The sequence below is a fragment of the Mesorhizobium oxytropidicola genome (assembly GCF_056174625.1).
The window spans coordinates 686,747-743,503 of record NZ_JBWBWK010000002.1; the positions used below are offsets into that span (position 1 = coordinate 686,747).

Annotated in this window: 54 protein-coding genes and 7 pseudogenes (2 of these 61 only partly in view); 46 read left to right on the top strand and 15 right to left on the bottom strand. The window is 59.2% G+C overall.

Going from position 1 to position 56,757, the window contains the following annotated elements; translation table 11 throughout:
• The 15 genes from AC0V8S_RS38880 to pmtA all read left to right on the top strand — a co-directional run.
• Positions 1 to 1,247 carry the 3' portion of a Swt1 family HEPN domain-containing protein gene (locus tag AC0V8S_RS38880; protein WP_475438929.1) on the top strand. It extends 322 nt beyond the left edge of the window, so only the last 1,247 of its 1,569 coding nucleotides appear in the window; the start codon falls outside the window, past its left edge; the stop codon is at positions 1,245 to 1,247.
• A gap of 297 nt (positions 1,248 to 1,544) precedes the next feature.
• Positions 1,545 to 1,835: an acyl carrier protein gene (locus AC0V8S_RS38885; RefSeq protein WP_475438930.1), complete on the top strand. Its 291-nt coding sequence runs from the start codon at positions 1,545 to 1,547 to the stop codon at positions 1,833 to 1,835.
• Position 1,836: 1 nt separating this feature from the next.
• A complete protein-coding gene (locus tag AC0V8S_RS38890) occupies positions 1,837 to 2,193 on the top strand; it encodes a helix-turn-helix domain-containing protein (RefSeq protein ID WP_475438931.1) in 357 nt (118 codons plus the stop codon).
• Positions 2,194 to 2,199: 6 nt separating this feature from the next.
• On the top strand, positions 2,200 to 3,225 hold the full coding sequence (locus AC0V8S_RS38895; RefSeq protein ID WP_475438932.1) for an ImmA/IrrE family metallo-endopeptidase: 1,026 nt from the start codon (positions 2,200 to 2,202) through the stop codon (positions 3,223 to 3,225).
• The gene (locus AC0V8S_RS38900) at positions 3,225 to 3,896 is read left to right on the top strand and encodes a C1 family peptidase (protein ID WP_475438933.1); all 672 of its coding nucleotides are present in this window, start codon (positions 3,225 to 3,227) and stop codon (positions 3,894 to 3,896) included. The genes AC0V8S_RS38895 and AC0V8S_RS38900 overlap by 1 nt, the downstream gene beginning before the upstream one ends.
• The gene (locus AC0V8S_RS38905; protein ID WP_475438934.1) at positions 3,889 to 5,031 is read left to right on the top strand and encodes a hypothetical protein; all 1,143 of its coding nucleotides are present in this window, start codon (positions 3,889 to 3,891) and stop codon (positions 5,029 to 5,031) included. The genes AC0V8S_RS38900 and AC0V8S_RS38905 overlap by 8 nt, the downstream gene beginning before the upstream one ends.
• Positions 5,012 to 5,548, top strand: a complete 537-nt coding sequence (locus tag AC0V8S_RS38910; protein ID WP_475438935.1) for a hypothetical protein — start codon at positions 5,012 to 5,014, stop codon at positions 5,546 to 5,548. Before AC0V8S_RS38905 ends, AC0V8S_RS38910 begins: the two co-directional genes overlap by 20 nt.
• Entirely contained in the window at positions 5,549 to 6,214 is a 666-nt protein-coding gene (locus AC0V8S_RS38915) for a dCTP deaminase (RefSeq protein WP_475438936.1), read from the top strand.
• Positions 6,215 to 6,631 carry a hypothetical protein gene (locus AC0V8S_RS38920; protein ID WP_475438937.1) on the top strand — a complete coding sequence of 139 codons (417 nt, stop codon included), beginning with the start codon at positions 6,215 to 6,217 and terminating at the stop codon, positions 6,629 to 6,631.
• A gap of 3 nt (positions 6,632 to 6,634) precedes the next feature.
• Positions 6,635 to 7,225, top strand: a complete 591-nt coding sequence (locus AC0V8S_RS38925; RefSeq protein ID WP_475438938.1) for an Nmad2 family putative nucleotide modification protein — start codon at positions 6,635 to 6,637, stop codon at positions 7,223 to 7,225.
• 163 nt (positions 7,226 to 7,388) lie between these two features.
• Positions 7,389 to 8,537 (top strand): nucleoside triphosphate pyrophosphohydrolase family protein, encoded by a 1,149-nt coding sequence (locus AC0V8S_RS38930; RefSeq protein ID WP_352887484.1) that lies wholly within the window; start codon positions 7,389 to 7,391, stop codon positions 8,535 to 8,537.
• Positions 8,534 to 9,202, top strand: a complete 669-nt coding sequence (locus AC0V8S_RS38935; RefSeq protein ID WP_475438939.1) for a uracil-DNA glycosylase — start codon at positions 8,534 to 8,536, stop codon at positions 9,200 to 9,202. The genes AC0V8S_RS38930 and AC0V8S_RS38935 overlap by 4 nt, the downstream gene beginning before the upstream one ends.
• A gap of 593 nt (positions 9,203 to 9,795) precedes the next feature.
• The gene (gene panB, locus AC0V8S_RS38940; RefSeq protein ID WP_475439186.1) at positions 9,796 to 10,641 is read left to right on the top strand and encodes a 3-methyl-2-oxobutanoate hydroxymethyltransferase; all 846 of its coding nucleotides are present in this window, start codon (positions 9,796 to 9,798) and stop codon (positions 10,639 to 10,641) included.
• Positions 10,638 to 11,528: a pantoate--beta-alanine ligase gene (gene panC / locus AC0V8S_RS38945; protein ID WP_475438940.1), complete on the top strand. Its 891-nt coding sequence runs from the start codon at positions 10,638 to 10,640 to the stop codon at positions 11,526 to 11,528. The genes panB and panC overlap by 4 nt, the downstream gene beginning before the upstream one ends.
• A gap of 73 nt (positions 11,529 to 11,601) precedes the next feature.
• Positions 11,602 to 12,198 (top strand): phospholipid N-methyltransferase PmtA, encoded by a 597-nt coding sequence (gene pmtA / locus AC0V8S_RS38950; protein WP_475438941.1) that lies wholly within the window; start codon positions 11,602 to 11,604, stop codon positions 12,196 to 12,198.
• 656 nt (positions 12,199 to 12,854) lie between these two features.
• Here pmtA and AC0V8S_RS38955 read toward each other — a convergent pair.
• The 6 genes and pseudogenes from AC0V8S_RS38955 to AC0V8S_RS38980 all read right to left on the bottom strand — a co-directional run bounded on the left by AC0V8S_RS38955 (position 12,855) and on the right by AC0V8S_RS38980 (position 16,517).
• Positions 12,855 to 13,340, bottom strand: a complete 486-nt coding sequence (locus AC0V8S_RS38955; RefSeq protein ID WP_475438942.1) for a bifunctional hydroxymethylpyrimidine kinase/phosphomethylpyrimidine kinase — start codon at positions 13,338 to 13,340, stop codon at positions 12,855 to 12,857.
• The gene (locus AC0V8S_RS38960; RefSeq protein WP_475438943.1) at positions 13,330 to 13,617 is read right to left on the bottom strand and encodes a bifunctional hydroxymethylpyrimidine kinase/phosphomethylpyrimidine kinase; all 288 of its coding nucleotides are present in this window, start codon (positions 13,615 to 13,617) and stop codon (positions 13,330 to 13,332) included. The genes AC0V8S_RS38955 and AC0V8S_RS38960 overlap by 11 nt, the downstream gene beginning before the upstream one ends.
• Positions 13,608 to 14,213, bottom strand: coding sequence for a thiamine phosphate synthase (locus AC0V8S_RS38965; RefSeq protein WP_475438944.1), 606 nt, complete (start codon positions 14,211 to 14,213; stop codon positions 13,608 to 13,610). Before AC0V8S_RS38965 ends, AC0V8S_RS38960 begins: the two co-directional genes overlap by 10 nt.
• A pseudogene (locus tag AC0V8S_RS38970) lies at positions 14,210 to 14,773 on the bottom strand (beta/alpha barrel domain-containing protein); the annotation flags it as partial. The gene AC0V8S_RS38965 and the pseudogene AC0V8S_RS38970, both read right to left, overlap by 4 nt.
• 54 nt (positions 14,774 to 14,827) lie before the next feature.
• Positions 14,828 to 15,529 (bottom strand): IS6 family transposase, encoded by a 702-nt coding sequence (locus AC0V8S_RS38975; protein WP_475438945.1) that lies wholly within the window; start codon positions 15,527 to 15,529, stop codon positions 14,828 to 14,830.
• Between the two features lie 58 nt (positions 15,530 to 15,587).
• Positions 15,588 to 16,517: a LysR substrate-binding domain-containing protein gene (locus AC0V8S_RS38980; protein WP_475438946.1), complete on the bottom strand. Its 930-nt coding sequence runs from the start codon at positions 16,515 to 16,517 to the stop codon at positions 15,588 to 15,590.
• Positions 16,518 to 17,654: 1,137 nt separating this feature from the next.
• Between AC0V8S_RS38980 and AC0V8S_RS38985 the strand changes: the two genes are divergently transcribed.
• Positions 17,655 to 18,086: a hypothetical protein gene (locus tag AC0V8S_RS38985; protein WP_475438947.1), complete on the top strand. Its 432-nt coding sequence runs from the start codon at positions 17,655 to 17,657 to the stop codon at positions 18,084 to 18,086.
• A 544-nt stretch (positions 18,087 to 18,630) separates the two neighbouring features.
• Here the strand turns inward: AC0V8S_RS38985 and AC0V8S_RS38990 are convergent.
• Positions 18,631 to 18,936 carry a hypothetical protein gene (locus AC0V8S_RS38990; protein ID WP_475438948.1) on the bottom strand — a complete coding sequence of 102 codons (306 nt, stop codon included), beginning with the start codon at positions 18,934 to 18,936 and terminating at the stop codon, positions 18,631 to 18,633.
• A 377-nt stretch (positions 18,937 to 19,313) separates the two neighbouring features.
• On the opposite strand from AC0V8S_RS38990, the gene AC0V8S_RS38995 reads away from it, so the two are divergent.
• The 3 genes from AC0V8S_RS38995 to AC0V8S_RS39005 all read left to right on the top strand — a co-directional run bounded on the left by AC0V8S_RS38995 (position 19,314) and on the right by AC0V8S_RS39005 (position 21,885).
• A complete protein-coding gene (locus AC0V8S_RS38995; RefSeq protein WP_475438949.1) occupies positions 19,314 to 21,212 on the top strand; it encodes an autotransporter assembly complex protein TamA in 1,899 nt (632 codons plus the stop codon).
• 3 nt (positions 21,213 to 21,215) lie between these two features.
• Entirely contained in the window at positions 21,216 to 21,347 is a 132-nt protein-coding gene (locus AC0V8S_RS39000; RefSeq protein ID WP_475438950.1) for a hypothetical protein, read from the top strand.
• 307 nt (positions 21,348 to 21,654) lie between these two features.
• Positions 21,655 to 21,885, top strand: a complete 231-nt coding sequence (locus tag AC0V8S_RS39005; RefSeq protein WP_475438951.1) for a hypothetical protein — start codon at positions 21,655 to 21,657, stop codon at positions 21,883 to 21,885.
• Between the two features lie 376 nt (positions 21,886 to 22,261).
• Here AC0V8S_RS39005 and AC0V8S_RS39010 read toward each other — a convergent pair whose 3' ends face one another.
• From AC0V8S_RS39010 to sctI, 6 genes and pseudogenes are all read right to left on the bottom strand, one after another.
• Entirely contained in the window at positions 22,262 to 22,933 is a 672-nt protein-coding gene (locus AC0V8S_RS39010) for a type III secretion protein (protein ID WP_258599084.1), read from the bottom strand.
• Positions 22,930 to 24,194: pseudogene (gene sctN, locus AC0V8S_RS39015) on the bottom strand (type III secretion system ATPase SctN). The gene AC0V8S_RS39010 and the pseudogene sctN overlap by 4 nt, the downstream one beginning before the upstream one ends.
• Positions 24,195 to 24,295: 101 nt before the next feature.
• Positions 24,296 to 24,952: a FliH/SctL family protein gene (locus tag AC0V8S_RS39020; RefSeq protein WP_183465861.1), complete on the bottom strand. Its 657-nt coding sequence runs from the start codon at positions 24,950 to 24,952 to the stop codon at positions 24,296 to 24,298.
• Positions 24,931 to 25,602, bottom strand: a complete 672-nt coding sequence (locus AC0V8S_RS39025) for a hypothetical protein (RefSeq protein WP_475438952.1) — start codon at positions 25,600 to 25,602, stop codon at positions 24,931 to 24,933. Before AC0V8S_RS39025 ends, AC0V8S_RS39020 begins: the two co-directional genes overlap by 22 nt.
• 61 nt (positions 25,603 to 25,663) lie before the next feature.
• A complete protein-coding gene (sctJ, locus tag AC0V8S_RS39030) occupies positions 25,664 to 26,437 on the bottom strand; it encodes a type III secretion system inner membrane ring lipoprotein SctJ (RefSeq protein ID WP_258598870.1) in 774 nt (257 codons plus the stop codon).
• Positions 26,434 to 26,853, bottom strand: a complete 420-nt coding sequence (gene sctI, locus AC0V8S_RS39035; protein ID WP_183455422.1) for a type III secretion system inner rod subunit SctI — start codon at positions 26,851 to 26,853, stop codon at positions 26,434 to 26,436. The genes sctJ and sctI overlap by 4 nt, the downstream gene beginning before the upstream one ends.
• 921 nt (positions 26,854 to 27,774) lie before the next feature.
• Here sctI and AC0V8S_RS39040 point away from each other — a divergent pair.
• From AC0V8S_RS39040 to AC0V8S_RS39070, 7 genes are all read left to right on the top strand, one after another.
• A complete protein-coding gene (locus AC0V8S_RS39040) occupies positions 27,775 to 28,560 on the top strand; it encodes a hypothetical protein (RefSeq protein WP_475438953.1) in 786 nt (261 codons plus the stop codon).
• A 4-nt stretch (positions 28,561 to 28,564) separates the two neighbouring features.
• Positions 28,565 to 29,101 carry a SycD/LcrH family type III secretion system chaperone gene (locus AC0V8S_RS39045; protein ID WP_183455424.1) on the top strand — a complete coding sequence of 179 codons (537 nt, stop codon included), beginning with the start codon at positions 28,565 to 28,567 and terminating at the stop codon, positions 29,099 to 29,101.
• A gap of 7 nt (positions 29,102 to 29,108) precedes the next feature.
• Positions 29,109 to 30,113 (top strand): type III secretion system translocon subunit SseC family protein, encoded by a 1,005-nt coding sequence (gene sctE, locus AC0V8S_RS39050; protein ID WP_475438954.1) that lies wholly within the window; start codon positions 29,109 to 29,111, stop codon positions 30,111 to 30,113.
• A gap of 48 nt (positions 30,114 to 30,161) precedes the next feature.
• Positions 30,162 to 31,277: a hypothetical protein gene (locus tag AC0V8S_RS39055; RefSeq protein WP_258598874.1), complete on the top strand. Its 1,116-nt coding sequence runs from the start codon at positions 30,162 to 30,164 to the stop codon at positions 31,275 to 31,277.
• Between the two features lie 41 nt (positions 31,278 to 31,318).
• Positions 31,319 to 31,849: a hypothetical protein gene (locus AC0V8S_RS39060; RefSeq protein ID WP_183455427.1), complete on the top strand. Its 531-nt coding sequence runs from the start codon at positions 31,319 to 31,321 to the stop codon at positions 31,847 to 31,849.
• An 82-nt stretch (positions 31,850 to 31,931) separates the two neighbouring features.
• Complete coding sequence (locus AC0V8S_RS39065; protein WP_475438955.1) at positions 31,932 to 34,022, top strand: secretin N-terminal domain-containing protein; 2,091 nt, start codon at positions 31,932 to 31,934, stop codon at positions 34,020 to 34,022.
• A gap of 1,812 nt (positions 34,023 to 35,834) precedes the next feature.
• The gene (locus AC0V8S_RS39070; protein ID WP_475438956.1) at positions 35,835 to 37,514 is read left to right on the top strand and encodes an alpha,alpha-trehalose-phosphate synthase (UDP-forming); all 1,680 of its coding nucleotides are present in this window, start codon (positions 35,835 to 35,837) and stop codon (positions 37,512 to 37,514) included.
• Between the two features lie 263 nt (positions 37,515 to 37,777).
• Here AC0V8S_RS39070 and AC0V8S_RS39075 read toward each other — a convergent pair.
• Positions 37,778 to 39,116: pseudogene (locus tag AC0V8S_RS39075) on the bottom strand (IS1380 family transposase).
• A 346-nt stretch (positions 39,117 to 39,462) separates the two neighbouring features.
• Between AC0V8S_RS39075 and AC0V8S_RS39080 the strand changes: the two are divergent.
• The 19 genes and pseudogenes from AC0V8S_RS39080 to AC0V8S_RS39170 all read left to right on the top strand — a co-directional run bounded on the left by AC0V8S_RS39080 (position 39,463) and on the right by AC0V8S_RS39170 (position 55,040).
• Positions 39,463 to 40,166 (top strand): annotated as a pseudogene (locus AC0V8S_RS39080) (IS6 family transposase).
• 915 nt (positions 40,167 to 41,081) lie between these two features.
• On the top strand, positions 41,082 to 41,804 hold the full coding sequence (sctQ, locus tag AC0V8S_RS39085; RefSeq protein WP_183455432.1) for a type III secretion system cytoplasmic ring protein SctQ: 723 nt from the start codon (positions 41,082 to 41,084) through the stop codon (positions 41,802 to 41,804).
• Positions 41,801 to 42,463 (top strand): type III secretion system export apparatus subunit SctR, encoded by a 663-nt coding sequence (sctR, locus tag AC0V8S_RS39090; protein ID WP_475438957.1) that lies wholly within the window; start codon positions 41,801 to 41,803, stop codon positions 42,461 to 42,463. Before sctQ ends, sctR begins: the two co-directional genes overlap by 4 nt.
• Complete coding sequence (gene sctS, locus AC0V8S_RS39095) at positions 42,463 to 42,726, top strand: type III secretion system export apparatus subunit SctS (RefSeq protein WP_183455434.1); 264 nt, start codon at positions 42,463 to 42,465, stop codon at positions 42,724 to 42,726. The genes sctR and sctS overlap by 1 nt, the downstream gene beginning before the upstream one ends.
• 181 nt (positions 42,727 to 42,907) lie before the next feature.
• Positions 42,908 to 43,626 (top strand): annotated as a pseudogene (sctT, locus tag AC0V8S_RS39100) (type III secretion system export apparatus subunit SctT).
• Complete coding sequence (locus AC0V8S_RS39105; RefSeq protein WP_475438958.1) at positions 43,623 to 44,402, top strand: EscU/YscU/HrcU family type III secretion system export apparatus switch protein; 780 nt, start codon at positions 43,623 to 43,625, stop codon at positions 44,400 to 44,402. The pseudogene sctT and the gene AC0V8S_RS39105 overlap by 4 nt, the downstream one beginning before the upstream one ends.
• Before the next feature lie 701 nt (positions 44,403 to 45,103).
• The gene (sctW, locus tag AC0V8S_RS39110; RefSeq protein WP_258598885.1) at positions 45,104 to 46,228 is read left to right on the top strand and encodes a type III secretion system gatekeeper subunit SctW; all 1,125 of its coding nucleotides are present in this window, start codon (positions 45,104 to 45,106) and stop codon (positions 46,226 to 46,228) included.
• Positions 46,225 to 46,587, top strand: a complete 363-nt coding sequence (locus AC0V8S_RS39115) for a type III secretion system chaperone family protein (RefSeq protein WP_183455438.1) — start codon at positions 46,225 to 46,227, stop codon at positions 46,585 to 46,587. Before sctW ends, AC0V8S_RS39115 begins: the two co-directional genes overlap by 4 nt.
• A gap of 3 nt (positions 46,588 to 46,590) precedes the next feature.
• On the top strand, positions 46,591 to 46,956 hold the full coding sequence (gene sctX / locus AC0V8S_RS39120; RefSeq protein WP_413776947.1) for a type III secretion apparatus assembly protein SctX: 366 nt from the start codon (positions 46,591 to 46,593) through the stop codon (positions 46,954 to 46,956).
• Between the two features lie 5 nt (positions 46,957 to 46,961).
• Positions 46,962 to 47,342, top strand: coding sequence for a hypothetical protein (locus AC0V8S_RS39125; protein ID WP_183455440.1), 381 nt, complete (start codon positions 46,962 to 46,964; stop codon positions 47,340 to 47,342).
• Complete coding sequence (gene sctV, locus AC0V8S_RS39130; protein WP_258598886.1) at positions 47,339 to 49,432, top strand: type III secretion system export apparatus subunit SctV; 2,094 nt, start codon at positions 47,339 to 47,341, stop codon at positions 49,430 to 49,432. Before AC0V8S_RS39125 ends, sctV begins: the two co-directional genes overlap by 4 nt.
• A gap of 8 nt (positions 49,433 to 49,440) precedes the next feature.
• Entirely contained in the window at positions 49,441 to 50,802 is a 1,362-nt protein-coding gene (gene sctD, locus AC0V8S_RS39135) for a type III secretion system inner membrane ring subunit SctD (protein WP_475438959.1), read from the top strand.
• Entirely contained in the window at positions 50,799 to 51,053 is a 255-nt protein-coding gene (locus tag AC0V8S_RS39140) for an EscE/YscE/SsaE family type III secretion system needle protein co-chaperone (protein WP_183455443.1), read from the top strand. The genes sctD and AC0V8S_RS39140 overlap by 4 nt, the downstream gene beginning before the upstream one ends.
• Positions 51,054 to 51,055: 2 nt before the next feature.
• Positions 51,056 to 51,298 carry an EscF/YscF/HrpA family type III secretion system needle major subunit gene (locus AC0V8S_RS39145; RefSeq protein WP_475438960.1) on the top strand — a complete coding sequence of 81 codons (243 nt, stop codon included), beginning with the start codon at positions 51,056 to 51,058 and terminating at the stop codon, positions 51,296 to 51,298.
• Between the two features lie 105 nt (positions 51,299 to 51,403).
• Positions 51,404 to 51,835 carry a hypothetical protein gene (locus AC0V8S_RS39150; RefSeq protein ID WP_475438961.1) on the top strand — a complete coding sequence of 144 codons (432 nt, stop codon included), beginning with the start codon at positions 51,404 to 51,406 and terminating at the stop codon, positions 51,833 to 51,835.
• A gap of 362 nt (positions 51,836 to 52,197) precedes the next feature.
• Positions 52,198 to 52,509, top strand: coding sequence for a hypothetical protein (locus AC0V8S_RS39155; protein WP_475438962.1), 312 nt, complete (start codon positions 52,198 to 52,200; stop codon positions 52,507 to 52,509).
• 105 nt (positions 52,510 to 52,614) lie between these two features.
• A pseudogene (istA, locus tag AC0V8S_RS39160) lies at positions 52,615 to 53,652 on the top strand (IS21 family transposase); the annotation flags it as partial.
• A 960-nt stretch (positions 53,653 to 54,612) separates the two neighbouring features.
• Positions 54,613 to 54,729: pseudogene (locus AC0V8S_RS39165) on the top strand (hypothetical protein); the annotation flags it as partial.
• 125 nt (positions 54,730 to 54,854) lie between these two features.
• Entirely contained in the window at positions 54,855 to 55,040 is a 186-nt protein-coding gene (locus AC0V8S_RS39170; RefSeq protein ID WP_475438963.1) for a tetratricopeptide repeat protein, read from the top strand.
• Between the two features lie 378 nt (positions 55,041 to 55,418).
• On the opposite strand, the gene AC0V8S_RS39175 is transcribed toward AC0V8S_RS39170, so the two are convergent.
• The gene (locus AC0V8S_RS39175; protein WP_475438964.1) at positions 55,419 to 56,039 is read right to left on the bottom strand and encodes a transposase; all 621 of its coding nucleotides are present in this window, start codon (positions 56,037 to 56,039) and stop codon (positions 55,419 to 55,421) included.
• A 46-nt stretch (positions 56,040 to 56,085) separates the two neighbouring features.
• Between AC0V8S_RS39175 and istA (AC0V8S_RS39180) the strand changes: the two genes are divergently transcribed.
• Positions 56,086 to 56,757: the 5' end (the start) of an IS21 family transposase gene (gene istA / locus AC0V8S_RS39180; RefSeq protein WP_475438965.1), read on the top strand. It continues 870 nt past the right edge of the window; 672 of the gene's 1,542 nt are visible here — the first part of the coding sequence; the start codon lies at positions 56,086 to 56,088; the stop codon falls past the right edge of the window.

Here is a 56,757-nt window from a genome sequence, read left to right on the forward strand (position 1 = left end):
ATGCGATCCAGCCGTTGGCAATCGACCATGCCAAGCTCGCCTGGATCGGCGCAATCATGCCGTCAATTGATCCTAAGGTGATTGCGGCGATCCAGGGCGTGCAGCCGCTCAAGATCGATCCGTTGTTGGCGAGCACCGTCAGCGGGGCGCAGCGGACGTTCGAAGAAGCAATGCGACCATTCGGCGGCATCGGATCGACGGTCAAGCAGTTCGAAGAGCAGCAGCGTGCCGTCCAGAAATCGCTGCTCGCCTCGCTTGCCGGGCCGTTCGGTGACATCGCCAAGACCTCGCAATGGGCGAGCACGCTCGGCCGGTTCGACACCCCCGATATCACCAAACTGCTCGGCGGGGGCCTTGGCACGGCTGTCGGCGACATGCGCGACGCGATCGCCAAGAACTTCGTCGGTTCGGCTGTGATCGATCAAGCCACGATGAGCGCAATGCTCGGGCTGACCGCCCGGTTCGACGCCGATTTCGCGGCGACCCAGCTCAAGATGTCGGCGCTCGCCGGTATTGGCGAAGTGTTCGACCGGCGCAGCCATTTCCAGATCGACGCCTATCATTCGCTCTTCGGCGAGTGGCGTACGAGCGTCGATCTTCCAGAAAATTTCTGGCGCGACGGGCGTGTGCGCAAGCGCATGTATCGCGAGGCCGAAGTCGATGAAGGGTTGATTGTCGCCCAGCCCGGCATGGCGCTCGAGATCATGATCGAGAGCGGGCTGACCGTCGGACTTCGCTCGGAAGCCAATGCCGTGGCGGTCGTGACGCTTGGCGAAGTATCGATGACTGTGCAGTCGCGCGGCACCAGCAAGGATGCCTATGCGTTGGTCGGACGGTTCGAGCAGGAACTTCGCGCCTATGTCGAGCGCAAGCTCGAAGAGCGCTTCGGTCCGGACTGGTTCAAGCTGCGCGCGTCGAACCTGATCGGCAAGGCGAAGGAGATTCGCAAGGTGGCGATGGCGCGCGGTGAAGCGTTTGCACCACTGGTCAATTTTACCGAACTGGGTGAGCTGTCAGGGATCATCCAGAGCACGAAAAACTGGGATGACGTGTTCGGCTGTGTGTTCGTCGAGAAGACTGAATTCGACCATGACATCCAGAAGTTGATCGCAGTCCGGCGTCCGACGATGCACATGCGCCGGATCGACGGCGTGCGCCTCGTCGAAGTAATCTGCGTGATGCAGCGGCTGTCCGAGCAGATGGCGGACGATGGCGCGTGGAAGCTCGCGGCCGAGTCCGATCGCTAGACAAGCCACGCGGAAACCCCGCCCCCGCGTTTGGCGGGCAGGAGTCGCGATGGCGCTCCCAATTGTACGACCGGTTCCGAGGTGGGCGATTTGTCACCCGAACGACGACAACTGAGGCGCATTTCAGACAGGCAGCCTTTGGGCCGCAAGCGGTCAATCTGCTTTGAATTTCCCAAACTAGAAAAGCTACCATCGCTGCGGCTGTAGGGTCGGAGGAAACTTCAGATCAGCCGCGTTATGCAGCGCCCTATTGTCTGTTTTTCAGACATGTGCTAGATTTGAGTCGGATAAATGGACATGCGAGGTATCATCATGTTCCCTGCTAGAACGTTTGAAGACGCAATCCGAAATGAAATCAGTACGGCTATCAATGACCGTCCTGCTCCACGCGCGGCATGGGAGCCTGCGGTCGACTCGCTCGTGATGGTCCGGGTTGTTTTGCGTATCGAGGAAGAGTTCGCACTCAATCTTCCGGACGACGTAATGCCAGCTGGTGGCTTCCGTAGTGTCGAACACTGCGTCGTGACCGTCATGGAGACATGTCGTGAGGCGTGGAGAGTGAGCCAGCATGAAAACGAGGAGGTGTAATATGGCACGGACCCCTGTTGGATTTGCCGGTCCAAACCCCGAGGCCGTTCAGCTCGGCAAGCGCCTCAAGGACGCGCGTGAATATGTGGGCATCACACAAGAAGAAGCGGCGAACCATCTGAACGTCCGCCGCTCGGCAATTTCGGAAATGGAGGCAGGCAAGAGGGGTGTCGGCGCCCTTGAAATGAAAAGCCTAGCCGCTCTCTACGAGCGGCCCACGTCCTGGTTTACCGGCGAATTCGAGCAGCACGTGCCCGAAGACGTCGCATTCCTGGCGCGCACAGTGAGCGATCTGTCAGAGAACGACGGGGTGAGTTGGCAAGCTTTGCGGAATTCCTGCGCTCCCGTTCGAAGGTGAACAAGAATGGCTAGGGCGCCCACGCGCGACGCAGTCCTGAAAGGCATGCGGGCAGCGCTTCGCCTGCAGCGTGACCTCGGCCTGGATCAAGGCGCCGCGCGAGGGCATCGCGTGGACGTATTCGGTTCGATTTACAGACAGAACGTCCCCTTGCTTTTCCGGAAGCTTGAACCGCTCTTGGGGGCATATCTGCGCGAGGGCGGCAATCCAGGGATCATTCTGACGACGCGTCGTCCGCTTGGCCAACAGCGCTTCACCGCGGCCCACGAGCTTGGCCACCATGTGCTGAACCATGATCCCCATGCGGATGATGATAGTATTCTGCGCCGGTCGCCGGATCATGCTCGGGACTACATCAACCTTCCACCCGCCGAGCAAGAGGCCGATGCTTTCGCGTCATACTTTCTCGTGCCTGACGGGCTGATTACGGCACTCATGCAGCGTCACCATTGGACGCCGCAGCATCTTCAGAATGCTGACATCGTCTACCAAATGGCTTTGCGCGTTGGCGCCAGCTATCGCGCGACACTCTACGCGCTAGTGCGCAACAGGGTTATTGGGGCCGGGATCCGGACGCAGCTTGTCAAAGCGCAACCTGCGACGATCAAGCGTGCACTCGTGCCCGACTATCCAATTGGGTCCACGCAAAACATCGATGTGTGGCACTTGACGGAGCGAGACGAGGGAACGGTGATCGAAGCCGGCCGGGACGACTTGTTCGTGGTCAAGCTGCGGGAAGACAGTAACGCCGGTTACGTCTGGAATTTCGACGAACTGGAAATGGCTGGTTTTGCGATACTGAGAGATGGCCGCGAACAGGTCGCCGGAGGGGTGGTTGGGGCTCCTACGATCCGACATGTGCTCGCGCGTGCTTCCGATGCGACCGTGCACGGAGTCTATACTTTGTGGGAGCGCCGACAGTGGGCTCCGGAGGACGATCCCAAACGCTGGTCGTTCGACTACAGGCCTGTCTATTCGCACGATGCAGGACTGTTTCGCCCCTCGTTCAAACACACGGGCGGTGCGCGCTGATGTTGAATGTCGTCGCCGATCTGAGAAAGCAGCTTGAGCCGGCCCGCGATCAAGGTCGCCGCCCAACCTGCCTGTCTTTCGCGGCGAGCGCCACCCACCGAGCGGCGCATAAGCACCCAAGCCAGTTGTCTCCTGAATGGCTCTACTACCACGCAACGAGACGTGACGGGTTGCAGCCGGACCAAGGCTCGACGATTGAGGCGACCTGTACGGCGCTCTTGAATGACGGCCAACCTGATGAGGTGTTCTGGCCTTATCAAGGTCGCGAAGTTTGCCCCAATCCCTATCAGCTGCCCGGCCAACGCCCAGTCGTCGTCCGCTGTGATACTGGCCAACGCAGCAGTGATTCTGATCGCTGGCGCTCTGAGATCGATTCGGGTTCACCTGTCGTCATGACATTGTTCATTTCGCCCGCGTTTTACCAGGCGGCACGGTTTATCGGACGGGAGGCGCTGATGGAGGAGGATCATATTCCGATCGATCCTGCACTGGCGCATGCGGTCGTCCTAGCCGGATACGGCTACGTTAACGGCGTACCGCATTTTCTTGTGCGCAACTCCTGGGGATCGGGATGGGGATGGGCAGGCCACGCCTGGTTCTCCGAAACCTACCTCACCCGCCGCTTTGCTGGCGCCTTCGTCATCCAACATGGAGCATCCGACGATGTATAATCCCATGACGCCCGCACCCACCCCGGTCTCCGCATGGGTTAGGGCAGCCCGCCGGCTCAAGGCCGACGGTGATCAACACGGGCTTATGCTCCATATCGAAGATCCGACCGGGTTCTCGCCGGGAGAGGACGAGATTGTGTGTCAGGTCGACGCGTTCCTGCGCGATCATGACAAATGCGGCGTCAGCACGGTCGCCAATACGATCTTCCCTGCCGCCCTTGATAAAGGCGACGGCATCGACGCGCTGACGAAGCGTTACATGCAGGTCTACGAGCGCCGCATGCATCGTCAGGGCGAGTGGGGTCGCTATTTTCAGCGTATGGTCGCTTGGCCGACCGGTAGCGGCAAGGGTGCGGGAACCGTCAATCAGCTTTCCGCGAATATCGATACGCTTCGGGCGATGAGAAGGGGAGAAGCGAAATTCTTCGGCAACGTGACAGAGATCGCACTCTTCGATCCGGCTCGCGATCTGCGCAAGAAAATGAACCGGCAATGCTTGAGCTTCATCGAGCTGAAGCCCGAGCGCGAGGGAAATATCTGGCGGCTCAGCATGATGGCCGTCTATCGCAACCACTACTACGTCCAGCGCACGCTTGGTAATCTCATTGGCCTCGGCCGCCTGCTGCAGTTCATCGCCAACGAAACGGGTTTTGACATTGGGACGCTGACAATCCAGTCCACGCATGCGTGCCTCGATCCAGACCTGCAACGCGGCGAGGTTTTCGATTTGATAACAGCTTGCGACGATCCAACTGCCCTAACTGCCTCGTCGAACCGCAGCAGTGCGCAACATCGGTTGGCGCTCGATAAATCTGCGCCCGTGGACGAAATCTACGAGCGCTGCAATAAACAAAGGAATAAACCTATGAACGACGCAAAGCTCCCGGCTTTTGAGGATATCGGACAGATCGAAGTGGACTTTCTCGACCAACGCATCGTTATCGGATGCATCGAGGGAGAAGAAGAAAAGGCTCTTCGGCTTGCCAAGCGCTTTGAAAATGACGCTGGCGAAGTGACTAAAGCGGTCTCCGCCGAAATCGAGCCGATCCAGGCCATGCTGATGGCCGGCATCCTAGCATATGATCTACTCGAGCAGGCGGAGGCGGGCTATAACAATGGCGCCGATCACAGGTGAGAATCGACAAGCAAGCCCGGAGGAACCCGGCATTTCGATGCGGACGCGACAGCGAGCACAGCATGAGCACGATTTGCGCAATCATTTCGATATATTGTCGCTGTCGCGCCTGGATCGCCTGAAGCATTACGGCTTGCATTTCGCGAAATACGCGGGACGGTTTGCTCGGGGTGATGCCGAAGTCAAAACCAGAAGGGAAACACTTGTCGACGCGTTTCTAGTTGCGCTGAGCGCTGCAAATGCCCTGAACCAAGCGTTGCCGGACGTAGGAACAGGAGGATTGATCGGGGATGCGATCTCCGACCTCGCCTTTACCGACCACGCTGGACGTTTCGCCGACGCATGCGAGAAGATCGATCATCTCGAGGAATTCCGTGCGATCGCCCTTGCCGCAAACGCCGCGCTTTCAGAGTGGATCGTGTGCAGCGCGAAAGCGGCTGGCTTTGATCTCGACGCTCTCGTAGACGATCGTCGACGACAGCTTGCGCGCAGGCAGGTTTACGCACAGGAGACGTAGATGTTTCTATCGGGTGACCTCATCGCTGAACATGGCGGCGGCTGGATTGCGCCATTCGACCCGCAGCGGGTCGATTGCGCGGCCTATACTCTGCGGATCGGTGACGAGGCTTTCATCAGCCCCGAAGGTCGAGACACCCGCAAGCCGGGCCTGGTTGAACGCTTAGAGCACAAGGCGCCTATCGTGATACCGCCCGGGCAGTTCGCCTATTTGACCACGCGAGAGTTCGTAACACTGCCGCATGATCTCCTCGGCTTCATCAACATGAAGAGTACGCTAAAAAATAGCGGTCTTGTGAATGTAAGCGGATTTCACGTCGATCCGGGCTACAAGGGAAAGCTTCTGTTCGCTATCTTCAACGCGGGACCGCAGACAGTGACGGTGCGGTGCGACCAAGACGCCTTCCTGATCTGGTTTGCGCGTCTCGATGGCGCGACGGAACAATATGCCCGGAAAAAACCCGGATTTCGGGGGATCGACACAACTCTGATGGGGTTACTCCCGACCGAGACCGCATCGCTCAACTCGATCAACAAAAGGATGGATCAAATCGAGCGACGCATTTCCTACGCACTTGGTATACTGACACTTGCTGGCGGTGTTGCGGTTGCTGCGATATCCGGCGTCATTGCGAGCATGGCTTTTAAAGCCTTAGGAGGATCGTGAATGGCCGACGCTTACGTTTTCAACGAACACCTCAATAACGACGACCGCGCAAAAATCGAGGCGATCCTGCAAGCGGCAGGATACAATCCACGATACGATGTTCCGAACGCTGTTTCCTCGATCGACCCGCACACTGACATCGGCGTCGTCGGGCTTCCGGCCGCGCCAGAAGACGGCGGTACCATTGATGCTCGGACGATGGCGTTTGCCGGCGCCGGCATTCGGGTCGTGGCAATTTGGTTGCGCGCGGACCAGGAGGGTACAGGCGGTGTCCCCGAATCGATCGGAAAATACGCCACCACAGTTGACAGCGGTTCCAAAGTCTTGACCCCGACGCTTAAGGGCGAGACGGATGTCTGGGAACAGCCAGGCGGGGAGCAAAGGCCAAAACCTCGCATCAAACGCAATAAGTGCTGAGCCGTGACCCGAATCTACTCCTACGTCGTCGAACATGACCTTGGCTTTGCGCCGAACCCGTTCTGGGGCGTATGTACGCTAGCAAATTGCAAGCCGTTGATTCGAAAATTTGCGAGCGCAGGCGACCTCATAATCGGAACAGGCTCGACTGACCTGCAGGCTACTGACCGCCTCGTCTACTGGATGCGAATATCGGAAATCACCTCCTTCGACGGCTATTGGTCAGATCCGCGCTTCGCGCGCAAAAAGCCAAACATGAACGGCAACATGATGCATCGCTATGGCGACAACATCTACCACCCCGGGAACGACGGCACATTCCAGCAGATCGACTCTTTCCATAGCGAAGACGATGGCAGTCTGAGTGTCGGAAACAGGGAACGCGATACCGGTAAGACGGAAAAGGTCATGCTTGCGACCGACTTCGCTTATTTCGGGAAATCGGCTCCAATCATCCCGGAGCACGTGCGTTTTCTGATCAAAAAAGGGCCATACCACAAATGCCGATTTTCCGACGGACAGCGGGCCGCTATAGAGGGTTGGCTGGAGACGTTGCCCGAGCGCGGGTATGTCGATGAGCCTGGGCATTGGTGACGCTGAAGCGTTTGGCGCCTTCAGCGCAACTGCGGTTCTCTGATCAACCGAGCGTACCGCCCCGAACTGCCTGTTACCGACAAGCAACAGCCCGCCGAAGTTCAGCCTCTGTGATTCCTTACGCTGCGATCATCTGGCAATCTGGTCTGGCGGGGGATTCGCGATGGATGGATCAACTCTATCACTAAACGAATATCAAGATTTAGCGGTCAAGACGGATCGAACAGGCCTGAAATCCAGAAATTTGAGCCTGCCAATCCTTGGACTGTTTGGTGAAACCGGCAGTCTCCTTAGCGAGGTGAAAAAGAAACAGCGAGACTCCAAGGCCTACGACTCGTACGAAAGCGGTGTCATCGAGGAGTTCGGTGATGCGCTTTGGTACCTGGCGGTCATTGCAGCCCATGCCAATATCCGGCTAGCTGATATTGCAGAGGAATTCGAGTCCGGCTCCACCGAGGCGCTTCGCTTCGTCAATCTGCAACCGCAACAGACGCTTAACCTTGCAGCGCCCACGACGGAATTCGCACGAACGCTTCTGAAACTGGCTAATTCGGTAGGCAATCTTACCAATAGCGACGGTGAAGCCCTATCATACGTTGACCCAACCGCTTTTGCACAAAAGCTTAAGATCATTTTCCGCAATTTGGTGCACGCGGCCAACGAGGCAGGCGTGACCTTGGGAGACGCGGCGGTTCACAATCTGCGGAAGGCGCAGGATCGCTGGCCAACGGACCGCATTCCGCCTCCGCTGTTTGATCTGGAATTCCCCTCTGAGGAGCAGCTGCCTCGAAAGCTCGCGATTGAGATTTTCGAGCGCAATTCTGGCTCCAAACAATACGTCTATCAGCGCTGCAACGGCGTCAATATCGGGGACCGCCTGACCGATAATAGTGTCGTGGAAGACTTCTATCGCTTTCACGACGCTTTTCACTATGCCTATGCAGCCGTCCTCGGTTGGTCGCCGGTAACTCGGGCCCTATTGAAGCTCAAACGTAAGAGCAAGACCAAAGTCGATGACGGCGAGGACGGTGCCCGCGCGATTATTCTCGAAGAAGGTGTTGCGGCCTACGTTTTCGCGAGAGCCAAGGAACATCAGTTCTTCGAGGGACGCGATGAGGTTGATTTCAACCTGCTGAAGACCGTGAGGAGTTTCGTCCAGGGTTTTGAAGCGGAGCAGTGCCCGCTGTGGCTTTGGGAAGAAGCGATCCTGAAAGGAAACGCCGCCTATCGCTTTTTGCGCCAGTATCGACGTGGGCGCCTCATCCTTGATCTAGACAAACGTGATATGATGGTGGAGGAGCTTGCGCCATGAAACCAGCTGACTTTGTCGAAGAACTCGCGTCCTACCATTTTGCCAACGCGTTCAATCCCTACGCCGACGCGTGCCCTGAGTGTGACGCCAAAGATGCGCCAGCCGTCCGCCGTCGGAACCTGGAAGCCGTCTTAAATGCAGCAATCGAGAGGGGGGTTCAGTCCTTCTGGATTGCTCGAGATCTTGGCTATCGGGGTGGCCGCCGAACGGGCCTGGCATTAACTGACGAAGCGCATCTTGATTGGCACGCAGAACTTCTCGGTACCGAACCACTCATGAGAGCGACCAAAGGCCCCCCCGTGGCCGAGCGCACCGCTACCGTTGTGTGGCAGATGCTGCGTTCAATCGAACAACCGATCTTTCTCTGGAACGTCTTTCCGTTTCATCCGCATGGCCCCAATGAGCCGATGACAAATCGGTGTCATACCCGTAGCGAGCGACTGGCGTGCAAGCCCATTTTGGAAGCGCTGATCGACACCTTACGGCCGAAACATCTTGTTGCCATTGGACGCGATGCCCAAGCAGCTTTGGCGGACCTCGGCCTTGAGGCAACTGCGGTTCGTCACCCTAGCTATGGGGGGCAGAGTGAGTTTATAGGCCGCCTTGAGGAATTCTACTGCGTCCGCTCTAAGCCCGCTCGGGAAGCCCAGTTACATCTGCTCTAACCGTTTCGTTCTCTCTACAGGGTGGGGCGCATGCTTGTCTTCGGCATGGATCTGCGATGCACCAGCATCTTCCTGAGCCGCATGCCGGCTGAGGAGCCTGCGTCTTCAAGAAACAAAGTGCGGCGTCGTCACGTGGGTGTAGAACGCGCCTGGCGCAGGGCTCGCTGGTGCTTCTTTTGCCGTCCGCTTGTGAGACCTGGAAATAGCCTGCCAGGCGTCCAGTATGAAGGCGCGAAGCTGACGCCTGGCGGCGAATTTGAACCCCATACCCCCGTCATCCCATGTTGATGATTTGTGCTTCGCATGTCGCATAAAAAGGGAGTGTGGAATATGGGTCGTTGCCATTGGGTTCGAACCGATGGAGCCTCAATTTCTCACCTTGGCGCCGTCGAAAGGACGGCGTTGCTCAACCTTGCCTGATAGCCATGATCCCTCGATGGGCACGCTGAAGCAGCTTAACCGATTTAATTGATTCTGACATGAGTGTCGGCTCGTCAACGTCACGCGCCACCGCCATTATTAGCTCTTCGCACCTGCACAAAAATGTGCCAAACGCAGGCCCTATGGTTGGTAACGTTGGGGAAGGAGCCCTCTTGAGTGCGGTTGCTAACACCAAGGCGATCACACCGCCGGAAATCCGTTCCCGGAAGGGTGGCACTCCGCTCGTCTGCCTGACGGCCTATACCACGCCGATCGCAAAGCTTGTTGATCAGTATTGTGACATTGTTCTCGTCGGCGACAGCGTCGGCATGGTGCTCCACGGCTTGCCGTCGACGCTGGGCGTGACTCTTGAGATGATGATCATGCACGGCCAGGCCGTGCGACGCGGCCTCGAGCAGGCGCTGATGATCGTCGACATGCCGTTCGGCTCCTACGAGGAAAGCCCCGAGCAGGCCTTTCGCAATGCTGCACGCATCATGGCGGAAACCGGCTGCGCGGCGGTCAAGCTCGAAGGTGGCGAGGCAATGGCGGAGACGATCCGCTTCCTGGTTGCACGCGGCATCCCTGTCATGGGTCATGTCGGCTTGACGCCGCAGGCGGTCAATACCTTCGGCGGCTACCGCGTCCAGGGCAGGGGCGGTGATGCGGAGCGCGTCGGGCGCGATGCCCTCGCGGTGGCCGAGGCCGGAGCCTTCGCGGTCGTGCTGGAGAAGATCCCCGAGGCGCTCGCTCGCCGGATCACCGCAGAGGTGGCGATCCCGACGATCGGTATCGGCGCCTCGGCGGCCTGTGACGGACAGATTCTCGTCGTCGACGATATGTTGGGCATCTCCGGCGACTTCCGGCCCAAATTCGTCAAGCGCTATGCCGAACTCGGTGAGATCGCCGAGGCGGCAATCGCCGCCTACGCGCAGGAAGTGCGCGACCGCCACTTTCCTGCGGCCGGGCATCTGTTCGGCGATGCGCCAAGGACGGTCAATGGTGGAGAAGGCACATGAGCATTCCGATCGCACGAACCGTCGCCGAGTTGCGCATAGCGGCGGGCGGATGGCGTCAGAATGGCCTGAAGGTCGCTGTCGTGCCGACCATGGGTGCCTTGCATGAAGGCCATCTGAGCCTGGTGCGTGCCGCGCTCAGCAAGGCCGACCGGGTTATCGTGACGCTCTTCGTCAACCCGAAACAGTTTAACAGCGCTGCCGATCTCGCGGCCTACCCGCGCACTGAGCATGACGATGCCGCCAAGCTTGCGCCGCTGGGGGCTCATCTGCTCTACGCGCCAAATGCAGCGGACGTGTATCCGGAAGGTTTCGCCACTACGATCTCGGTCAGTGGGGTGAGCGATGGCCTGTGCGGCGCGTTCCGTCCGGGCCATTTCGACGGCGTGGCAACCGTCGTCGCCAAGCTCTTTTTACAGACGCGTGCGGATCTCGCCTTTTTCGGCGAGAAGGATTTCCAGCAACTGCACGTCGTTCGCCGACTCGTCCGCGATCTCGACATTCCGATCGAGATCGTCGCCTGTCCGACGGTACGTGAAGCCGACGGCCTGGCGATGTCGTCGCGCAATGTCAGGCTCTCGGCCGCACAGCGCTTGGCAGCGCCAAGGCTCGCCGAAGTCCTGTCAGCTTCGGCCGGGCGATTGTCGGCGGGATTGCCAGCCGAGCTTGTGCTTGCCGAGGCTAGGCAAGCGATCCTCGCTGCCGGTTACGACGAGGTCGAGTATCTCGATCTACGAGCAGACCATGACCTGTCGCCGCTTTCCGCCGCGGATCGACCGGCCCGCCTGATCGTCGCCGCCTGGCTCGGCGGGACGCGGCTTATCGACAATGTCGGAGTTCTGCCCGGGCAGCGCAAAGGCGAGCTGCTCGCGGCAGCCAATGCCGCATGATTGAAAATGCGGCCAGGCTTGGACAAACGTGCGTCGTCACGACCCAGACAAATAGTGGTAGCAGGGAGTGGATATGGTCTTTCGATTGAAGGAGCGGCTCGGCAGGAAGTTTGAAGAGGAAGTGCAATTCTTCAAGGGCTGGCAGAAGGACAAGAAACGAGTGGGCGCGCTCATGCCAACGTCCGTGCATGCCGCGCGCCGTATGGCAAGCGTAATTAACCCAGCATCCGGATTGCCGGTTCTGGAACTTGGTGCCGGAACTGGCGTCATCACCAAGGCTATCCTGGAAAGGGGCATCAAGCCGCATCAGCTGATTTCGGTCGAATATTCCAAGGATTTCTATCAGCGCCTGACGCGAGGCTTTCCGGGCGTGGATTTTCGATTGGGCGATGCGTTCGCGCTGGGGGACGTGCTTGCAGAGCGGCGCGGGGAGCAGTTTGACTGTGTGATAAGTGCGGTGCCGTTGCTGAGCTTTCCGATGGAACGGCGTGTTGGCCTGCTTGAGGATTTGCTCGCCCGCATTCCTGCTGGAAGACCTGTGATTCAGATCACTTACGGACCTTTGTCGCCGGTGATCAAAATGCCCGGCCGCTATGTCGTGTCTCACTATGATTTCGTCGTCCGCAACATCCCGCCCGCACAGCTCTGGATTTACCGACGAGCAGTCTGAGGGCGCGTGCGCTGAAAGTGGCGGCGTTCCGCAAAATCGTGCTGAGGACAGGACGGTGGTCGTCCTAAAATTCGCATCCGATTGCGCTTTTGTTGCCGCCACCGCTAGCGGAGGCCACCATGCCTTTTAGCACAGGCAGGTGCTCATCTGCTGCGCACTTCGCCCTGCGGACGACAGACGGCGAAGCCAGCACGGCCGCGAAAATCTCGCGACGGCGTCTCGATGCCGGGACCGGCCTGCCATTTTGGAGGTGCATGACGCAAACCATGCCATCCCGTCCCTGACCAAATCATAACCATCGCCCTCTTTCGGCTGCCCGGGCCTCCCGACAGCCGGATCAATGATGACGGAGAATATCCTTCTTTGAAGAGCGTGACGGTCTGCGCCGTCCTATGCCTCAGCTTGTACGACGGCCTCCCGGTCTTCCGTGCCACGCGAGCTAAGGTTCGGTCACTCTACCGTGCAATGGCGTTCGGAAATACGACAGGCGAACCACAATAATCATGTTTAGGCTGAAGACTTCTCAGCGGACCGTGAAAAAAGGAAACGCGAGTTCTTCCGCTCCTTCAGAGGCCCCTCGAACTCGCTTTCTTTGGAGAAGGGAGATCGCTCGTCAGACGCTCCCATGTGGTGGTCGGCAAACCGCCGCAAAACGGTCACTCGCTGTTTTCGGCTGCATGTTTCCGGAGCTTCTCGAACACGAACAGCTTGCCTTCGCGCACGCTATCTTGAAGCGATCTCGCATTGGCCAGATGCGCCGCAATCGCGCTGGCAAGCATGCAACCCGTCCCGCGCATCGATGAGATCAGGCGCGGTGTGTCGAAGCGGATTGGTTCTTGATCGAAGCGCAACAGAACATCGGTTGATCGATGTCCCGATGCGTGGCCGCCCTTGATCAGCAGGGCCTGCGCTGCAGCGTTCAGCAATTCCTGGCCTTGCAACACTGCGCCGTCCTCATCCACCGCCAGTTCCGAGCCAACAAGGAGCGCCAACTCGATGAGATTGGGTGTGACAATACAGCAAAGTGGCATCAGATCGCGCTTCATGACGGCGATGGCGCCGGCTTCCAGAAGCGTCCGGCCTGATGTCGACGCCAGCACCGGGTCCAGTATTGCCGGCACGTGCGGATTTTCACGCAGCACTGTGGCAACGGCCACGATGATCTCGGCCGTTGCCGATCTTGATGGCCGCCACCTTGTTGGCCTGCAGCGCCGCCCGCATCTGATCGGCCACCAGACTCGGTGACGAATGACTGATTTCCATGACGGCTTTGTGCGTCTGCACCGTCAGCGCAGAGACGGCAAGGCAGGTGCGCACGCCAATGGAAGCGATCGTCTCGATGTCGCGCGCAATTCCAGCCCCACCGCTGGAGTCCGACCCACCAACGACAAGCACATGGGGTTCTCGCTTCAGCGCCATGGATCCGTCTTTTCGATCCATTCCCGCGTGCGCAGTTCGGGATCCGCATTCAATGTGATGTCGGTGACCACCGCCGCGCTGTCGGCACCAGCTGCGAAGACACCGTCGAGACGGTCAGGGTTGAGGCCACCAATGGCAACCAATGGGATCGGCGCGACCCGGCGCTTCCATTCGCCGATCCGTTCGACCCCTTGCGGGCGCCATTTCATCTTCTTCAGGATGGTCGGGTAAATGGGGCCGAGCGCGATATAGTCCGGTTCGGCTGCGAGGGCTGTTTCCAGTTCGGCGTGATCGTGGGTCGAAAGTCCGAGCTTCAATCCGGCGTACTTGATCGCCAGCAGGTCGGCCGCGGCCAAATCCTCGTGGCCGAGATGGACCAAGTCGCAGCCTTTTTCAATGGCGAGCCGCCAATAGTCGTTGACGATCAGTTGGCAGCCATGGACCGCGCAGACGTCGTTCGCGCGGCGGATTTCCGTCCGCAGAGTGGCCTCGTCGCTATCCTTGATGCGCAGCTGCACCAGCTTGACGCCGAGCGGCACCAGATGTTCGATCCAGGCAGCGCTGTCGACGATCAGGTAGAACGGATCGAGCTTCATGAAAAAACTGCCCTGCCAATTGTCGGCGTCGATGGCACGGCGACGTCCCGCGGTTCGAGCATTCCCGAACGAAAAGCTTCACGGCCGGCTTCGACCGCCTTGCCGAACGCACGCGCCATGCCGGCCGGATCGGCCGCCCTCGCGACCGCCGTGTTCAGGAGCACGGCGTCAAAGCCGAGTTCCATAACGGTAGCCGCGTGCGACGGCCGTCCGAGCCCAGCGTCCACAATCAGCGGGACGCCTGGGAAATGGCCGCGCATCGAGCGCAGCGCCATGATGTTGACCGGCCCAAGCGCCGAACCGATCGGTGCGCACCACGGCATCAAGACCTTGCAGCCCGCCCCAAGCAGCCGCTCGGCGACAACAAGGTCGTCGGTGGTGTGCGGGAATACCGTAAAACCGTCCTCGCACAGGATGCGGGCGGCTTCGACCAGGCCGAACACGTCCGGTTGTAGCGTGTCGTGGTTGCCAATCACTTCGAGCTTGATCCAGCTCGTACCGAAGACCTCACGCGCCATTTTCGCGGTCGTGACCGCTTCCTTGACGGAGTGGCAGCCAGCAGGGCGTTGTCACGTTGTTTGAAATGTGGCCGCGTGAGGCCGACACCGCGCTTTTCAGGCAGGCCGTGCACTCACGGCTTCCCACGCGGCCATTGCCTGGCGTCGATGGGTTCGAATTTGTGCTGCGGAGCGGTTGGTCTGGGATGGGACGAAGAGATTTCGGACGGCGGAGAAGATCGACACGAAATGCTGCAATGAGCCGACCGACCGGAAACCCTGTCGCGTTCGTTCCCGTTTTCGGAACGGCAGATGAGAATTCTCCGCCCGGTTGTTCAAGCCTTTATGCGAGCGGTGTTCCTTCGGCATGAGCTGGCGTTTGGCCGCCCCGTAGGAGCGCAGTTTGTCGGTGATCATACGCTTTGGCGGCAGACCCTGCTTCTTCAGAAGTCGCGTCAGCAGGCGCCTGGCGCCCTTGGTGTTGCGACGCGTCTGGACAATCTCGTCGAGCACATATCCGTCCTGATCAACCGCTCTCCACAACCAGCATTTCTGACCGTTGATGCGCACCGCGACTTCATCCAGATGCCAGACATCGTCTTTCGTCGGCGACTTACGGCGTATGCGGCGCGCATAATCAGGGCCGTGCTTTCGGCACCATCGGCGGATGGTCTCGTAGGAAACGACGATCCCGCGATCGAGCAGCATTTCCTCGACATCGCGCAGGCTCAGATTGAAGCGGAAGTAGAGCCAGACAGCACGGGCCACGATTTCGATCGGATAGCGGTGGTTCTTGTAGGTCGGTGCACTCACGGTCATGGGCGCGCTGCTACCTCAATTTCCTTACCCCTCAATCAATGTGACAGCACCCTCGCAACTACTGAGTTGGGACGCGCTCCCATTCGGGGGGGCACGCTTCGCTAAGGTGCTTTTCTAGCTGCGCGCCGAGCAAGGCACTTGCCGCCTCGGCGGCGGAGGTGAGCGGCATGTGGGCGGATGAGATGAGGCATACTGTCAGATGAATCGGTGGATCGATGACGACAGGCCTCAGAGCTTCGTAGCCTGGAACGTCTGAGAAATCCCCCTTGGGAACGATCGCGCTTGCTACGCCGGCTTTGACCAAGGAGAGCACGCTGCAGAACGTGTCGACCTCCGCGACGCAGTTCGGTATCACTTCGGCCGCTCCAAACGCCCGGTCCAGTGCGACGCGGATCGTATGCGGCTGTGCTGGCAGCACAAGAGGAAGTCCCGCCAGCTCTTCGAGGGACACTGAGGTCGCCACATTTTCCGCATTGGCAGGCCGGACCAGATAGAGGCGTTGGCGGAACAGCGGCTTGCGGGAAACACCATGGGTGGGTGTGTCCTCGAAGACCAGGCAAACGTCAAGCTCGTGCGATTCGATGAGCGAGCTAATGCGGAGAAAGTCACCGGTCACCAAGCGCAGGGTCACTTTGGGGAGTGCTGTCCTGCAGGCGCCAGCTAAGGGGCCAGCGAGGGAGACCGCGAGCGACGAAGAAATACCGAGCCCCACTGAACCTTCTGGCTCTCCCCCGGTGGAGCGAACGATGCCGCGCAGTTGCTCTACCCGCTGCAAGATGGAGACGGCCTCCCGATAGAAGATCTTGCCCACTTGGGTCGGGCAAACGCCGCGTGCGCTCCGGTGCAACAGGGTGGCGCCGAGCGTGGCTTCAAGGCCAGCGATCTGTTGGCTGAGGGCCGGCTGGGCCACATGAATGGTGGCCGCTGCCCGGCAGAAGCTCCCTGCATCGACGATGCTCACGAAATATCTGAGGTGGCGTAGTTGCATGGGATAGCCTTGTCAAGGTTGAATAGAGCTAGATTACGCCTGTTGCCGCTTGTGGCAGTAGGTTTCCAAATAGGCCGAGAGGACCCATTTTGATGGGCTCTGAATCGCGAGCGAGCCTCTGCTTTGCGATGCGGCGGGCTCCGTACTTCGCAAGGAGAATTTGATCGCCGCCCTCAAGCGCGCATGAAGAGTTTTGCTCGGCCGGCTCGCCTCGCCGCTGGGCCGCTACCGGTCCACCGTCGGAAAGACGCGCATTCCAAGGCCGCAGCGACAACGAGCGGCCGCAGCTCTTCGTCTTCTATGAGGACACCGAACTCGTACTCCCTCCACTTGCGCCAATACCCGCGCAGAGCGCGTCCGATCACGAGCAGAGTCCGGCCTCCGGCAGTCCAAGCCTGGTGAACGAGCCTGATTCACCTCGCATGCCTGTCGCCGCGCCATCAACGCGCTTGGCCTCATCATCTGGTTCGAGGGGGTGGTCAGGTGCAAGGCGTTCGGCTCAAGAAAGCGACGCACATCAATGCCTGCAGACTGATCTGTGATTGTCCCTTGCTCGATGCTTGGGGCCGACACAGTCGGACGTCGCTTCAACATGACTCTGAGGGACAGCCACGTTCCTGGCTACAGAGGGGCGCTGGCTCAATAGGGGGGCTCTAGAGGAACTCAGGATAAGGTTCTTGGTCGAGTTCTGCCTGAATGCTGATTTCATAATCACGCCTCTGTTCGAAGTTTACGGACAGCACCAATCGCAGGAAGCCAGGCGGAACGGCGTAGGCGAAGCATTCACTCACGACGCCACTTGGTGGACTGGAACTTCTGCAACTAACTTTGTCGTGCTGCGATAAAGCACAGCGCAAAATCCAGGCCACTTTGCGCCGCTGTTCGTCGCGACGTCCAAGCCCGATATCCGCTGCAGCCCGGAGGGCCTAAGCGGCAAGGGGCTCTATCTGACCTCGTTGCACGCTTGCCGCGCATGCCGGATCGGGCGGATGGGAGCGATGGACAGGTCTTCTCGGGGGAAATCATCAACCGACTAGGAAAACGGACGGTCCGAGCCTCTTCGCGGGGAAAGGTTCCGCTCCTGGGCAATGCCGCGCCGCTTCACATCTGGCATCTATTTCTTCGCTCGAAGCAGACATGCCGAATGTCGACAATCCGCCAATTTGTTGGGAAGGCAACCAGCGCCCACCGAAAGAAGAGGATCGCAGCCGTGGCCAGTGCCGAAATCCGCATCGAGGTATGCCGGGAATGCTGAGATCAAATCGATCGCTCAAGTGGCGCGTTTTTTGCTTGGAAGCATCTGATGATGAAGACGATCCTACACATATCAGGCTGTGCATAATGCAGGTTGTTTCTGGCGGTTTGAAATTCGCCACCACAGTGCACAACCGACAGAATGTTGAATTGTTCGGGGCCGGCTGGAACTGGCGGCTTTTGAACCGGCTTCCTCCGACAGGGCAGCTCGCCTCGTTGCCGACAAATCAATTTATCCGTCGAGGGCAAGATCAACCAGCTCAAGCTGGCGACCAGATGATCTCAGTTTGTTGGTCGATAGGAGGTGAATTATGACGGGCATTGACGAGCGTGGCAAGGCGCCCATGGCGATATTTAGCGCCATCGAAGGTGATATCACGGATGATTCTCCCGCCCTACCGGCTGTTGGGGTTGAAGGACCCGGACAATCATCCCGTTCTGTTGTAGCGCACACACGCTCTGAGCCTCAAGCGTCAAGCGTTTCCTCCTCTCGCCGCATGCGGCACACCAGTGTCCTTGATTTGCAGCAGGAGCTACTCTGTCAGATTGCTGAGCGGCTCAGCCCGACCGATCTTCTGAGCATGTCGCAGACGAATCAACAGATGTACCACGCCACTACGGCAATCTGGATGCCTCAAGAAGGGAGTGAAAGGGCTATCCGGGCTCAGGCTATCTGGAACAGGTTGACGCAAGACCGCCCTGGCGTCGAGGATCGCCTTGCCCCGCTTCTGTATGGGGGCGTGATCCAATCACTCGCGGCCAACTTCAATTACCTCACCTGGGCGCAGCAGGAGAGCTCCTGCAGCGTCTCATCCTCCTCACCGAGACGCTTGAGGACCCCGACAATCGCGTCACAGCCTTATGGGGCTTCGGAGTAGGCATGGCAGGGCTTGCCCCCGAGCTCCAGCAGCGCCTCGTCGTCCTCGCCGAAGGACTTGACGACGACGCCGAGCTTTGCGCCTCGGCCCTGGAGAGCCTCGGAGCGGGTGTGGCCGGGCTGGACCCCGTCCTCCAACAGCGTGTTGTCGTCCTCGCCGAGGGACTTGAGGGGGCCGAGCATCGCGCCTCGGCCTTGCAGGGCCTCGGAGCGGGTGTGGCGGGGCTTGCGCCCGAGCTCCAGGAACGTCTCGTCGTCCTCGCGGAGGGACTTGAAAACGCCAGGCATCGCGGCTCGGCCCTGATGGGCCTTGGTGCGGGTCTGAGAGGGCTTGCCCCGACCTTCAGCAACGTCTCGTCGTCCTGGCCGAAGGCATTGACGACCCCGAGGGTCGCGTCTCAGCCCTATGGGGCTTCGGAGCGGGTATCGGAGGGCTTGCCCTCGAGCTGCAGCAGCGTCTCGTCGTCCTGGCCGAAGGCATCGGCGACCCCGAGAATCGTGGCAGGGCTCTCAAAGCCTTCGGGACAGGCGTGGCGGCACTTCCGCGCGAGCTACGAGGGCGCATCGCGGCTCTTGCCGACGGACTTGCCCAGCCGCAGCATCGGGCTCCCGCCTTGGCAGGACTATTGCCTAGGTTGTGCTAAATGCCCGTGTATGGAAGGCAGATGTCAGTGGGTAGCGCCCCAGGCGGCGCGCTATTGCACGCCCTGCTTTTGGCCGTGGTCTGCTCGACCGCGCTGGCCGCGCAATCAAGGTCCGCAGCCGCGTTCGAGCTGTTCGGCCTCAAGCTGTGGGCGCCATCCAGCGACGAGGACGCCGACACCGTCGATCCACTGCGCTACACGGTGACCATCGAGGCGCCCGACGCCGACGAGGACATCGCCGAGAAGCTCGAAAACGCCTCGGCGCTGAAAGACGACGAAGAACGTCCAGTCTCTGGTTCGCTCGGCCTGCTGGCCAAGGCCCGTGGCGACCGCGACCAGCTTGTCGCCGCACTTTACGCGGACGCCCGCTACGAGGGCGTCGTCACCATCACCATCGAAGGCAAGCCGCTCGACGATTTGCCGCCCGACGCCGAATTTTCGGGTCCGCAGCCGATTCCGGTGGTGATCAACATTGCGGCCGGGCCGAAATTCACGCTTGGCGACATCAGGCTGGAGGGCGATGCGGCGGGGCTGATGAGTGCCGATTATGGTTTGATATCGGGCGGCGACGCTAGTTCGGGCGCAGTCCTCGAAGCTGAGGCGCTGATAGTGCGGACGCTTAAGGAGCGGGGCATGCCGCTCGCTGAGGTCACCGACCGGCAGATCGTCGCCAACCACACCACCTCGACGCTCGACGTGACGCTGACCGTGGCCGCCGGGCCGGCTGCCGGCTACGGCAACACCACGGTCGAAGGCACCGAAAAGGTCGACCGCAATTTCGCCGAATACATGACCGGCCTGAAGCGCGGCCGCCAATATTCGCCGGAAGAGGTCGACGAGGCGCGTGACCGGCTGCTCGCGCTGGAAGTCTTCAACAGCGTGACGCTGAAGGAGGCCGAGAGTCTCGATGCCGACGGCAACATCCCGATCGGCGTCGAAGTGAGCGATCGCAAGCCGCGCTATTTCGGTCTAGGCGGAACCTTCTCTAACACCGATAGCCTGGACCTGAAAGGCTATTGGGGCCACCGCAATCTGTTCGGCCGTGCCGAAAAACTGCGCATCGAGGGCGCAATCAGCGGTATCGGCAGCAAGCCGAGCGAGCTCAACTACAATGCCGGCATCATGTCCGAGAAGATGATCGGGCCGGCGTCAAAGTTTTTCGCCGGCGTCAAGACCGTGCTCGAGCACCCTGACGCCTATGAGCATTTCTCGGTCAAGGGCAACACCGGTCTGTCTTATGAACTCGACAAGCAACAGACGGTTTCCGCGGAAGTCGCGCTCGACTATTCGGAGATCACCGATCCTTTCGGCGAGCACAAATATCTGATCGCCAGCATTCCGCTCCAATATGTCTACGACGACAGAGACAACCGGCTGAACCCAACCAGCGGATTCCGGGTACTGACCTCTGCCGATCCCAGCCGCGACATCATGAGCGGCGGGGCCTTCCTCCTACTGACGGGGGAGGGATCGGCCTATCAGTCGCTGGATTCAGCCTCGAAGTTCGTGCTGGCCGAAAGGGTCGCGGTTGGTTCTATCGTCCGCACCGGGTTTCAGAATGTGCCGGCCAACCGGCGCTTCTATTCCGGCGGTGGTGGTTCGGTGCGCGGCTACGGCTATAAGGGCATAGGCCCGAAGGACTTCACCGGCCAGCCTATCGGCGGCCTATCCTTCTTCGAAACCTCGCTCGAGATGCGGATCGCCGTCACCGACAAGATCGGCATCGTGCCCTTCGTCGATGCCGGTACGGTATCGAATATGTCGGTTCCCAACTTTTCCGACGTCAAGGTCGGCGCCGGTGTCGGCCTGCGCTATTTCACGCCATTCGGGCCGCTGCGCATCGATGCGGCGGTGCCGTTCAACCGGGGTCCCGATGACCCGCATTTCGGCATCTATGCCGGCATGGGACAGGCGTTCTGAGCGATGGAGATATTCAGGCGCATCCTTGGCATTGTCCTCTACTCGCTGCTCATCGAGGTAGGCGGAGCGATTGGGGCGCTCGTCGTCCTGGGCAGGAACGAGCATGGACAAGACAACCTCGCCGGCATCATTTAGCGCCTGACTTCGAGCGACGAACGCAAGATCACGGGCAGCGGCATCGACGGCATCTGCTCTGGAGCGTTCAGCGTCGACCATTCGTGCTAAGACCGCGAAGGCGCTTGGCTGGTGGCGCGCGAAGTGGCCATCCATTGGTGGCCGCTGGCGCTGCTGTCCAAGAGTTTCTGCGCTGATCGCATCGGGGCCGAGCGCATTCCAACTCGCAAGTCCGCCGTGGTCGGTACGCAGCCACCCACGCAGGGCGGCACCACGACGCTGCCGCTCCGTTTCCAACATGAGGCAGATCGACCAACGGAAAATGCCCTTGGCCAGCAACGAAGCCGCGCCGAGGACGGTCGAGGCGGTGCTCAACGTCGCCCGCCATGACGCAAAGCAAGCCAATGTCGATGCGAACGTCCATTTTGTCGGCGGACAGCAAGTTCGATATAATGCCAAGACGTCGGAGCTCGCCAACCTGCTCGATCTGCCAGATGAGGCTCCGCATCATCATTCGGGGACCGGGTCGGGCGAGGCGATCGGGGGCGATGTGGAATGAGCCGATGCTCCGCCAAACGCCGCTGGCTTCGCACGCGTGACATTCACACACGGTCACATGAGGTAACGTCGGCGGGGCAATCTTGCGTCCACCGGCCGGTTTACGCGAGGCCGGCCTCGCGATTGGTTTGGTGACTCCGATCGAAAGTGCGGAAGCTGTTGCGATCGTGCTCCGCGGCTCCTTTGAAGGTGGCGGCGAACACATCGCTCTGGGTGGTACGATACCCCCGAAGAAAGGTGGTCCTACGGGGCCCTCTTTAAACGGTCTGTGGAATGAGCCGAAGCCGTCACAGGCATCCGTCCCATGGGCTGCGACAGCCGGGGGCTATGCATATTGGCGCCGGTATTTTTTCGGGTGTCCCTTTCGTCCCGTTGGCTCAACGGCCGCCAGAAGTCGTCTCGCTTGTGTCAGCCTCGACATGGCCCCTCTCGACGTCCGTTAGGATGGCGCAGCCGAGAACCGACCAAAATCGCTTTCCGGGATCCGCGCAATCGCGGTCCGTGAATTCTGACAACGAATGGCCGCTCCACATCGGATGCAGGTTCACCGACACATTATCGTCTTGCTCCCTGCCTAAACGAGTCTGCCTCTGGGCGAAATCCTCCGATTCCAAATCCGCTGAGCGCTCTTCCTCGAGGGTGGCGTCGGAGCGCAGGGCTCGAACGAGACTCTCGAATTTGCTAACCCCGCGCCCTGCCTCACGCGCCGTGCCGTACGCCTCCTCACGTGCCTGCCGAGCTAAGTCGGTTTGTGCCCTTGCCTGTTCGAGGTGCTGTTGGAGTAGCTGTTCGTGTTGACGCAGCGAGATCATCTTCGCATTCACCTCGTCAAGATCAATGAGCGCGGCGGCTTCCCCGATCAAAGGGTCGTATAGCGCGGCTTCGCGAGCGGGAAGGTCTTCGCGCCATCTACGAAGGTCCGTCAAGGCGGTTCCGACAGCCGCGACAGCATTGTCGAGAGTCGTGTGCCTCAGGCGCAGTGCATCTTCGGCGCGGCGGCGCCGCATTTTCTTCAATTCGAGAAGGCGGTCCACGGGGTTGGGAGTCATGCCAGACACGCGGCAAGCTCATCGAGCATTGCGTCGAAGCCGATCTGCTCATTTGTCGACTGTCGCAAGAACCTTCGCACCTGGTCTATCTTGGCGATCGCTGCATCGACGAGCGGATCGGCTCCTTTCCTGTACTCGCCAACGCGTACCAACAGTTCCACCTCCTGGTATTTGGCCATCAGCTGCCGCAGGCTGCCCGCCAACAATTCATGGTCTGACGACACGATAGCGCTCATGACGCGGCTCACACTGGCCAGAATGTCGATAGCGGGATAGTGGTTCGACATCGCCAAGGCGCGTGAGAGCACGATATGACCATCGAGGACAGATCGGGTTTCATCGGCCACCGGTTCGGCCATATCATCGCCCTCCACAAGCACGGTGTAGAAGGCCGTTATGGATCCAAGGTGGTTGTTCCCAGTGCGTTCCATAAGCCGCGGCAGTGAAGCAAAAACCGATGGCGGGAAACCACGCCGCGTCGGCGGCTCGCCGGCCGCAAGACCAATTTCCCTCAGTGCACGCGCGAAACGGGTCACCGAATCCATGAGAAGCAGCACACGCTTTCCTTGGTCGCGGTACCATTCGGCGATCGTCGTCGCGACGTAGGCCGCCTTGGCTCGCTCCGTTGCGGATCGGTCGGAACTGGCGACGACAAGAACGACTCTCGAACGCGCTTCTGCGTCGACGCTGTGTTCGATCAACTCCTGCACCTCCCGGCCACGCTCGCCGATTAGAGCTATCACGATCACGTCGACCGCTGCGCCACGCACCAGCATCGACATGAGGGTACTCTGCCCCCGCCCGCAGCGGCAAAGATGCCGATACGCTGTCCCTCGCCGCACGTTAGAAGACCATCAATCGCCCGGATGCCGACAGGAAGAACGTTGTCGATGATACGCCGGGTTAAGGGATCCGGTGCCTCCCTGTAGACGGGTACCCGGTCTTCCGGAAGCAAAGGCCCATTGGTGGATGTGTCCAGAGGTCGGCCGAAACCGTCGAGTACGCGGCCGAGCAAGTTCCAGCCGGTTGGTACCATGAGCGGCTTTCCCGTAGGGATCACTTCAGTGAGCGTGGAGAGGCCCTGCATTTCCCCTAGAGGTGTCAGTATAGCGACGTCGCACTGCACGCCAACCACTTCCGCCGACAGTTCGAAGTCGTTCCCCGGATTGCGAAGAGTGCAAAGGTCGCCGATGCGGGCGCCCGGCGCCATGGCACGGATAACCGTTCCAACGATCTGGAGGACACGGCCGCGGACGTGCATTGTCGAAGCCTGCGCAACTGCTCGTTTTGCGAGCTGGAAGAAACGATCGATGTTCTCGTGCTCGGGGGAAATAGCGTCCGTCGGCTCGGCTGGCTCGGACATCACCTTGGTGTTCCGACATCACTATGGTTTGGCTTTGCAGAGTCTAGTAGGGCGCTACGCAGGCCGCTTTCTATCGCCGCAAGCTGGCTCTCGATCGTGGCGTCGACCAGTCCGGCATCGGTCTCGAGAATGCATCCCGCATCCTTTACGCGCGCGTCGGCGATCAGGTCGACGACGGCGCGCGATGTCGCGGTCGGGAGGATCTCGTCTAACCGGTTGCGGACCGCCTCTAGGAGCGACGGTGCCACACGTACTCGGACGAGGGAGTTGTGGCCCGCGAATTTCAGACCGCGCATAGCGATCTGCACTGCCGCCTCCACCGGCTCGATAGTGTCGATGATGCGGCGCGCGATCTGCAGGCCCATGTCGATGATCTGTGCCTCATTCTGCGCCATAATGCGCAGAGAATCCGTGGCGATCGCGGTCAAACGGGCTTCGATTGCCGCTTGTGCTGCAGCCAGGCCAGCCTCTTTGGCCCTTACCTCGATCGCTCGGGCAGATCCGCGCGCCGCATCGATGAGCGCATTAGCTTCGCGCCGTGCCTGTGTAAGCACTTGCTCGGCATCTATCAGTGTCTGTGCGCTCCCGGCCGGCAAGATTCGCCCAGGGCCGAGGATACCGGCCGATGCAGGTGTCAGCTGAACCAATGCGACCATTGGGGCATCCTTTTACGGATCAGGCGCCGCATCGCATAAAATGCGTCCTCGCCAGCATTGTCGTCACGACATTTGTCCACCGCCGCCGCCCAGATTGGCGCGGGCCGGCGCAAGCCCAACCGAGTCCGCAGCATTTGCGGAATGTCACCAATCGCAAGACCGAACATCGCCGCGCCGCATTGAAGCAAAGCGCTGGGCGCTGACGGAATGTCAGAAACACCGAGCGCCGACATCAGTTCGGCAGTCGGCCGCGGCAGAAGTGCGGCTTGCGAAGCGAATGCGACGGCTTCTTCACCGAGGTTAGCGCGAGCGGCCACGATTTCGCTCGTCCGAAGAAGTCTTGTAAGGCCGGATGCACCCACCCAGGCGCCGGCCAGGCGCATAAGGCGCACGGCGTCTGGAGCCGGGAGGAACGCGAGCCGGCTTCGTCGCGCGGCGCCAGCGAAAATGATTGCGGACGGTTCATCCCTTTGGCCACGAAGGAGCCAGCACCCAAGCTTAACACGAGTGAACGGGTCCGTGTGAGCACTATCCAGCAGCATCCATTCGGGCCAACCATGCACCATTGTGAAATCGAGATCAGCGGCAGGATCGGCAATGCAGTACATCACGGCCCTCGCCCACGGTGCTTCAAGCCATTCATCCGACATCGCGTCTGATCTTCCGGTGATCACTGCTGAATTGTTCGATACGATTAATCTCACTGAGCCGCTATCCAGATGTCTGACGGGGGCGACGCCATAGCAGGAACGCGAGGACGCCATTGCCGATTAGCAATACCGCTATGCCGCATACAAGCCCGATCACCAGATGGGGTGGTGCGCTACTATGTTGTGACGTGACAACGGGCGTTCTATCGACGGAACGCAATGCATTATCCTGGCTTGCCTCTACGAGGACGACGGAGACCCTTTCATAGGATAGGCCTGCCAAGCTGTTTGCGACGAGCTCCTTGATTTTTGGTACCATCTGATCGACCGTAGTGCCGGGTGTGTAACGGACAAGCACAGCAGCGCTCGAGGGGAAGGACGGTCGTCGATCGTCACTCGCCTCTTCGGGTGACACCACATGGACCCGGGCATTGAGCACGCCATCGAAGATGGACAGGGTCCGCGACAGCTCCTGTGTGATGCCATAAATGTAACGCACACGCTCTTCTGTCGGGGATGAGATCATGCCTTCATTCTTGAAAAGACTGCCCATATCGGCGTAGGGGTCGTGAGGCAGTCCGGCGCCGTTCAACACTTCCATGGCAGGGGGAACATCCCTAATATCTACTGACAACGAGGCAGTGCCGCTGTTGTCTGTCGTTTTTTCGGCATAGATGCCTTGACTCATGAGTAGTGCGAGCATTTCGTTCGCTTCGTGCGCCGGAAGATCGCGATACAGCTCGAGCTTCGATTCGCAGCTCCCCAGCGTCAACAACAAGAGAAGTGTCGCCAGCCGCTTCAAGACAAAGTCATGCCATCCGTCAGCGTAGATCATTGGTTTCTCAGGAAATTGTCCAGGCTCTGCGTGGCCTTTCCGACCACCTTTGCCAACATGTCGCACTCCAGGGACAAAGCTGAGAGCGCGAGCTGTGCGTTCAGCCAGTCGCCTGAGTGGATTTCTTCCATGCCCGCTGTGCTATGAGCGGCTTCCACGGCGTGGGTAAAGCTGGCGCTTAGCTTCTCCATGCTGCTGAGGATGGCGTCTCCCGGTGTCCGGGCGACGCCAGATCCGCGCGCCACCTCGGTCGACTCATCGATTGCATCGGTCGCTGACTGGTCGTGGTGTGGCGACAACTCGGATCGATGGAATTCGGCACGAAAGGCGTCAAGGGATTCAGTCGGTAACTCCGATACAAATGCAGCGTCCGTTGGCAAAACAGACGTCACCGCGAGTGGGCTGATGCTGCTCACCAGATGTCCCTCTCTACAGCATGTCCCACCGAGTGCTTGCCAAAAGCGGCGACGAGTCCATCGACATCAGGATCTCCACCCGGAACCCGTCTGAGTACAGCATCGCGCTCGCTGAGCCGTCCGGCAAGATGGAGAGCCAGCGCCTTGAACGCTAACCCGTATGCATCATTACTATCCGAAAGCGGACGAAGCTGCTCCAGCGCTGCCTCAATATCCCCTACCGTCAGATCCGCAACGGCGTGAGCGATAACGGACTCCCTACTGCCCGGCGCAAGAGCGCTAAGTCCTTTCGCAATCCGTCTTGCCCGCACTACGTCGTTCGAGATGCAAGCCAAGAATGCCGCTTCGGCAAGTTTTCGCCGTAAGCCGCCCCCGATCTCAGTGCTACTCTCGGATGATACAGATGTACACCAAGGAGACATCGTATATCGAACTCCCTTTCTCCGCCGTTTGCGCGCATTTCCGGTGACTATTCCATCGGGCTACGGACCGTTCTGACCTGCCTGAACCTCTTCATCGCTCCCGAACACGGCTCCTTAACTTACATCCGGGACGGCCAATCAATACGGTGGCGGCCACTTCGATAAAGGGTTTGCCAACTGGTAAGCACGCATAAGAATCATATTCTTACCGCTTATGTTGTTCCGTACAACTCCACGCACAAATACAAATTACATATGCAACCATAGTTTCTTCCTATGGCACTGAACGGGACAGCGTGCTCCTCATCCATCACATTTCTCCGCTGCCATCGCGCGATCTTATGTATGCATATTGTTATAATATTGGTCGTTCTGTGAACCTTGAGCTATTGAATACTACTGCTGCATCTATGGTGATCCATCGGTGGGAACTGGGGCGCAAACGCCATCAAGTCACTGACGGTAAAGTTCTCACCTTGAGCAAGAAGGGAATGAGGGCGTGACGCCAACATCGACAGAGCATGTCATGTCAGTGGCCTTGGGGCACTTGTTGAAGAGTTCAGATCGTTTTTCCGCCTCGTCCGTGGGTGTGGCGCGTGTTGAGCTTGCCGTCGACGATGTTGGGATCGTTCTTGAGGCGACAGGCCTACGATCGGCGCGACTAATCAGCAGGATTGCAAAGACACTGCCGGACAATGAAGGGGAGATCCGTGAATTGCTCGGAGAGAACCTGCTTTACTGTGTTTCCGCCCAGGTGGCGCTCTGTGCTGATGGAGGCGGTGCTCTGCTCCTGTGGGCTGACATTGATAATGTCGATGGCGATCGGACGGTTGTAAGAGAACAAATGACGTCATTCTGTAATGCGGTTATTTATTGGGATGGAATCTCCCGTCGGCATCGCAGCGTTAAGCAGTCGCTGCTCTCCAGGGATCAAAACTTCGCCCGCGACCTCGATGTTCATTGGCGCAATGCCTGCGATCCCGCGGATCAACGTACGGATGGCAAAGATGTCGATAGGACGCTGGAGAGTGCGCGGCAAACGATCACGCAGGTGGAGAGCTTCTTGAGAGAAGGTCAGGAGCAGTTCGGTCGGCAAGCTGAGCTCTTCGGCGACTATGCCATCACCGACGATGTCATTTCCGCGTTCGTTGAGGCTCAAGACGAGGGTTTTCGGCAAGCTTACACATGTGAGCGGCAGGCGGTGCTGAGGGACGTCATGACTCCCATGTCCAATCAGCTGCCGGTACGTGGGCCGCGCGTCAAGCCCATGCGGCAGAGGGTCTAAGGCGGTGACGCAGAAGGTAGAGGAGCCAGTAACGGGCGGTGGCGAAGTGGACACTTCTGAGGCTGGACGGCTGGCACGGCTTACGGAAGAGATCATCGGAGGGCGTACGGATTTGGCGGCTGTCATTGGGATCACGGATGACGAACTCGATGCGGTCTACGCGCTCGGCCATCGTTTCTATTCCGCCGGTAGATACGGCGAGGCGCTGAGCTTCTTTCGTTTCCTGTGCATACACCGGTACATCGACCCGAGATTTTGGTTCGGATTCGGTGCTGCCAGTCAAATGTTGGGCGATTCAGCAAATGCCGTGCGTGCCTACGGACTGGCTGCGCTGCTGAACGACGAGGATCCGCAGATCCCGCTTCGCGCTGCGAAATGTCTCATCAAGCTCGATCAGCCGGCGGCAGCCGTGAGCGCGCTTGAGAGCGTTTTGGCGCTTAGCGGCGGGAACCCTGAGCATAGAGCTTTCGCTCAGCACGCGTCGCTGATGCTGCGCCAGCTTAGGCCCGAATCAGCATGTGAAAGAGGCAGCGATGCATAACGTAAGCATGACGGAAGCGATCGGTGGAATGCTACTTAAAGCCGGGGTGCTAACTCAGGTCGACGCTCCCCTCAGCAATTTTTCGGCTGGTTTTAGCAAGTCGGGCGCTGAATTTGCGCTACCACCGGTCTCTGGCGGCGCTCCGGCGTCGGATGCGGTCCCAACGCTACCCCCACCACGGGCTTTTGATGCGATGGAACTGGCTGCGAAGTTTCTAGCCCTCAAGATGAAGATGGCCGACGGCCAGGCTGCCGCGGGTATGGAGGATATACGGCACCGGGGTGAACTGCAGAAGCAGCAGAACGAGAAAATCGCCCGAAACATTATCGACGCGGCGGAGAAGTTGAGGGAAGCGAAGAAGAGTTCGAGCGCCGCGAGGATATTTGGATGGATTGCGGTCGCGCTGTCGGTGGTAGCGGCGGTGGTCACCGGCGGGATTTTCGCCTTTTCGGCCGCAGCAGTGGCAGTGGCAGTGGGGACCCTGACCGAGACGGGGGTCATCGAAAGGATGACGCAGGCCATTGCGAAGAGCCTCATCGAAGACCAGGGGATGGCGGAGGATTACGCCGTGATTTGGGCCTCTATCATTACGGCTCTCATCATCCTTGCTTCTTCGGCGGCATGCATGGTGGGTGCCGGTGCCGTGTCTGGTGGGTGGAATGCGGTGACGAGCATTGCCACGAAGATCACAAGCCAGGGCGATAAGCTGGCGAAGATTGCTAATGTAAGTCAGCGGCTTGCGACAGCGGCTCTGGCGGGCGAAGGTACTGCTTCGGCAGCCGAGTTCTGCGCAGGGCTCGTGAGCGGAATCTTCAAGTATCAGGCGACGAACGCCCGGGTGGAGACGCTGGATATCAGGAAATTCCTCGGCAGGCTGGCCCAACTTCAAGAGGACGAAATGGCGCGCATCCAGGAATTGGTTGTCGGCATCAAGACCATGACGCAAAGAGTTGCCGATGCCATCGAGGCGCAGTGTCGATCCGCGTCAACCGTCATACGGCATATCGGCTGACGAGCGATAATAGCTGTCCAGACCTACCAGAACGCTAGGAGAGTATGCATGCTACACACTGTCGTACAAGCAAACGACAGTCGCGGCCCTCGTCTGCCGGGCGGGGATTTGGATGAACATTGGCCCTTTTTGCCTATGTCCGCGACGTCTAATGGCATGGGTGTGAGGTACGGCGAACTGATAACAACACCGGCCGATCTTTTCAAGTTGGCATCGGCCGGTTCGCCAACGCTGGCAGACATCGTCGTCCAAAACAAGGGTGCCGAAACCGGTCTGGGAGCACGGCTCGCCTCGGTCGATATATATGCAGTTGGTGCGTTGCTGCACAGCCTCAGTCTGAAGTTGCGGGAATCTGCAAGACTGGACCGGCAGGCCGCGCGTGACTGCGATATTGCCGCACAGGAAGCTGCTGCCAAGGCGCTTCGCGCTTCTGGGATATGTGAACTGGTCGGCACGCTCCTAACCTCGGCCTTCGCGATAGCCGGTGCGGGCGTCAGTATTATGGGCGCGAGCAAAGCACAGACTCGCTTCGATGCGAAGCTCAGCGGTTTGAACGGACCGGGTTTTCGGGCCGCAGAGCCATCTCCGAAGGCCAGCCAACCGCCCGCCGTTGACCAGAATAGGATCTACAGAGCGCTTCGCGCTTCTGGGATACGTGAGCTGGTCGGCACGCTCCTAACCTCCGCCTTCGCGATAGCCGGTGCGCGCGTGAGCACTAAGGGCGCGAGCAAAGCACGGACTCGCCTCGATGCGAAGCTCAGCGGTTCAAAGGAAGCGAGTTTCCGGGCTGACCTGCAGCAGCCTGAACCGAAGCTGGTCCCAGAGCCATCCCTACAGGCTAGCCAGCCGCCCCCCGTTGACCTGACTAGGATCTACAAAGCCCAGCAAGTCGCCCACGAGACGACCATGATCTGGAGCGGCCTCGCCACGGGCATGAACGAGGTCGGTAAGATCCCAGGTGCCGCATTCAAAATGGGGGCAACCGGTGAGCAGGAGAAAAAGGCAAAGCTGGAAGCGGAGGGTACCAAGATGCGCTCTCGCGCCGACGACGAGAGTGAATTCAAGTTAGCGTATGAAAAGATGATCCAGGATGTTCTGGAAAAGCTTTCCGAAGTGAGACGCGCGGACGCTGACACGAGGAGCAAGATCGTCAACATGGGGTGAGAGCAGGAACAAGGTAATCTGCGCAGGAAAGGCCAGTGGCAATGTCAAACGTGATCCCCCCAAATCAACTTTCTCGCGATGCGTCCAATATCCCCCGGGCCGGGGGCGACTTGAGCGCGTTGGCACTGCTAGTCCAGATAGAACGGTTTAGTCTTCTTGAGGATCAAGTTAGAGATGAATTCGACGACATGCAGAAGCGGAACGATTGGCTAAAGACCGCGAACTCCGCTCTGGCCGCGCTACGCGCTAACCGGCCTGACGACAAGGGAATACGGTCGTATGGCGAGTTTGTGGACGCGCACGGCGAGACCCAGAATACCCATCAGTGGATGCTCGCGAACGGCATCGCTATCGAGCAGAAAGCAGGCGATACCTCCGGTGTTCAGTCGGATTTCGATGCCGCTATCTCCAACCTGAAGGCGCGCATCGATACCGAAAATAGCGAATCGCAGATGGCGCTCATTCGCCTGCAGTCTCTATTGGACAAAGTAAATCGGTGCGTTGAACTCGCGACCAACTTGGTGGCCAAGGATGGCAAGGCCAAGGAGAACATCATCGCCAATATCAGGTAATGAGCGGATTGGTTGCCGAGGCGGACAGGATAAAAATCCCCGGTTCGCGAATCTAAGCTGAGAGAGCGGGGTGTGTGTACTGATGGCCATTACTGGCAGGGATACTGCATTACTTTGTCTCTCCTGCTTACTATTACCTCTATGGGGGTGCTACGGCGGTGGTACGATTGCCGAGCGTGGGATTTTGCTGAATTCGCCGTCCTTCGTCCCGTCCGATTCCGCTCATGTGCGAGAAACTAGCGGGCCTCAGAGTCGAGGCTTTGAAGTGCCCGGGCAGAGGCCGGCGCAGCCAGTCGCAGCCACAGTGGAACGGAAGCTGCCGGTGGTATCGGATAGCAGGCGCGTAAGCCTCGACTATTCCAATGCGGACATCCGCCAAGTCGCGCAGGATGTCGTACGCGACGTTATGGGCATGCCCGTTACCATCGATCCTGGAGTTGGAGGGAAAATGACCCTTCATACAGCCCGCCAGGTGCCCGCGAGTGAGGTGCCACGGCTGCTCGATAAAGCACTGGCGCCGCATGGCTATGGACTGGCTGCAGGAGATCAAGGAGTTCGGGTAGGGCGCTTGGTCGACCTCGCCGGCGGCGTGCAGAGCAACGTTCAAGTTATTCCTGTGCGGTATGTAGATCCGGCTGAGGTCATCGGGGTAATCCGACCGAACTTGGAGGAGGGTGTGCATCTTACGCCAGCGCCCGGAGGGAGGGGGATTGTTGTCAGTGGGCCGCCCGGATCCGTGAGTTCTGTGCGGGAACTGGTCGGCCTTTTTGACACCGACGCTATGCTTCACAAGTCATTCGCGCTGTATAAGCTGTCTCGAGCGAGCCCGGCCGACATTGAGCGAGAACTCAGTTTGCTGTTTACGAAGAATGGCCAGGACAGAGTCCTTGTCCAATTTGCGGCGTTAGAGCGACTGAATGGTATCCTTGTTGTGGCAGAAGATTCTGCAGCTCTCAAGCAGGTCCGCCGAGCGATCATCAAACTGGATAGTTCGTCGGAGGCGACGGCTAACATTCACGTGCGCCCACTGCTGTACCGGCGGGCTTCGGAAATGGCCCAGGTGCTGGCGCAAACGTTCGGCGCTGACGCGATCAGTGCCGTCTCGCGTGCACAGCCTGCGGGAAGGTTCGGGAACCTATCCGTGGGAAGTGGCGCATCCAATCAAGCAAGCCTGCCGGTAAATGTGCCAGGGTTGCCGGCCGAAATGCCCGATTCGAATGTCCCAAGTACACATCCGGTGGACGAAAGGGGGATGTCACCGAACCGCCTTGGCCTCTCGGCGCCGGTGCGTATCCAGGCGGACCAAGGACAGAACGCGCTGGTAGTGCTGGCAGCACCGCACGACTACAACATCGTGGAGGCCGCGATCCGTCAGCTCGACGTCAAGCCTCGACAGGTTCTCATCCAAGCCATCATCGCCGAGGTGCGGCTGAACGATAGTCTGCGCTACGGGGTGGACTATCTTCTCTCCACCAGGAGCTTGGGAGCAGTTCCAAATGGTTTGTCGTATGTGTTTCCCAGCACGGACGTCAACATCGTGTTACATGGGTTAAGCGCGCTTGGGGAGGTTAAGGTTGTATCGGCTCCTCGCATTCTGGCGGTCGACAATCAAACCGCCACGATCCAGGTGGGCGATCAGGTCCCGATCCTCGTCCGATCATCGCAATCTAACATAAGCGAAAACTCACCCATCGTGAGCGATGTCGAGATGCGCGACACAGGGGTGATCTTGGCTGTTACGCCCAGAATTGGTGCCGGTGGTAGTATAACACTCGACACGTTTCAGGAGGTCAGCACCGGCAACAGGAACACGCTTACCAATGTTCAATCCCCGGTGATTTCGGTGCGCCGCCTCCAGAGTACCGTATCGATGCGAAACGGCGACACGATCGCTATCGGCGGATTGATGCAAGATAGCACTAACCAAGCCAATTCCGGGGTTCCTGTGCTGAAGGACATTCCGCTTTTAGGGGGACTGTTCCGCAGCACGGAATACGGCAAGGAACGGACTGAGCTCTTGATATTGCTCAACCCCCGCGTGGTTGACAGTGACGCCGACGCAAGAGCGCTGACGCAGGAGTTGCGTGAAAAGTTCGAGTTGCTGGCCCCCGACCTGGGCCGCCGGCTAACGCCGGCAGCTCAGCCGCAACGGCCGGTCCCAAGGCGACGGTGAAATGGGAGCAGCTGACCAACCGGCGGTGGTTTTTCTCACTGGCTCGGCTGCGGATTGGGGCGCGGGCTGTCCATGGGTCGCTCAACTCTGTGCTGCAGGGGTCGCTATGCGAGGCGAAGCCGCCGCGTCCTCTCAACGGAAATGCGCGCGTTCGACTCCCGGGCAGATCGACTACTTCAAATGGCTAAACTTTTATGCCGTGTTGCCGCAACTGATTTGGTGCAAGTGTAATGCGCCAAAAACAAGGTCTCGGCTAACCACAAGTCGCTTCCGTTAGACTAGTCGCACGAGCATGTGGACACCCAAAGCGTGACAATTCGGAAGGAATGACCGTGGTCAATTGCATTCTCGTTTGTACTTGTTTTGGACTATGACGGGTATTGGTCGACTTGGCAGCTCGTACAGTTGGCAAGTCAGAGTCAGCGGCGCGGAGGACACAGCTGGGCCCCGCGATCCTGCCTCTCGAGAAGGTGGCCCACAGTTCAATTCGCTCATGGATCGGACGCGCTCGGACCTTGAAACTCCAGAGGGTGGACCCGTTCGCACCGGTAATATCCTGCACGACGCGTCTCCCGATCCCTCTGTTGGCGCACGTGGGAGGCGGCGTGGTTTGCGCAGGGAGGAAAGCTGCTCGCATTTCGGAGACAAACCCTGGCACGGCGATCAGGCGGCCGAGGGCTCGCAATCGGTCGTGCGCCCGCCCCAGCGACACGATCGTGGCGCACTCAATCGGGAAGAAGGCTCCTCGCGCTCCGGTGACGAGCATTGGCGCGGCGATCGGACGGCCGTAGCCGCGCCGAGTGTCCATGCAAGCTTTGAGCGACCTGCTCCACGCTATTCAGACGAGCTTCTTGCCGCACTAAGAGCAATTTATCAAGCGGGCAACATCTGTGGATTCTCGACAGAGGTAGTAAAGTGTTCCAACCGCCTGCGGATGCCGGATAAAACTACGTTTCTACAAAAGGCCGCCGTCGATTTTGACAGCAAATACCTCTTGCGGTTGGAGGACGATATCGTCGCGGGGCGGTCATGGGGATACGCCACCACATGCAACGCGGTGAGCAAGGATGCGGGAGGGCAGGCGGGAATAGAAGCTTGCAGGGCCCTTGCTGCTCGGATATCGGGGCTCGATCTCGCGCTGATGAGGCAGATCGAACCCAAAGCGCACTCACTCCTCGCATTGTCATTCGGTCGGGACCCATTGTCGACGAAATGTCGCGACGGAACGATCAGAATCGCTCAAATCTGTCACCAACAAAGCGGAGTACTTGGTGAGCTGAGTGGTCAAGATCTGTCGTTACGGGCAAATGGTTTCAGCAAGTGGCCGGAAGAGGCGCACTGTCGCCAAGCCACAGCCGCAATCGCAAATGAGATCGTTCGCCGCGGGACCCGGATCGCTGGGTTTATTCCGCAGGACCTATCGCATCTCGCAAATGGATTCAGCAACTGGCCCGAAGAGCCGAACATGCGTAGAGCTCGCCGTGGACGGGTCACGCAGGCACGTTTATTGCCGGAAGACCGCTACGGGGGAGCCAGGAGGGGGAGGCCACCCCGCAGATCGGGCGAGCCACTGATGCTGGTGCTCAACCCCGCAGCGATCCCGGTCCGTCGTCCTGCGTACGGGTGTAAAGCCCCGCTTGCGTATCAGGCAGGGGTGCTCGGCCGCTCATAGGGCCAATGAACGGGCCCATCATGGCACTCAGTCTCGTCAGCTTCTCGAAAGCTGACCTCCTAATGTGAGCTGAAAAGTCCGCGACTAGCAGCTGCAATCTCCAAGACTGCATCAACTCGAGATCTAGACGGAGATGTAAAATGGATAGAATCAATAACACTGTTTACGCGGCAGCCTCACCCATGCGGCATGCAGCCTTTGATCACCACCTGCGCGAGGCAGCACAGCACCCAGCGCCGGCATCCAGCGCAGATCCTTCCCCTTGTGTTGGCTCTACCCAGCATGAGGACCATCTCGGTGAGGCAGCCCAGCAACCAAAGCTTGTCGTCATCTCAAACCGCGTTTCGACATTTGACCCCCTGCAACCGAAGACGGGCGGCCTAGCCGCGGCCCTCGAGGCTGTCGTGGGATGTTTAGGCGCCCTCTGGATGGGGTCCTCGGGCAATTTGAGCGATGACAACGCCGCGACTGTGCAACTCATGCCACGTGGCGAGGGGCATGTGGCGAGGCTCGATCTGCCGAGCGCGCACTATCCTGGGTACTATGGAGGTTTTGCGAATTCGACATTGTGGCCGGCGTTTCACTCGCTGCCCGACCGAATTTCGGGTTCGCGGCAGCATTATGAAAGCTATTGCGAGATCAACGCCTTCATGGCTCGCGCGGCGTTCGACTTTAGGGATCGCGACGCATTCTGGGTGCATGATTATCACCTTATTCCGTTAGGCGCTGATCTGCATAGCCTCGGCATGGAGCGTCCGATCGGCTTCTTCCTACATACGCCATGGCCGGCGCCTGACATGGTGGAGCGAGTACCCAATCATCGTGAACTAATGCGATCGATGCTGGAGTACGATCTGCTCGGCTTTCAGACCAACTGTGATCTGAATAACTTCCTTGCCTGCCTACGTTCCCATCTTGGATTGGAGAGCAAGAACGGCATAGTGATCTCGGAGCGTGGTCGGACACGTTGCCAAAAATTTCCGATCGGTATCGATCCCAAGCAGTTCTCAGAATATGCTCCGAAGTCGCTCGTGGAGCACGAAAAGGATATCTCGGTTGTGCGGAAGAAGTGCGATGGCGCGAAGCTTGCCATCGCCGTTGATCGGCTCGACTATACTAAGGGTATTGACAACCGGATCGAGGCCTTCAATCAGGTGTTCGCAGCCGAGCCGCGTAGCATTTCGCTCTTACAGATCGCCTTGCCCTCACGCGCCGACGTCCAAGGCTATGGAGAGTATCAGGAGAATGTCGACAGGTTGGTCGCCCAGGTCAATAGCGAGCATCGCATCGGCGAATGGGAGCCGATTCAATATCAAAAGGAACCTTTCTCCCAAGCTAAACTCGCGGGTTATTACCGCGCCGCGCACGTCGGGGTAGTGACACCCTTGCGTGACGGCATGAATCTGGTAGCGAAAGAATATGTCGCTTCGCAAGATCCGAGCGATCCCGGCGTTCTGGTCTTATCGAAGTTTGCAGGTGCGGCCGAAGACTTCAATCACAACGAAGCGCTGGTGGTGGATCCGAACCGCCCTGACGAGATCGCGACCGCGATTTCCAAAGCGGCCAACATGCCATGCGAAGAGCGCGTCCAACGCTGGCGGGGGATGATGGATAAACTTGAAGCATATACGATCCACGATTGGTCGGCGGACTTCGTTCGGGAACTGGACAAAGGCCGGGTCACGGTGCCAGCGGATCACTTCCGACATCTCGGCTTCGGCTGGATCAACGAGGCGCAAATGCCCTTGTACAGAACCGGCTCCGAGTTGGACGCCGCGCTGAAGCGCGCAATGGATAGACATTGGGTCCTGCCGACGTGAGCGTTGCAGACCATGTGTCGTGTTGCCTCACCTAATTTTGTTACCGAGTGCCTCATCAGGAATGTTATTCGCCTTCACGGGTAACATTTTAGCCGCCTTGATGCACGGCGATCAGCTTTCGGCGGCCTGCATCGGCGATCTGGCCGCCCTCGGGGTGCATTTTGATAAGCCTCGTCGGGCGCCGGCGATGATCCGTCGTGATGGCAGGCGGGGTTTGCAGGTTGCGCTCGGCGGGTTCGTTTCGGGGCGCCTGCGCCCCATCGTTATGTCGCGAGTTGGGGAATGCGATCGAGGACGATGCGCAGAATACGCTGGTCGGGGCAGGATGTCGGCAGGTGCAGGCGGATTTGCGTTTTCATCTCGACCACCCGCGCGGCGATTTTGATGAGGCGCAATCGCAGCGTGTCGAATTGGGCGACGGCAAAGCTCGAGCGTTTCGGCATCGCAGCGCGCAGGCCCACATCAGCCAATAGGCGCCGGCATGCAGGAAGAGCCGGAACTGGTTGGCCGTCGCTCTTGTGCAGGATGTGCGGTCGGCGGCAAGATGCGTCTTCCAGGACTTGATGTGGTTCTCGGCCGCGCCGCGCCGGCAGTAGAGGTCCTCGTAGAGCGCCTTGGCTTGCCACTGGCCAGATTGGTGACGATGAAGCGGGTGTCGGCTCCTTTGGCGCCGACCTCGACCCGCGCGATGATGCGCTCCACGCGGCTCCAACTGGCGGCGCCGTCAAAGAACTCCTTGAAGCGGCGGACCTTGTTCGATTTCGCCGACGCCTCAAAACGCGCCAGCGTGGTGGCTTCCAGATGCGCGACATGCTCGCGCAGCGTCGTGGTGGGCGCCACGCCGAGGATGAAGTCTACACCGTTGGCGCGGCACCAGTCGATGACCTGCGGACCGCAGTAGTGGCTGTCGGCCCGGATCAGAATCCGTGTGTTCGGCCAATTGCTCCGGATCGCCCGCACCAGGCGGCGCAGGTGGGGGCAGATCTCAGCCCCGCTCGGCCGCCTGGCCGGTCGCAGGATCGCGCTGACGAACCGGCCCGCACCGTCGAACACTACGATCGGCTGGAAGCCGTATTCGTCGTAATGCGCGTTGAACAGGCGCAATTGCTGGCCGCCATGTACGGCGTCAAACGTGTCGTCGATGTCGAGCACAATCCGCTTCGGCACCTGCCGGAAGGAAGCGCAATAGAGATCGGCCATCGCCCGCCCCATCGCGACCAGCTCCCGCACGCCGGGCAGGTTCTCCAGCCGGCAGATCGTCGACTGGGAGGCCAGATCCCGACCCGACGGCAGCGCATCCTGGGCCATCTTGAAGACCGGATCGGAGCGCAGCTGGTTGGCGTCATTGCCATCCTCATAGCCGGCGGCGATCATCTTAATGCGAAAGCCGATCATGTCCGCCAGGCTGTGGACGACCTGGTCCGGGCAGCGCGGATCATCGATGCAACGCGCCAGACGGTCGGCCACCCGCAGTCGTTTTTCCACCTCGGCCAGCACCAGAACGCCACAGTTGGAAGACAACATGCCGCCGTCGAAACGGGCGACGACGGACTTGCCGCCCACTGATGACAAACCGCTCAGCGGCAGGGTAAGATCATTCATGGCGGGTGTGGTCTCCGGGAAATGATTCGGATCGGCTTTAGCAACCAAATCCTACGTCATTTCAACGGCTTGCGCCACATCCGCCAACCACCCTGAATTTTTCGGGTTAGGTGAGGCAACCAAGCCGCGCGGTAACATTTTCCTTGAGGCAACGCGACAACCATGCGGGAAGCGTCTCTGAACAATCGATCAGGCATTTCCCAAGGGACAGCGGTTCGCGCCGCGGCGAAGCAAACCCGTCCAACAGAGGACGCCAAGCGGGGGCGTAAAGGCCAAGCTCCGAAAGATCGCCAGGGGTGCTGTCACATTGATTGAGGGGTAAGGAAATTAAGGTAGCAGCGCGCCCATGACCGTGAGTGCACCGACCTACAAGAACCACCGCTATCCGATCGAAATCGTGGCCCGTGCTGTCTGGCTCTACTTCCGCTTCAATCTGAGCCTGCGCGATGTCGAGGAAATGCTGCTCGATCGCGGGATCGTCGTTTCCTACGAGACCATCCGCCGATGGTGCCGAAAGCACGGCCCTGATTATGCGCGCCGCATACGCCGCAAGGCACCAACGAAAGACGATGTCTGGCATCTGGATGAAGTCGTGGTGCGCATCAACGGTCAGAAGTGCTGGTTGTGGAGAGCGGTTGATCAGGACGGATATGTGCTCGACGAGATTGTCCAGACGCGTCGCAACACCAAGGCCGCCAGGCGCCTGCTGACGCGACTTCTGAAGAACAGGGTCTGCCGCCAAAGCGTATGATCACCGACAAACTGCGCTCCTACGGGGCGGCCCAACGCCAGCTCATGCCGAACGTGGAACACCGCTCGCATAAAGGCTTGAACAACCGGGCGGAGAATTCTCACCTGCCATTCCGAAAACGGGAACGAACGCGACAGGGTTTCCGGTCGGTCGGCTCATTGCAGCATTTCGTGTCGATCTTCTCCGCCGTCCGAAATCTCTTCGTCCCCTCCCAGACCAACCGCTCGGCAGCACAAATTCGAACCCATCGACGCCAGGCAATGGCCGCGTGGGAGGCCGTGAGTGCACGGCCTGCCTGAAAAGCGCGGTGTCGGCCTCACGCGGCCACATTTCAAACAACGTGACAACGCCGCCGCTGCCTATCAAGAGCACTCAGGGTGGATGCATATCAGATCTCATTCATAAGAAGGGCAGATGATCCAATATCGACATAGTATTTGCTTCTGGCCCGCGTTGAGTAGATTGGAATGTGAAAGACAGCTCGACGATTGAGCGGGCGCCCCTTCCTGGCGAGCGGAGTGATTTCGGGATTCCGTCGCCATGACGGGGAATGATCATTGGACCGAAAATGACTTGAATCGACAGCCTGTCCGAACCGATCGAGTCCATTGCGACGGCCGTCCGCATCGTTAGTCATCGACGTGATGCGAGGGTGCTCGCTAGTAGGTATGCTGCGTTGGCGGCCGTCACGAAAAGTGACCGTTCCGCCCCACCCGCGGGGCGGGCTACCGCGTCGCTATGCCCGCACTTTGGGAGGTCGAGTGGGGCTCGTAAACGCTCAAGAAGCGATGTGGGCCCTTGGAGGATGTCCCGGCAAGGGTCTCGGCAGTCACGAGCTTGAGATAACGCAGCGACGAGGCGCGGACTAAAACTCCATTTCCTTGGCGGCCCAACCGACGGTCGCGCGGGCTCCAGCGAGTTCTTCACTATGTAGCCGAGAGGTGCACGTGATCGATCTGCCTTGCTATAGTTCACGAGAGGCCGCCGCCATTTCGCGTCTTGCAACTCGCTTGCCGGCCGCTTTCAGCCTCGCTGGCATCGACGTGGCAGCCGTCATGCCCGATTGGACACCTCCGCCTGTCCCGGCAGATTGCCGCCGGCTTATGGTACGCCTACACGGGCACAATTTCCGCATCGCGATCCACTCGACTCTCCTTCCGCCCGTAGCGGTGACACATTGGCCAGACATCACGACGCTGCCACTGGATCCCGGCTTGCGGGAAATCCTGTTCGACATCGTTCTACGCGAGGTGGCGATCCAGGTGGAACGATGGTGCGGTCAGCGGCCCATCTGGTCTTCGTCCGAGATCACCGAAGTGCTCCCCTACGCGATTGGGATTGTTCGCTTGGACGGTCCGGACAAACTCCTCGGGCTAGTAGAATTCGATGCCGACGGACTCGAATGGATCACCATCTGCTGCTGCGATCGGATGCCGGTCGTGTGCGCACTCCTCGACGATCTGGCGTTGTCTCTCGATCTAAGAGTCGCCCGTGTGAGCCTTAGCTTGGCGGAACTACAGGCACTCGCGCCGCGCGACGTCATCCTGCTCGACGCCTCACCGGTCGCTCGTGACGGCGCGATGACCGTTCTACTGTGCCTGTCTGGCAATGCACGATTTCGCGCCTCGATCCTGGATGGCCGCCTTGCAGTACTCTCAGCGGTGGATCACATGATGGGTAAATCAGACTCTCTCCCTTCGGAAACCTTCGACAGCATCGACCTAGTGGTCGATGTGGAGGTCGGACGCCTGACCATGTCTCTCAAGCAGCTTCGTGAACTCGCTGTGGGCCAGGTATTGGATCTCGGCTTCGACGCCACGACCAATATCACTTTGCGAGTCAATGGCCAGGTGGTCGCTGCGGGCGAGTTGGTGCGCATCGCCGATCGGACAGGTGTGCGTGTCGCAGACATCCGCCTAAAACGCGCCGAGTCATGAACACCGGGTTGCCTGATCCCGTTACAATGATCGCCTTGATCGGCGCGATCGCGGTCGTCCCGTTCCTTGCGATTACGGTTACGTCGTACGTCAAGCTCGTGGTCGTGTTCGGCCTGATCCGAAATGCCCTCGGCGTCCAAAACATCCCGCCGAACATGGCGATGAATGCGGTCGCCATCCTGCTCTCGGTATATATCATGCAGCCAGCGGCCAAGAACGCATATGAAGCAGTGCGGCACAAGGAGATCGTGTCCGAAGATCTCCGTGGGCTCGGCGAAACGATACCGCTTGCTGTAGAGCCCTTTCGCAATTTTCTCCTGAAGAACACGTCGCAACAGGAACGACAATTCTTCGCCAATGCGACCCGTGAATTGTGGAACGAACGGGACGCCGATGCGGTAAGCGATAGCGATTTTATGATTGTGATCCCGGCATTCATAACATCCGAGTTGGAGGACGCGTTCAAGATAGGTTTCCTGCTGTTCCTGCCCTTCATCGTCATCGACCTCGTGATTTCGAACATCCTTCTGGCGATGGGTATGATGATGGTTTCGCCGATGACGATCTCCCTGCCCTTCAAACTGTTCTTGTTCGTCTCTGTGAACGGATGGCAGCGCCTGATTCACGGTCTCGTCTTGTCCTATGCGGGACCATCGTGATGAGTACCGCCACTCTGGCCAACATGGCCGTCGACGCGCTGAAACTGACTCTGGTTTTGTCGATGCCCACGATCGTCGTTGCTACGGCGGTTGGGCTGGTCGTCAGCTTGGTGCAGGCCCTAACCCAGGTTAATGAGCAGACACTTCCGTTCGCGGTGAAATTGATATGCGTGAGCCTGGTTTTGATGACAACTGGGAGCTGGATCGGTGGGGAGCTCTACCAGTATACGCTAAACGTTTTCGACAATATCGGAGCCATGTAAGTGCAACGGTTCAAGAATAATCCCGACCGGTCTGCCCTCTCCCGCGGCAATTATGCGGGCGATCCTAGCGAGGCACTCTCGACCATCTTACTTGGTCCGTCTGATGTCGCCACTTGATCCATCTCTCTTGCACACTGCCCTTGTCGTCTTTGCGCTCGCGACGACTCGTACGACGGGCATGATGCTGATTATACCTATTCTAGGGCGCGGCATTATGACCGGACTGGCGCGAAACGGCACGATCACGGCATTAAGCTTCCCGGTGATGGCGCATGCTTGGGCAACTAGGCCTGCGAACCTCGACACCTGGGATCTGACGCTGGTCATGGGCCTAGTGCTGAAGGAACTCTTGCTCGGGCTGGTACTCGGCATGCCAATTGCCGCGACCATCTGGGTGTTGAGGCGGCGGGCACCTTCATTGACAACCAAAGGGGCGCCGCGATGGCAAGCCTCTTGAATCCGGCGAGCGGCAATCAGGTTTCGCCGCTTGGAACGCTGTTCGCCCAGCTCTTCGTCACATGGCTGTTTGCCACTGGCGGCTTCTCCGCATTGATCGAAGCGCTCTACCGCTCCCATGAGGTCTGGCCTCTGTGGAGCTTGCAGCCGGCGTTCGGTCCGGCATTCCCAACGGGGGTTCTGCATCTCGCAGATGTCGTCATGCAACTGACTTTACTTCTCGCCGGTCCAGCCATCGTTGTTATGTTCCTCAGCGAATTGGCTCTGGCACTGATCGGCCGCTTTGCACCGCAACTGCAGGTCTTCTTTATCGCCATGTCGGTCAAGAGTGCGGTGGCCCTCCTGGTCTTGGTCCTTTCGCTCATGATCGTTCTGACGGAGGCCGATCAACGCGTGCCAACACAAGGCGCAATATTCAACCTCATCAGCACGTGGTTGTCATGAGCGGCGGGAAGACCGAAAAGCCTACCCCCAAAAGGCTGCGCGACCTGCGCAGGAAGGGACAGGTGGCGCGGAGCAATGAAGTCGTTTCCGCAGCACTGACCATCGCATTCTTCGCTCTGTTCTTCGCCTCCTTGTCCGGCATGATAGACCGCCTTGAGGCAATGATCCTGCTGCCTATACCGCTTCTCGAAGGCGACCTCCTGAGCGTCACTCAAAAGCTCCTACAGTCCTATATTGCCGAACTACAACATATGCTCGCGCCCTTCATCGGCATCGTTCTGGTGATCGGCGCGGGCGCCAACGTCTTACAGAATGGCCCGATGTTCACGCCCAAGGCGGCCGCCCCGGCGCTGACTAAGCTGAGCCCCAGTGAGAACGTCAAAAGGATGGTTTCGTTGGGGAATTTCATTGAATTGGCCAAATCGATCGGAAAGATCTTGGTACTCGGCTCGGTTCTGCTGCTCGTGCTGCGCGACGGTGTGCATGCGCTCGTCTGGACCCCGAGTTGCGGGATATCCTGCTTAAGAGTGATGACTGGTAACCTGCTGCTCGGTATCGCCATCTATGCGGCATTGAGTTTTCTCACGGTGGCGATTGGGGACTTCGCATTCCAGCGTTGGCAATTCACGAAGAAAAACATGATGTCGAAGGAGGAGGTGAAGCGAGAATACAAGGAGAATAACGGTGCCCCCCTGGTCTTTGCAAAACGCAAACAACTCCACATGGAGTTGCTCACCAAAGGCATAACCAACCGGTCGCGCAGGGGACCGTCTTGATCAACAATCCGATGTATTTTTGCGTGGCGATTTATTGCGGATCGGAAGCGTACTCCCTTACCCCTGATCAGTGCCATCGGTACCGATCTCATGGCGCAGCATAGGACCGGCGCCACGATGGCTACCGCTGTGCCGGTGATGTGAAACCATCCGCTGGCGCACGCGCTGCTGGATGACGGTCTAGTAGACGAATATATTCCATCACATCTACCTGTCGCGGAGGTTCTTCGAGCTCTTTGTAAAGCTGGAGACCGGGGCCGGCGATCGGTCGCGTCAATCACTGTTTCAGCTGGCCTACGGTACAAGATTTCCTGCGGCTTCGGATTAATTGCTGAGTCCCATATTCATTTTGTATGTGCTCATAACGGCTTAATATTTGTTATGCATGTCATGACGTTATAGTAGATATGGACTGATATCTTTGGCGCGCCGAAAAGGGAATGAGCGCAGCCCACTGGCACAGTTCGCTTCGATGTGCGCTGCCCAGACGTAGCTTCGACAGGAGCGAGCACGGAGCCTTAAATGGTGGGGAACATGCGGATCCACCCAGCCTTGCACCACCCAGCCACGGAACGGCAAGTCGGCCAGCGAGCAAGCCCGTACCTCGGCAATTTGCAGTGCACTGCCGCCGGGACCCAGAAGTATAGAGGTTGGCGGGACGCCCAGAGCGATCCGCCGTAAGACCGCGCGGAGCCGAAGTGATGTCTGATTGGACAGTATTCGAAACGGCCCCTTCACGCCTTTGCCCTGATCGGATGGCGATCGAGCCGATCCCGGTCCAGGTGGGCTCATGGCGCGGTGAAGCTGTTCGCCTGGCGGGGCCTACACACGCGACCCTCTTGGAACAGGCAAGGGAAGAACGCACTTTCGGTTTTTCCGAGGCGATCGAGTCAAAGGCGCTAACTGAGCGCAAAATCTCGGAGGGGCGCATAGCGGCGTCGCTCAGCGCGGTCCATGACATTGATGCCTATTTCGAACGTCTCCCGTATTTCGATCATACCGAGTTGCCGGGGCTGTTGCGCGATATCCGCAGCGACGATCCTGCCTTGCAGGACATACTCCGAAAAGTTCGCCAGCGGTTCGCTGACCCCTCTTATGCCTATGCGGCACTCGATCTGGCGGCACGAGAGTTGCGACGCGAGGGCCTCGACCAGCTTGCCGTACGGACGGATGGGGCCAAGGCCCAACTCATGGCCAAGCAGGGGGTGGCTATTCGTGCCGGCCTCAATGTTTCCGTGGCAGCGTCTGAAGTAGCGGCGGGTGATCAGAGGCTCGCTGCAGAGCTGCGTGATTTGTATCGGGCCACGGTCTCCGGCGATCCAGGACCGCTCCGGCTTTATAGGGAGATTCTCAGTAAGTTTGGAGTCGAGGGCTTTGCACGGCATGTCGCTTTTCTTACGCGTGCGCTCGGCGAGGACATCGCTTCGGCTGGGCCGTCGGTCGAGCCTGCTCGGCTATGGGAGATCCTCAGCGGATTATCGGCGCTGCGCGTGCTGGATACCGTGCACGAGTGCTGCCAAAAGATGGTAGAACGGATACGGCGGCGGCCAGATACCATCGACATCACCGCTACCGGCGTGATGCGGCAATTATTGCCGCTGGTGGAGAATACCGTTCCTGGTCCGTCGAAGATCATTCCCATTCCTGAACGGTTAGGAATCCCTCCCGTTCCCCTTGATCTGCAGATTGCCGTACTGCGCGAATATCGAGATCTTCTCGCGATGATTCCGGTCGGAGTCTACCGCGATTTGGAGGCAAGAAAAACGACGTTGCGGGCAGTAGAGGAAGCGATGGACATTCGCATTGAACGGGAAGAGAGTGCATGAGCGCCCAGGCTTCTATTCAAGCGTTTTGCTCGTCGATGGGACTTCCACCTCAGCCGCCGCCATTAACGCTGCGTTTTGAACGTTCCGGCGATCTCCACATGGAGTGTCGCGATGGCTCTGTCGTAATGTACTTAACACGCGCCATGCCGCTTCACCGCAAGGGGATCGCCGCGGCAGCTCTCAAAGCGGTACACCCGGATCGTACGCTGCCGCACATTGTGAACGTCGCCTTTTATGGCAAGGCGCTGCTGGTCCTGCTCATCAGCATGGCTGAGAACCGCGCTGATCTTCCAACTCTAGAAACCGCGGCGCAGGTTCTCGTACGGCTCGTCGACGAAATTGATGCCGCGGCGCGGTGACATATGATTAGGATCGATTCCGGTAGCTTGAATTCTGCTCCAACCGTCTCTGGATCGGCGGAACTGCGGCGAACAGGCCTGATAGTCGATGCTCGGTCGGCTTTGCAATTCGATCTGCTATACGTCGCTCCCACCGTGGATGACCTGATGATGGCCGCCTTCGCGCCTCCGATCGCTAATCCCGGAATCCTTGAGCCGCCGACATACGCCGTGACCCTCAAAGCCGCACATGCATCGCTGGCTGATTTGGCTGCGCAAACTGGAGACCCAGATCGTGCCGTGCTCCGGGACGCCCTCTCGGTACTCGATCGGGCGCAGTTCGACCGTTTCCTTTTCGACGACGCTTGCCGTGCTTTGATGCGAGGATAGACCCGATGACTGAGCCGTTTATCAGTCCCGACAAGCGCGATGCGCTATCGGTGCTAGCGTATCTCTACATTAAGTTTGGCTTTCTTCACGATGCATCCAAGCTTCTGCTCGCCCTCGATCATGTTGACTCGGGATGGGGCTGGGCACGACATGCACGCTGTCTGGCATTGCTGCGAGCGGGAGACTGCGAGGAGGCCGCAGCCGAGGCTGGCCGGCTTCTGGTTCACGCGCTGAATGATGAGGAGCGATTCCGGATATTGCAGGTGCGGGTCAAGGCCTATTGGAAACTCGGCCTCAAATCGGAGGCGAGAGCATGTCAGCGAATGGTCACAGTCCTGCTGACACAGGCGGCTGAGCCGGATGCGTCGCTCGGAAGGATAGCGTGAATTTTCTCAACAAGGTCCTGGCAGTTGCTACTGGCCGAAACGACATTATTCTGGCGGGGCTACTAGTTGCGATCATCTTTATGATGATCATTCCACTGCCGGCGGTTCTGATGGATGTGCTGCAGGCTATCAATCTTGGGGTCTCCGCGCTGCTGCTGATGGTCGCGGTCTATATTAAGTCGCCCCTCGCGTTCGTCTCCTTCCCCTCGGTGCTTTTGCTGACAACGCTCTTTCGGTTGTCCCTCGGCATCGCTGCGACACGCATGATCTTACTGCACGCAGACGCTGGTCAGATCATCAAGGCTTTCGGCGATTTCGTGGTGGCCGGGAATCTCGTGGTGGGCGCAGTTACTTTCTTGATCATCACCATCGTGCAGTTCGTAGTCGTCACGAAGGGGTCCGAGCGGGTGGCTGAAGTCGCCGCACGCTTCTCGCTGGATGCGATGCCGGGCAAGCAGATGAGCATCGATGGAGACCTGCGTGCAGGCGCCATCAATATTCAGGAAGCCCGTCGGCGCCGCATCGCCATCGAGCGCGAAAGCCAGTTGTATGCCGCCATGGACGGTGCCATGAAGTTCATCAAAGGTGACGCAATCGCAGGCTTGATAAGCATCGTCGTGAACATCATTGGCGGCATAGCGGTTGGTGCTCTGCAAAAGGGCATGAGCCTGTACAAAGCGCTCGAGATTTACACCATCCTGACCATCGGCGACGGGCTCGTCGGTCAGATCCCGGCTCTCTTCACCTCAATCACGGCAGGCTTTATAGTCACGAGGATAAGCGACAAGGATACGGGCTCAGATCTAGGCAGTGAGATTGGGGACGAGATCACAGCCCAGCCACGTGCCCTGATCGCAGGATCCTTCATCCTACTTCTGTTCTCCTTGGTACCTGGCTTTCCTTTGGCAATTTTCGTGATATTGGCAGTATTGGCTGGAGGCGGTGGCTGGTTGTTGCAGCGCAGGCGGTCGCTTTCAGCGCCGTCGAGTTCCTACTCTGTCGCAGGCATCAGGGCGCCCGTGTCGGCGTCGGACGGGCCGGCTGTACGGAGCGGCGAAGGCGGCAATGCAATCACGCTAACGGTTCCTCTGATGCTCGACATTAGTCGAGACGTTCAGACCATCTTCCGGCCAGACTGGCTGGACAAGGAGTTGGCCGCTGTGCGGCAGGCGCTTCTTCTCGATCTTGGCGTTCCCTTTCCAGGCATTAATCTGCGTGTCAGCGACAGCAACAAGGATGGCGCTTACACGATCATGGTAAATGAAATTCCATGTGGTGAAGGATCATTACGGGCGCATCACCTCCTGGCTCGTGATATCCCCGAGAACCTTGAAATCGTGGGCATTCCGTATCTGCTCGATAAGCCATTCCTGCCTCAGATCGAGACCACTTGGGTGGAGATGGCACATCGCGAGTCGTTGCAAGCCGCCAGCATCCCATTTTTGGAACCGGTTCAGATCCTCAGCTACCACATTGGCCATGTCCTGCGTCGGCAAGCAGATGAGTTTGTCGGAATCCAGGAAACAAAAAATCTGCTGAATCAGGTGGAAAGATCTTTTCCGGAACTCGTAAAAGAGGTGCTGCGGACCATTTCTCTGCAGACGATTTCTGAGATCTTGAAGCGACTGGTTTCCGAGGAGGTTTCGCTGCGCAACATGCGCACTATCCTCACCGCGCTGGTCGAATGGGGACAGAAGGAAAAAGACACAGTTCTGCTCACGGAGCATGTGCGCTGTGCATTGAAAAGGCAAATCTGTTTTCGGCATTCTGTCGGCAGGACCCTGTTGCCGGCCTACATACTTTCGCCGGAAGTGGAAGACACGGTGCGCAATGCCATTCGGCAGACTTCCGCGGGCAGTTATCTCGCCCTCGACCCTCGCACCACACGGCAAATCGTCGATAAGGTGCGGGATGCGATAGGCAATGTCGGCCAGCAGCCGCACAAGCCTGTGCTGCTGACCTCTATCGATATCCGCCGATTCATGCGCAAGATTATTGAAGTCGATCTCTACGGGCTACCCGTGCTCTCCTATCAGGAACTTACGCCCGATATCTCCGTACAGCCGTTGGCAAGGATATCGCTGTCGTGAGAAATACCATGGAAGAAGTGACTCTGCCTGGCGATGATGCCAAGCTGACCCTGCGTGTGCTGGCCGGTCCCAACCGGGGTGCAGAGACCCCGCTCGAGGAAGGCGTCTGGCTAATCGGTGCCAGTGACACCGATGACCTCACCTTCGCTGATCCGGAACTGGCTGCCACACATCTCCGCATTACTGTCGAGGCCGGACGCATCCACGTAGTTGCCCTGGCACCGGGTGTGCGCGTCGGGACCAAAGACCTTCCAGTGGGCGACTGGACGGTGCTCAATGCGCTGACACCGGTTCAGGTCGGGCGGACGATTTTTGGGATTGGTCCGGCCGGGAGCAGCTTTCCCCAGGCGGACGCCATGGGAGGCCTGGTGCCGGGCACTTCCGCGCAACTTTCGGCCCCTCCCGAACTGGCGTCGGCCTCGATGGGCCGACAGATGCATGTCATGGTAGGCGTGATACCGCGTCAATTACGGCTCGGGGCGGTAGTTTGCACTCTCCTGATTATGCCGGTCGTCGTGTTTTGGGCTGCCATAGGGCGAGTTCCCCCCTCCGCCTCGGAAGCCTCTCCGGCCAATGACCCGCTGATGATGGTGCGAGACATCATTCGCGACTTAAACATCGCTCACAACGTCAACATCACCTCCGTTGATGACAAACTGGTCATTGAAGGAGACCTACGACCTGGAGACGATGCCAAGCTGAGAGCCGCCCTGAGCACGGCCGGCCTTGAGGCGGAAGTGTTATCCAAACGGCCGACCACTCTGTCGGATTCGCAGATCATCGATCTCGTAACGACGGTCATAAGCAGCTTCGGAATCGAGGGCAGCGTGCGGGTGATCGGCCCCGGAGAGATCACGATAACAGGATATGGACCTAGCGATGCGAAGGTCCAAGCGGCACTTCACCGCCTGCAGCAGGATATTCCAGGGCTAAGTGAAGTTGAAAACGCGATCGTGACACCCGACCGAGCTCGCGTTTTTCTAGAGACCGCGATAACGGACCAACTGCGTCGCTCCATTCACATCTTAACCAAGGCAGACGGCGTGCTCGTTTCAGGGACTCTGACTCCGATTGCTTTTGAAGCGTGGCAGAAGGTCGCTTCTCGCTTTCAGGAGAAGTTCGCACCCTACATTCCGCTTGAGACGCAGTTCACGCCGGTCATATTGCCGGCGCCGAGAGGTGTATACCTCGGCCGAACGCCGTTCATCGTTGTTGAGAATGGAACGCGCCTGAAGGTCGGAGACAGTCTCGAGAGCTTGGGCCAGATCGTTGACATAGATCGAGGCGGAATTTTTGTGCGCATCGGCGCCGATGAGGTGCATGTTTCTTACCCGAGCAAGCCGAGATGGATAGTCGAGGAAAAAGGATGAGCGACGTCATGGCCATGTTTGAATTGCAGAGGCAGTTGCTAAGGGATTTCGACGGTGCAAAAAGATCTGCCCTAGAGAGGGAATTCGATACCTGCCGGCAATCGTTGAAACGTGAAATGGATGTTGGCGTTTCGAGGCAGGAATTCGAGGTCTTGGCGGTCATGCTCGACGCGATAGATGCGGCCACAGAGATCATCAACTCGATTTGGAGTGAGTATCGTGATAAGGAACTACCCTTAGGTTGGAGATAATTATGTCGCGCATTTCTGGCCCTAACCTTAACGCCAGCAGCATCACTAGCAACATCGGCAGTGCCACTGTTTCAGCAGAAAGGAATTTTAGCAGCCTCATGACATCTATGGATCCGGATAACGCGTCAGATCTACTTAAAGTTCAATCCACCGGTCAGCAATGGACCCTGAGTCTAGCTTTGGAATCAAGCGTGATCGGGATGATTTACAACGCTCTGAAGGGAGTAGTGCAGAAAATCGGCTGAACATTCGGCTAGATCGGAGGTGCGGTGCTACGAAGTCGAACGTGCCCGCCATAACCGGGCAGCGCCTAACTCAACCACGGAAGAACCTAGCGAGGTTATCTAATCATGAATCCCGTCAGCTTGAAGCAAAATGCATATTTCCCAGCGCCAGCTTATTCCGGAGAAGCGGGAGAGTCTTCTAGTGATGAAGGGATTTTGTCATCAGCCTTCCAGCCTCATTTGCCATCACCGTCACAGATATCGGCTATAGGGAGCACCCAATCCGTTCTCAAGGATTTGGAAGCGGAAGAGTTCATCAATCCCGCCAATATTGCCGGGCAAGGTACTGCCACCCAAATTTTGGCCCTTAAACAGGCGGTCGCAGCAAGAAATCTATTGCAGGCCGATGAAGCATCTTCCAGCCGCTTCGCACGCCACTCCGATGACACTCCAGGCGGCAGGTCCGCGCGCGCCCCCGTTGGGCAACTACGACTTTTAGCTTCCGCATTACGCGGAGCGGGCGTGGCGCGGCGCCGTTTTTCGTCGGCGGGACGGTGAAGTAAGCCAGGAAAAAAGCGCTTTGCGTTCTGAGGGTGAATCGTGGCGCAAGGATCGCGCCGCCGAAAGTTCTTACGCCGCAGTCTTGTCGCATGGGCAAACCACATCCGCCATGGAGGCCGGGTCAGCACGCAGTGACAATGTGAGCGCGCGCGATAGTTGCCCCACAAGCGCTCAGTTATGAAGCGGAGCCGCACTCAGGCTCTTCGCGTGCCGAAAGCGGACGCTTGCGCCACGCGCAACGGTCCCGACACTCCAGCATAGGCGAGCTCCCACCGCGCGGGCAAACCGCCGATTTGCAAGCAGGATGGCACAGCAACGATGGGACTCCGCACCGCGTCTCGCGCGCAAAGGCGAACAATTTGTTCAGCAATGCTCTTGATGACATTCGGCGTGCTCGCGACTTCACCGAATTCTCCTTTGCGGTGGTGCGCCATACTGGCATGCTGCAGGGCCAGGAAGAGCACGCTGCATTCCTGCACAGAGCCGCTGTCGAATTCACAAGCCAATTTCTCCCGAACTGGGAGCAGGACATCCTCGCTGGCGAATCGTTTGGGTACGCCAGTGTGTGCAACGCTGTCAGCCGGGGGCCTGGTGGTCAGGCGGGCAGTCAGGCTTGCAGGGCGATGGCAGCTGTCGATACCGGATCAATACTCCCCAGAAGTGCCGTTTGAATCTTCCTCAGTTTAGCGTTGCCGCCGGTCCTCCGGGGCGCGCCCCGGAGGACCGGCGGCGCGTCATCACCGATACTGCTCTCGATGGTCGAGAGGGGAATGGCGGTGATCAAACTCGGAGAGATAGTCATGATCTTAGATATGCACCGGCAGGGGATGTCGGTGTCTGCGATCGCCAGGCAGACCGGCGTCGATCGAAAGACAATTCGCAAATACATCGAGCGTGGCCTTGAGGCCCCTGCCTATGGACCAAGAAAGCCGCGGGCGACGGTGATTGATCCATTCACCGCCTATCTGCGTGTACGGGTTGCTGCCTATCCCGGCCTTAGCGGTCGGCGGCTCCTGCGAGAACTGAAGGATCGTGGGTACGCCGGTGGCTACACTGCCGTCACGGACTTTCTCAGAGACGTTCGTCCGACTTCAGAACCCGGCTTTGAAGTTCGGTTCGAAACAGCTCCCGGCGAACAGGCCCAGGTGGATTTCGCCCAATTCCATCTCGTCTTCACCGACGAGCCGGCAACCCCCAGGATCGTCTGGCTGTTTTCTATGGTGCTGGGCTATAGCCGTCTCATCTGGGCGCGCTTTGCTATGCGTCAGGATCTGCCGACGGTGCTGCGATGCCACGCCGCGGCGTTCGATGCGATCGGCGGCGTTCCGCGCGAGATCCTTTACGACCGAATGAAGACTGCCGTCATCGGCGAAGGCGAGACGGGCGGCATTGTTTATAACCGCGCTCTGCTCGATCTCGCCCGCCATTTCGGCTTTCATCCGAAGGCCTGCAAACCATATCGCGCCAAGACGAAGGGAAAGGTCGAGCGACCATTCCGCTATATTCGTGAAGACTTCTTCCTGGCGCGCTCGTTTCGCAACCTTGATGATCTTAACACTCAACTGCGGCAATGGCTGGATGTCGTTGCCAATCCGCGCGTGCACGCCACAACGCAGCGCGTCGTCGTCGAGGCCTTCGCGGAAGAGCGCCTTCATCTGCGTCCCTTGCCGCTGGCTCCGTTCCGATCGGTTCTGCGGCTTGAGCGCAGGATATCCCGAGAGGGCATGGTCAGTGTCGGTGGAAACGCATACAGCGTGCCCGACGCCACCAGAAGGCGGCTCGTCGAGGTTCACACCGTGCTTTCCTACTCACGCGACATCTACCTGCGCTTCTTCCTCGACGGGGATTGCCCCGGCACAAGCCGCTGCAGAGAGCCTCAATCATTGAACCGTATCTTCCATTCATTGAGCAGACGCTGGAAAAGTTCCCCTCGCTGTCTGCGTAGTCAGCTTCACGGGCATAACGAGCCCCCCGGCGACGCACGAAGCCGGTGCGAACGAACGGCGACAGTCGACAGTCGCAGCGCCGACAGCACGGCGTGGGCATGACCGATGTCGTCGCCCGCCCGACGACGTCAGCAAAAGCAGCGACGACATCGTTCGAGGGACTGACCAGTAGTGAACCGGCAGGAGATGCAGGTGGAGAATGATGCGTCACTTTATTGTGCCGAGCCCGATATCGTCGGGCCCGGACCGCATGAGCCAGGCGTCCACGGCGGCTGCGCTGATAACGTCGCCCCGCCTCGCGCACACTCTCGCGGCGGGCAGCACGGGCGCAGTCCTGGCCGCAGTAGCGCTGTCCCCGGTCGCAGCTGCGGCAGATCGTTACCTGCGAACGGCAGTGGCCGCACAGAAAGAAGCGGCCCGTGAGCATCCGCGACGGTCCTTTCGGAGCGCCGCTGGGAGTTCGGGGAAAAGGTCGACGGAATGCGCTGACAATGCGATAATGCAGGTCGCGCACCGTCAGTGGAGCGTGACACCGAGCCCGGACTTGCCAGTTGAGATCGGTGCTACGCCGGATTGTTTCTGCGGCGCTGATTACCCGCAGATACCACAAGGCAGGCGCATGGCGGGGTACGTCGAAAGCCGCCTCAGGGCGCCTGGAGACGTGCCCCGCGTCTACCGCCTTCTCAACCTCACGTGATCAGCACCGCGCCGCAAAGGCGGCCGCCCGCTACAGCGCTAGTTGAAGAGCGCGCGGGCGACCGCCTTTGCTCTTTCCAGCGCTTCAGCTCGTGTCGTCGTTTGTCAGCGGTTTTCGACCGTCTTCGACACATGTACGAGGCTTGGGAAGCGACCATTCGCAGCAAGCGTATCGCGCTGGCCAGGAAAGCGCTTAAAGTCTCGCCATTGTGCGCCGACGCCTATGTGCTGTTGGCCGAAGAGGAGGCGGGGTCTGTCGAGGAGGTGCTGGACTACTACCAGAAGGGCGTCGCATCGGGTGAAGAGGCGCTCGGACCGGACGGGTTTGAGGAATATGCCGGTCACTTCTGGGGTTTCTCGAGACGCGCCCCTACATGCGGGCGCGGGCAGGTCTTGCCGCGGTACTTTGGCGGTTTGGTCAGCATCAGGCGGCCATCGACCATTATCAGGCGATGCTCGAGCTCAATCCGAATGACAATCAGGGCATGCGCTATGTGCTGGCCGGGCATTTGCTGGCGCGCGAGGATATCAAGGCCCTAGGCTCGACTTTGTACGTTTAGGTGGCGAAGCACAGGGCTTGCGCCATTCGCAGGATGCGCTCTGGCGGGATATTTTGTCGTTCCCGGTTAGGCGGGGAGTGTTGATTAATGTCGCCGATCCAGATTGCGAGGCGGACGGCGCCGATGGCGTCGCTGAACGTCAGGCTGGTTTTTCGGTACCACGCTGCTGCGTATGGGGTGGTGGTGCTGGTGAGCAGTTCGCAGGCCCATAGCGATATACGAGGCTGTAGAGCCCGAGCAATGCCGGGGTGGTTCGGGGTGCGCGTGGTCCGCTTTGCGGTGGCGCAAACAGGCTGGCATCCAGTCGCAGCCGGCTGATGGGCGTTGCCCTGGCAGTGATAGCATGGGCCTGTTCATGGACGGCAAAGCTGCTGTCGCCTACGAAGATGATGCGGCGCCCGGCAGCCAGCGACAGAGTTGCAGTGCGCCCTGCCGCGCCCAGTCGGTCAGCAGCTTATGGCGCCGCCCACGTTGATGGTCGGATCGCTCGGATGGGGCAAGCAGGGTCAAGACCGGCAAGGCCTTTACCAGGCTCGTCCATGGCACCGGGGTCAGCACCATGAAGCTCAACCAGCGCAGGCCACTGGCTTTGACGAAATGGCCATGGCTGGAGCGCACTGGATCCCGGTAGATGCCCCGTGCGCTGATCCGGCGTCCCCATCGGCGTTCGATGGTGTCGTCCATGCCAATGACGATGGGGCCATCGGGCACGAGCCGTTCGACCACGAGGCCCAGCAATCGCCTGGCAACGGCACGGGGGCTCCAGCAGGCTCGGTTGAGGATCTGGTGGTAGCTTGCAAAGTTGGCGGCCTCGGCCCTGCCGGTCATGCGCAGGCAAGAGCTAACGGTCCGCTTGCCCGGCGCCAGCAATGCGTATTTCAGTCGATCGTGAGCACGGATTTCACCGCATCGTGAGCGCGCATTTCGCGGGATCGTGAGCAGCGATTTCAGACGATCGTGAGCAGCCTCCTCGAAGGTTGTGGACGCTTCGGCCGACATCTCAACCGGGCTACAGGTTGCCTCGTCAATGCAACGAGGAAGCCTGATGCCAACCCAGAGATTGTCGATGCGCCGGATCAGAGAAGTTTTACGTCTAAGGCATGTCCAGGGCCTGACCGAACGCGTCATCGCGCGCACGCTCGGGGTGAGCAATGGCGTCGTGCATGGTTACCTGCGGCGTGCCCGTCTTGCGGGGCTGAGCTGGCCGTTGCCTGAAGGGATGGATGACGAAGGCCTTGAGCTGCTTCTCTTTCCGGCACCGAAGGCGGCGTCGCAAAGCCCTCGGCGGTCCGTTCCCGACTGGAACTATGTGGAGAAGGAGTTGCGCCGCCGCAGCGTCACGCGGGTGCTGCTGTGGGAAGAGTATCGTGCCGCCAATCCAGACGGCTTTGGCTATACCTGGTTTTGCACGACCTTCGAGGCCTGGAAAGGGCGCGCGCGCCCGACGATGCGCCAGACGCACCTGGGCGGCGAGAAGGTGTTTGTCGATTTCGCTGGCGATACCATCGACATCTTCGACCCCATCACCGGCGAAGCGCGTCCCATGAAGCTGTTCGTCGCAGCGATGGGCGCCTCGAACTATACCTACGCCGAGGCGTGCCCGAGCGAGAGCCTGCCCGACTGGATCGGCCTTCACACCAACCTGTTCCGGTTTCTAGATGGCGTGCCGAAGTTCGTGGTCTGCGATAATCTCAGGGCCGCCGTCACCAACCCCGAC

Coding starts and splice junctions, on each gene's coding strand:
- AC0V8S_RS38980 (WP_475438946.1), bottom strand. CDS start 16,517: ATGCAACTACGCCACCTCAGATATTTCGTGAGCATCGTCGATGCAGGG.
- sctD (WP_475438959.1), top strand. CDS start 49,441: ATGGAAGAAGTGACTCTGCCTGGCGATGATGCCAAGCTGACCCTGCGT.
- AC0V8S_RS38975 (WP_475438945.1), bottom strand. CDS start 15,529: ATGACCGTGAGTGCACCGACCTACAAGAACCACCGCTATCCGATCGAA.
- AC0V8S_RS38900 (WP_475438933.1), top strand. CDS start 3,225: ATGTTGAATGTCGTCGCCGATCTGAGAAAGCAGCTTGAGCCGGCCCGC.
- AC0V8S_RS38920 (WP_475438937.1), top strand. CDS start 6,215: ATGGCCGACGCTTACGTTTTCAACGAACACCTCAATAACGACGACCGC.
- AC0V8S_RS38965 (WP_475438944.1), bottom strand. CDS start 14,213: ATGAAGCTCGATCCGTTCTACCTGATCGTCGACAGCGCTGCCTGGATC.
- AC0V8S_RS38960 (WP_475438943.1), bottom strand. CDS start 13,617: ATGGCGCTGAAGCGAGAACCCCATGTGCTTGTCGTTGGTGGGTCGGAC.
- sctS (WP_183455434.1), top strand. CDS start 42,463: ATGAGTACCGCCACTCTGGCCAACATGGCCGTCGACGCGCTGAAACTG.
- AC0V8S_RS39000 (WP_475438950.1), top strand. CDS start 21,216: ATGGAGATATTCAGGCGCATCCTTGGCATTGTCCTCTACTCGCTGCTC.
- AC0V8S_RS38885 (WP_475438930.1), top strand. CDS start 1,545: ATGCGAGGTATCATCATGTTCCCTGCTAGAACGTTTGAAGACGCAATC.
- AC0V8S_RS38930 (WP_352887484.1), top strand. CDS start 7,389: ATGGATGGATCAACTCTATCACTAAACGAATATCAAGATTTAGCGGTC.
- AC0V8S_RS38895 (WP_475438932.1), top strand. CDS start 2,200: ATGGCTAGGGCGCCCACGCGCGACGCAGTCCTGAAAGGCATGCGGGCA.
- sctW (WP_258598885.1), top strand. CDS start 45,104: ATGTCTGATTGGACAGTATTCGAAACGGCCCCTTCACGCCTTTGCCCT.
- sctR (WP_475438957.1), top strand. CDS start 41,801: ATGAACACCGGGTTGCCTGATCCCGTTACAATGATCGCCTTGATCGGC.
- sctE (WP_475438954.1), top strand. CDS start 29,109: ATGACGGAAGCGATCGGTGGAATGCTACTTAAAGCCGGGGTGCTAACT.
- sctJ (WP_258598870.1), bottom strand. CDS start 26,437: ATGATCTACGCTGACGGATGGCATGACTTTGTCTTGAAGCGGCTGGCG.
- AC0V8S_RS39055 (WP_258598874.1), top strand. CDS start 30,162: ATGCTACACACTGTCGTACAAGCAAACGACAGTCGCGGCCCTCGTCTG.
- AC0V8S_RS38985 (WP_475438947.1), top strand. CDS start 17,655: ATGCCGAATGTCGACAATCCGCCAATTTGTTGGGAAGGCAACCAGCGC.
- AC0V8S_RS39105 (WP_475438958.1), top strand. CDS start 43,623: ATGAGCGGCGGGAAGACCGAAAAGCCTACCCCCAAAAGGCTGCGCGAC.
- AC0V8S_RS39020 (WP_183465861.1), bottom strand. CDS start 24,952: ATGGTCGCATTGGTTCAGCTGACACCTGCATCGGCCGGTATCCTCGGC.
- AC0V8S_RS39140 (WP_183455443.1), top strand. CDS start 50,799: ATGAGCGACGTCATGGCCATGTTTGAATTGCAGAGGCAGTTGCTAAGG.
- AC0V8S_RS39170 (WP_475438963.1), top strand. CDS start 54,855: ATGCGGGCGCGGGCAGGTCTTGCCGCGGTACTTTGGCGGTTTGGTCAG.
- AC0V8S_RS39150 (WP_475438961.1), top strand. CDS start 51,404: ATGAATCCCGTCAGCTTGAAGCAAAATGCATATTTCCCAGCGCCAGCT.
- AC0V8S_RS38935 (WP_475438939.1), top strand. CDS start 8,534: ATGAAACCAGCTGACTTTGTCGAAGAACTCGCGTCCTACCATTTTGCC.
- AC0V8S_RS38990 (WP_475438948.1), bottom strand. CDS start 18,936: ATGCCTGGCGTTTTCAAGTCCCTCCGCGAGGACGACGAGACGTTCCTG.
- AC0V8S_RS39175 (WP_475438964.1), bottom strand. CDS start 56,039: ATGTCGGCCGAAGCGTCCACAACCTTCGAGGAGGCTGCTCACGATCGT.
- AC0V8S_RS38915 (WP_475438936.1), top strand. CDS start 5,549: ATGTTTCTATCGGGTGACCTCATCGCTGAACATGGCGGCGGCTGGATT.
- AC0V8S_RS39025 (WP_475438952.1), bottom strand. CDS start 25,602: ATGTCGGATGAATGGCTTGAAGCACCGTGGGCGAGGGCCGTGATGTAC.
- AC0V8S_RS39115 (WP_183455438.1), top strand. CDS start 46,225: ATGAGCGCCCAGGCTTCTATTCAAGCGTTTTGCTCGTCGATGGGACTT.
- AC0V8S_RS39060 (WP_183455427.1), top strand. CDS start 31,319: ATGTCAAACGTGATCCCCCCAAATCAACTTTCTCGCGATGCGTCCAAT.
- AC0V8S_RS39145 (WP_475438960.1), top strand. CDS start 51,056: ATGTCGCGCATTTCTGGCCCTAACCTTAACGCCAGCAGCATCACTAGC.
- sctX (WP_413776947.1), top strand. CDS start 46,591: ATGATTAGGATCGATTCCGGTAGCTTGAATTCTGCTCCAACCGTCTCT.
- AC0V8S_RS39125 (WP_183455440.1), top strand. CDS start 46,962: ATGACTGAGCCGTTTATCAGTCCCGACAAGCGCGATGCGCTATCGGTG.
- pmtA (WP_475438941.1), top strand. CDS start 11,602: ATGGTCTTTCGATTGAAGGAGCGGCTCGGCAGGAAGTTTGAAGAGGAA.
- AC0V8S_RS39070 (WP_475438956.1), top strand. CDS start 35,835: ATGGATAGAATCAATAACACTGTTTACGCGGCAGCCTCACCCATGCGG.
- panC (WP_475438940.1), top strand. CDS start 10,638: ATGAGCATTCCGATCGCACGAACCGTCGCCGAGTTGCGCATAGCGGCG.
- AC0V8S_RS38890 (WP_475438931.1), top strand. CDS start 1,837: ATGGCACGGACCCCTGTTGGATTTGCCGGTCCAAACCCCGAGGCCGTT.
- AC0V8S_RS38910 (WP_475438935.1), top strand. CDS start 5,012: ATGGCGCCGATCACAGGTGAGAATCGACAAGCAAGCCCGGAGGAACCC.
- AC0V8S_RS38995 (WP_475438949.1), top strand. CDS start 19,314: ATGTCAGTGGGTAGCGCCCCAGGCGGCGCGCTATTGCACGCCCTGCTT.
- AC0V8S_RS39010 (WP_258599084.1), bottom strand. CDS start 22,933: ATGACTCCCAACCCCGTGGACCGCCTTCTCGAATTGAAGAAAATGCGG.
- AC0V8S_RS38905 (WP_475438934.1), top strand. CDS start 3,889: ATGTATAATCCCATGACGCCCGCACCCACCCCGGTCTCCGCATGGGTT.
- AC0V8S_RS39065 (WP_475438955.1), top strand. CDS start 31,932: ATGGCCATTACTGGCAGGGATACTGCATTACTTTGTCTCTCCTGCTTA.